Annotated in this window: 52 protein-coding genes and 1 tRNA gene (2 of these 53 cut by a window edge); 31 read left to right on the top strand and 22 right to left on the bottom strand. The window is 69.6% G+C overall.

All coding sequences use genetic code 11. The features are described 5' to 3' along the window. On the bottom strand, positions 1-635 hold the 5' portion of the coding sequence (locus tag KY572_RS29315) for a CHRD domain-containing protein (RefSeq protein WP_224246297.1). It extends 73 nt beyond the left edge of the window; the window shows 635 of its 708 coding nt (coding positions 1-635); it begins with the start codon at positions 633-635; its stop codon lies beyond the left edge, outside the window. 44 nt (positions 636-679) lie between these two features. On the opposite strand from KY572_RS29315, the gene KY572_RS29320 reads away from it, so the two are divergent. The 3 genes from KY572_RS29320 to KY572_RS29330 all read left to right on the top strand — a co-directional run bounded on the left by KY572_RS29320 (position 680) and on the right by KY572_RS29330 (position 4195). Next, positions 680-1564: a LysR family transcriptional regulator gene (locus tag KY572_RS29320; protein WP_224246298.1), complete on the top strand. Its 885-nt coding sequence runs from the start codon at positions 680-682 to the stop codon at positions 1562-1564. A 237-nt stretch (positions 1565-1801) separates the two neighbouring features. Next, a complete protein-coding gene (locus KY572_RS29325; RefSeq protein WP_224246299.1) occupies positions 1802-3727 on the top strand; it encodes a GAF domain-containing protein in 1926 nt (641 codons plus the stop codon). A gap of 147 nt (positions 3728-3874) precedes the next feature. Then, complete coding sequence (locus KY572_RS29330) at positions 3875-4195, top strand: 2TM domain-containing protein (protein WP_224246300.1); 321 nt, start codon at positions 3875-3877, stop codon at positions 4193-4195. A 42-nt stretch (positions 4196-4237) separates the two neighbouring features. On the opposite strand, the gene KY572_RS29335 is transcribed toward KY572_RS29330, so the two are convergent. After that, a complete protein-coding gene (locus KY572_RS29335; protein ID WP_224246301.1) occupies positions 4238-4888 on the bottom strand; it encodes a VTT domain-containing protein in 651 nt (216 codons plus the stop codon). A gap of 311 nt (positions 4889-5199) precedes the next feature. On the opposite strand from KY572_RS29335, the gene KY572_RS29340 reads away from it, so the two are divergent. The 12 genes from KY572_RS29340 to ppsA all read left to right on the top strand — a co-directional run bounded on the left by KY572_RS29340 (position 5200) and on the right by ppsA (position 17918). Continuing rightward, positions 5200-6351: a 4Fe-4S dicluster domain-containing protein gene (locus KY572_RS29340; RefSeq protein ID WP_224246302.1), complete on the top strand. Its 1152-nt coding sequence runs from the start codon at positions 5200-5202 to the stop codon at positions 6349-6351. 9 nt (positions 6352-6360) lie between these two features. Further along, positions 6361-6822, top strand: coding sequence for a cyclic nucleotide-binding domain-containing protein (locus KY572_RS29345; protein WP_224246303.1), 462 nt, complete (start codon positions 6361-6363; stop codon positions 6820-6822). Continuing rightward, complete coding sequence (locus tag KY572_RS29350) at positions 6819-7676, top strand: FAD/NAD(P)-binding protein (RefSeq protein ID WP_224246304.1); 858 nt, start codon at positions 6819-6821, stop codon at positions 7674-7676. The genes KY572_RS29345 and KY572_RS29350 overlap by 4 nt, the downstream gene beginning before the upstream one ends. 1 nt (position 7677) lies before the next feature. Next, positions 7678-8457 carry an NADH-quinone oxidoreductase subunit B family protein gene (locus KY572_RS29355; protein WP_224246305.1) on the top strand — a complete coding sequence of 260 codons (780 nt, stop codon included), beginning with the start codon at positions 7678-7680 and terminating at the stop codon, positions 8455-8457. Further along, positions 8447-9742: a Ni/Fe hydrogenase subunit alpha gene (locus tag KY572_RS29360; RefSeq protein WP_224246306.1), complete on the top strand. Its 1296-nt coding sequence runs from the start codon at positions 8447-8449 to the stop codon at positions 9740-9742. The genes KY572_RS29355 and KY572_RS29360 overlap by 11 nt, the downstream gene beginning before the upstream one ends. Next, on the top strand, positions 9739-10221 hold the full coding sequence (locus tag KY572_RS29365; RefSeq protein ID WP_224246307.1) for a hydrogenase maturation protease: 483 nt from the start codon (positions 9739-9741) through the stop codon (positions 10219-10221). Before KY572_RS29360 ends, KY572_RS29365 begins: the two co-directional genes overlap by 4 nt. After that, complete coding sequence (locus tag KY572_RS29370) at positions 10214-10555, top strand: hydrogenase maturation nickel metallochaperone HypA/HybF (protein ID WP_224246308.1); 342 nt, start codon at positions 10214-10216, stop codon at positions 10553-10555. Before KY572_RS29365 ends, KY572_RS29370 begins: the two co-directional genes overlap by 8 nt. Before the next feature lie 13 nt (positions 10556-10568). Beyond that, a complete protein-coding gene (hypF, locus tag KY572_RS29375) occupies positions 10569-12869 on the top strand; it encodes a carbamoyltransferase HypF (protein WP_224246309.1) in 2301 nt (766 codons plus the stop codon). Beyond that, positions 12847-13095 (top strand): HypC/HybG/HupF family hydrogenase formation chaperone, encoded by a 249-nt coding sequence (locus KY572_RS29380; RefSeq protein WP_224246310.1) that lies wholly within the window; start codon positions 12847-12849, stop codon positions 13093-13095. The genes hypF and KY572_RS29380 overlap by 23 nt, the downstream gene beginning before the upstream one ends. Beyond that, positions 13092-14207: a hydrogenase formation protein HypD gene (hypD, locus tag KY572_RS29385; protein WP_224246311.1), complete on the top strand. Its 1116-nt coding sequence runs from the start codon at positions 13092-13094 to the stop codon at positions 14205-14207. Before KY572_RS29380 ends, hypD begins: the two co-directional genes overlap by 4 nt. Next, a complete protein-coding gene (gene hypE / locus KY572_RS29390; RefSeq protein ID WP_224246312.1) occupies positions 14186-15232 on the top strand; it encodes a hydrogenase expression/formation protein HypE in 1047 nt (348 codons plus the stop codon). The genes hypD and hypE overlap by 22 nt, the downstream gene beginning before the upstream one ends. Positions 15233-15536: 304 nt before the next feature. Further along, positions 15537-17918 (top strand): phosphoenolpyruvate synthase, encoded by a 2382-nt coding sequence (ppsA, locus tag KY572_RS29395; protein ID WP_224246313.1) that lies wholly within the window; start codon positions 15537-15539, stop codon positions 17916-17918. A gap of 10 nt (positions 17919-17928) precedes the next feature. On the opposite strand, the gene smc is transcribed toward ppsA, so the two are convergent. Beyond that, on the bottom strand, positions 17929-21528 hold the full coding sequence (gene smc, locus KY572_RS29400) for a chromosome segregation protein SMC (protein ID WP_224246314.1): 3600 nt from the start codon (positions 21526-21528) through the stop codon (positions 17929-17931). Positions 21529-21835: 307 nt separating this feature from the next. Here smc and KY572_RS29405 point away from each other — a divergent pair, with 307 nt between their 5' ends. Next, positions 21836-22519: a TapB family protein gene (locus tag KY572_RS29405; RefSeq protein WP_224246315.1), complete on the top strand. Its 684-nt coding sequence runs from the start codon at positions 21836-21838 to the stop codon at positions 22517-22519. A 19-nt stretch (positions 22520-22538) separates the two neighbouring features. On the opposite strand, the gene KY572_RS29410 is transcribed toward KY572_RS29405, so the two are convergent. Further along, on the bottom strand, positions 22539-23498 hold the full coding sequence (locus KY572_RS29410; RefSeq protein ID WP_224246316.1) for a hypothetical protein: 960 nt from the start codon (positions 23496-23498) through the stop codon (positions 22539-22541). 152 nt (positions 23499-23650) lie between these two features. On the opposite strand from KY572_RS29410, the gene KY572_RS29415 reads away from it, so the two are divergent. After that, positions 23651-25057, top strand: a complete 1407-nt coding sequence (locus KY572_RS29415) for a serine/threonine protein kinase (protein WP_224246317.1) — start codon at positions 23651-23653, stop codon at positions 25055-25057. 100 nt (positions 25058-25157) lie between these two features. Here the strand turns inward: KY572_RS29415 and KY572_RS29420 are convergent, their stop codons facing one another. The 3 genes from KY572_RS29420 to KY572_RS29430 are packed head-to-tail and all read right to left on the bottom strand — an operon-like array spanning position 25158 to position 28351. After that, positions 25158-26114, bottom strand: a complete 957-nt coding sequence (locus KY572_RS29420; protein ID WP_224246318.1) for a glycoside hydrolase family protein — start codon at positions 26112-26114, stop codon at positions 25158-25160. Between the two features lie 11 nt (positions 26115-26125). Beyond that, positions 26126-27532 carry a hemolysin family protein gene (locus KY572_RS29425; RefSeq protein ID WP_224246319.1) on the bottom strand — a complete coding sequence of 469 codons (1407 nt, stop codon included), beginning with the start codon at positions 27530-27532 and terminating at the stop codon, positions 26126-26128. A gap of 3 nt (positions 27533-27535) precedes the next feature. Beyond that, a complete protein-coding gene (locus KY572_RS29430; RefSeq protein WP_224246320.1) occupies positions 27536-28351 on the bottom strand; it encodes a tetratricopeptide repeat protein in 816 nt (271 codons plus the stop codon). A gap of 62 nt (positions 28352-28413) precedes the next feature. On the opposite strand from KY572_RS29430, the gene KY572_RS29435 reads away from it, so the two are divergent. Beyond that, positions 28414-29622 (top strand): CapA family protein, encoded by a 1209-nt coding sequence (locus KY572_RS29435; RefSeq protein WP_224246321.1) that lies wholly within the window; start codon positions 28414-28416, stop codon positions 29620-29622. 27 nt (positions 29623-29649) lie between these two features. On the opposite strand, the gene KY572_RS47430 is transcribed toward KY572_RS29435, so the two are convergent. Next, complete coding sequence (locus KY572_RS47430) at positions 29650-29778, bottom strand: hypothetical protein (RefSeq protein ID WP_263452091.1); 129 nt, start codon at positions 29776-29778, stop codon at positions 29650-29652. A 149-nt stretch (positions 29779-29927) separates the two neighbouring features. Between KY572_RS47430 and prfA the strand changes: the two genes are divergently transcribed. From prfA to KY572_RS29455, 4 genes are all read left to right on the top strand, one after another. Next, positions 29928-31022, top strand: a complete 1095-nt coding sequence (prfA, locus tag KY572_RS29440; protein WP_224246322.1) for a peptide chain release factor 1 — start codon at positions 29928-29930, stop codon at positions 31020-31022. Continuing rightward, the gene (gene prmC / locus KY572_RS29445) at positions 31019-31897 is read left to right on the top strand and encodes a peptide chain release factor N(5)-glutamine methyltransferase (protein ID WP_224246323.1); all 879 of its coding nucleotides are present in this window, start codon (positions 31019-31021) and stop codon (positions 31895-31897) included. The genes prfA and prmC overlap by 4 nt, the downstream gene beginning before the upstream one ends. 7 nt (positions 31898-31904) lie before the next feature. Continuing rightward, entirely contained in the window at positions 31905-33170 is a 1266-nt protein-coding gene (gene murA / locus KY572_RS29450) for a UDP-N-acetylglucosamine 1-carboxyvinyltransferase (protein ID WP_224246324.1), read from the top strand. 114 nt (positions 33171-33284) lie between these two features. Then, a complete protein-coding gene (locus KY572_RS29455) occupies positions 33285-33674 on the top strand; it encodes a zf-TFIIB domain-containing protein (protein WP_224246325.1) in 390 nt (129 codons plus the stop codon). A 58-nt stretch (positions 33675-33732) separates the two neighbouring features. On the opposite strand, the gene KY572_RS29460 is transcribed toward KY572_RS29455, so the two are convergent. Further along, entirely contained in the window at positions 33733-34587 is an 855-nt protein-coding gene (locus KY572_RS29460) for an NADase-type glycan-binding domain-containing protein (protein ID WP_224246326.1), read from the bottom strand. A 138-nt stretch (positions 34588-34725) separates the two neighbouring features. Here KY572_RS29460 and KY572_RS29465 point away from each other — a divergent pair, with 138 nt between their 5' ends. Both KY572_RS29465 and KY572_RS29470 read left to right on the top strand, forming a co-directional pair. After that, entirely contained in the window at positions 34726-36657 is a 1932-nt protein-coding gene (locus KY572_RS29465; protein WP_224246327.1) for an ABC transporter substrate-binding protein, read from the top strand. Between the two features lie 71 nt (positions 36658-36728). Further along, positions 36729-36801 (top strand) — tRNA-Gly (locus tag KY572_RS29470). 53 nt (positions 36802-36854) lie between these two features. Here KY572_RS29470 and KY572_RS29475 read toward each other — a convergent pair. Both KY572_RS29475 and KY572_RS29480 read right to left on the bottom strand, forming a co-directional pair. Next, positions 36855-37787, bottom strand: coding sequence for a trypsin-like serine protease (locus KY572_RS29475; RefSeq protein WP_224246328.1), 933 nt, complete (start codon positions 37785-37787; stop codon positions 36855-36857). Then, a complete protein-coding gene (locus tag KY572_RS29480; protein ID WP_224246329.1) occupies positions 37784-38536 on the bottom strand; it encodes a trypsin-like serine protease in 753 nt (250 codons plus the stop codon). Before KY572_RS29480 ends, KY572_RS29475 begins: the two co-directional genes overlap by 4 nt. A gap of 365 nt (positions 38537-38901) precedes the next feature. Here KY572_RS29480 and KY572_RS29485 point away from each other — a divergent pair, with 365 nt between their 5' ends. Next, complete coding sequence (locus KY572_RS29485) at positions 38902-39930, top strand: PA0069 family radical SAM protein (RefSeq protein WP_224246330.1); 1029 nt, start codon at positions 38902-38904, stop codon at positions 39928-39930. On the opposite strand, the gene KY572_RS29490 is transcribed toward KY572_RS29485, so the two are convergent. Then, positions 39927-40493, bottom strand: a complete 567-nt coding sequence (locus tag KY572_RS29490; protein ID WP_224246331.1) for a chalcone isomerase family protein — start codon at positions 40491-40493, stop codon at positions 39927-39929. The genes KY572_RS29485 and KY572_RS29490 overlap by 4 nt on opposite strands. A 104-nt stretch (positions 40494-40597) precedes the next feature. Further along, the gene (gene serC / locus KY572_RS29495) at positions 40598-41686 is read right to left on the bottom strand and encodes a 3-phosphoserine/phosphohydroxythreonine transaminase (RefSeq protein WP_224246332.1); all 1089 of its coding nucleotides are present in this window, start codon (positions 41684-41686) and stop codon (positions 40598-40600) included. A gap of 130 nt (positions 41687-41816) precedes the next feature. On the opposite strand from serC, the gene KY572_RS29500 reads away from it, so the two are divergent. The 4 genes from KY572_RS29500 to KY572_RS29515 are packed head-to-tail and all read left to right on the top strand — an operon-like array spanning position 41817 to position 45891. After that, positions 41817-42392 (top strand): RNA polymerase sigma factor, encoded by a 576-nt coding sequence (locus KY572_RS29500; protein WP_317987916.1) that lies wholly within the window; start codon positions 41817-41819, stop codon positions 42390-42392. A gap of 3 nt (positions 42393-42395) precedes the next feature. Next, positions 42396-43187, top strand: a complete 792-nt coding sequence (locus tag KY572_RS29505; RefSeq protein WP_224246333.1) for a hypothetical protein — start codon at positions 42396-42398, stop codon at positions 43185-43187. 2 nt (positions 43188-43189) lie between these two features. Then, entirely contained in the window at positions 43190-44830 is a 1641-nt protein-coding gene (locus KY572_RS29510) for a caspase family protein (RefSeq protein ID WP_224246334.1), read from the top strand. Beyond that, the gene (locus KY572_RS29515) at positions 44830-45891 is read left to right on the top strand and encodes a carboxypeptidase regulatory-like domain-containing protein (RefSeq protein WP_224246335.1); all 1062 of its coding nucleotides are present in this window, start codon (positions 44830-44832) and stop codon (positions 45889-45891) included. Before KY572_RS29510 ends, KY572_RS29515 begins: the two co-directional genes overlap by 1 nt. A gap of 12 nt (positions 45892-45903) precedes the next feature. Here KY572_RS29515 and KY572_RS29520 read toward each other — a convergent pair whose 3' ends face one another. The 6 genes from KY572_RS29520 to KY572_RS29545 form a co-directional block, all read right to left on the bottom strand. Beyond that, on the bottom strand, positions 45904-46617 hold the full coding sequence (locus tag KY572_RS29520) for an HvfC/BufC N-terminal domain-containing protein (RefSeq protein ID WP_224246336.1): 714 nt from the start codon (positions 46615-46617) through the stop codon (positions 45904-45906). Further along, positions 46614-47459, bottom strand: a complete 846-nt coding sequence (bufB, locus tag KY572_RS29525) for an MNIO family bufferin maturase (protein WP_224246337.1) — start codon at positions 47457-47459, stop codon at positions 46614-46616. Before bufB ends, KY572_RS29520 begins: the two co-directional genes overlap by 4 nt. 80 nt (positions 47460-47539) lie before the next feature. Then, positions 47540-47776, bottom strand: coding sequence for a hypothetical protein (locus tag KY572_RS29530; protein WP_224246338.1), 237 nt, complete (start codon positions 47774-47776; stop codon positions 47540-47542). A 61-nt stretch (positions 47777-47837) separates the two neighbouring features. Continuing rightward, entirely contained in the window at positions 47838-48476 is a 639-nt protein-coding gene (locus KY572_RS29535) for a YceI family protein (protein ID WP_224246339.1), read from the bottom strand. Positions 48477-48574: 98 nt separating this feature from the next. Continuing rightward, positions 48575-49924: a M61 metallopeptidase family protein gene (locus tag KY572_RS29540; protein WP_224246340.1), complete on the bottom strand. Its 1350-nt coding sequence runs from the start codon at positions 49922-49924 to the stop codon at positions 48575-48577. 77 nt (positions 49925-50001) lie between these two features. After that, complete coding sequence (locus KY572_RS29545) at positions 50002-51219, bottom strand: DUF1015 domain-containing protein (protein WP_224246341.1); 1218 nt, start codon at positions 51217-51219, stop codon at positions 50002-50004. A 353-nt stretch (positions 51220-51572) separates the two neighbouring features. Between KY572_RS29545 and KY572_RS29550 the strand changes: the two genes are divergently transcribed. Then, positions 51573-53156, top strand: coding sequence for a helix-turn-helix domain-containing protein (locus KY572_RS29550; protein WP_224246342.1), 1584 nt, complete (start codon positions 51573-51575; stop codon positions 53154-53156). Next, complete coding sequence (locus tag KY572_RS29555) at positions 53153-54025, top strand: tetratricopeptide repeat protein (RefSeq protein WP_224246343.1); 873 nt, start codon at positions 53153-53155, stop codon at positions 54023-54025. Before KY572_RS29550 ends, KY572_RS29555 begins: the two co-directional genes overlap by 4 nt. Before the next feature lies 1 nt (position 54026). Here the strand turns inward: KY572_RS29555 and KY572_RS29560 are convergent, their stop codons facing one another. From KY572_RS29560 to KY572_RS29570, 3 genes are all read right to left on the bottom strand, one after another. Then, complete coding sequence (locus tag KY572_RS29560; RefSeq protein WP_224246344.1) at positions 54027-54461, bottom strand: hypothetical protein; 435 nt, start codon at positions 54459-54461, stop codon at positions 54027-54029. Further along, positions 54440-55219, bottom strand: coding sequence for a sulfite exporter TauE/SafE family protein (locus tag KY572_RS29565; protein WP_224246345.1), 780 nt, complete (start codon positions 55217-55219; stop codon positions 54440-54442). The genes KY572_RS29560 and KY572_RS29565 overlap by 22 nt, the downstream gene beginning before the upstream one ends. A gap of 149 nt (positions 55220-55368) precedes the next feature. Continuing rightward, positions 55369-56186, bottom strand: partial view of a zinc dependent phospholipase C family protein gene (locus tag KY572_RS29570; protein ID WP_224246346.1) — the 3' portion only. Its footprint extends 76 nt past the window's final position; 818 of the gene's 894 nt are visible here — the last part of the coding sequence; the start codon falls outside the window, past its right edge — the gene reads right to left on this strand; the stop codon is at positions 55369-55371.

A 56186-nucleotide genomic window follows, 5' to 3' on the forward strand; every position in this document is an offset into this window, starting at 1 on the left:
TAGAGCACCCCCTTCTTCGCCAGGTACTCGAGGCCGGCCAGCGTCTTCGCCTGGGCCAGGAAGCCCAGCTCCGCGGGGCAGCTCTCGGGCAGCGAGGGCTTCATCCGAGGCATGTCCTTGACGAAGGAGACGTTCTTGTTGGTCAGCTCCATGGAGAGCTTGCCGTTGGCCAGCTTCTTCGCCGCGCTCTCCTGCTCGCCAAAATCCACGATGATGGGGCCGAGCACGCCCGGCGGGCCGCAGTGGATGTGGAACATGAGGATGTCGGAGGCATTGACGCCCTGGATCTCGACCTCGACATAGGCCTTGCTCAGATCCTTGGCGAACTTGATCTGCCCATAGCCCCGGGACTTGCGGCTCTCGCGCGGCACCGAGGGCGCCGTGGCCCCCAGGCTCTTCTCCAGCACCTTGGGGATCTCCGACTCCTCGCCGGGCTCCTGGGCGGGGCTGAGCCAGGCCTCGTAGACCGTGAACGTCGTGGCGCCGAGGGCCGGATCCTTGGCGTGAGCGGGCAGCGTGGACACAGCGAGGGTCAATGCGAGGACCGTTGGGATGCGCATGGTGGGCTCCACCGGGAAGTTGGTGAGCTGCTTCGTAGCCCCAGCGGCGCTCGCCCGATGGCCAAAGACGGCCATGCGGTGTCCAATCGCTGTGCAACCCCCGGCAGGGAGGTGAGTGCATGGATCTGGAAGAGCTGCGAGCCTTTCTCGACGTCGTGGAGACCGGCTCGTTCCTGGCCGCCGCGGATGCCCTGGGCGTCTCGCGGACGACCTTGCGACGCCGCGTCGAGGCGCTCGAGGCCCGCGCCGGCGTGGCGCTCCTCAAGAGCACGCGTCAGGGCGTCGTCCTGACAGAGGCCGGCGAGGTGCTCGCCCAGCGCGGGCGCATCATGATGCAGGAGACGTCCGCGCTGCTCAGCTCCATCCGCGAGCTGGGCCAGGCCCCCTCGGGGACGCTCCGGATGGTGATGCCCGTGGGGCTGCCTCCCCACCTGCTCGCTCCGCTCTTCGGGATGTTGCGCACCTCCTATCCCCTGCTGAGCGTGCACGCCCGCTTCAGCGCGGATCCCCTGGGCGAGCCGCTGGACGACGTGGACATGGCGATCCACTTCGGGGAGGACATGCCTCGGGGGCCGTGGCTCTCGCACGTGGTGCTACGGGTGCGAGAGGGGCTGCTCGCCAGCAAGGAGTACCTGGAGCGGCGAGGCGCCCCGCGCTCGTTGAGGGAGCTGCAAGGCCACGAGCTCTTCTCATGGGAGGCGCCGGGAGGGGATGCGCGCTCCTGGCCCACGCCACGGGGCACCACGTTCACGGTCGAGCCGGCGCTCATCACCCCGGACATCCACCTGATCCGCTCCTGCGTCATCGCCGGGATGGGCATCGGCCTGCTCCCCAGCGTCGAGCTGGCCGATCCCGGCATCCCCGAGGATCTGCTGGTGCCCGTGCTGCCCGACGAGGTGGGACGCGAGCGCCCCGTCCGCATCAGCGTGCCCGAGGCGCTCGCGGAGATTCCCAAGATCAAGCTGGTGCTCACGCACGTGCGCCGCTCCCTGGATCCCCTGTGAGGACAGCCTCCCGCCCGCGAGCCTTGCCTTCCCAGGGAAAGGCGCCGACAGCTTCCCTTTAGGGAAGGGTACCAACCATCACGTCCCGTTATGTTCGCCATGACTACGGGTGCGCTTGGATGGAAGAGAAGCTCTTCGGGGCCCCTTGGGGGTGGACGGGTGAATTCACGGCAGCCTCACACCAGCCCTGTGAAGGTGCGGGCTGGAAGCTTGTCCTTGGAGGAACGCTGCGAGTGGATGATGCAGGTCAATCAGGTGCTGGTGGCCCACCCGGAGGAGGAGGGGCTCTACCGCGCCCTTGCACGGCTGGCGGTGCCGCTGCTGGGGGATTGGGGCGGAGTCGCCATGCTCCAGGGAGAGCGACTCGAGCACGTCACGCTCCTCTCCCCTGCTCCGCTGAAGACCCAAGCGCCCTGGAGCCGGCCCTCCCCCTTCAACACCCGCGTCATCCACGCGGGCAGGGCCCAGTTGCTGAGCGGCTCGACCGCATCCGTGCCGCGGGCCATCGCCGAGGATGAAGAGCACCAGCAGCAGCTTCAGGGAGCCGGGCTCCAGGACTTCATGGCGGCACCGCTCTTCCGCGAGGGCGTGTCCCGGGGCTGCCTCTGGTTCGCCTCGACCGATCCCATGGCTCCGCTCGGGCTGGAGGAGCTGAAGCTCGCCGAGCAGCTGGCCCTGCTCGCCTCACCCGCGCTCGAGGCCGCCCGGCTGCACGCGGTGGAGCAGCAAGGGCGCGAGCACAAGGCCGGGCTGAAGCAGAAGACCGAGAGCTTGAGCCGGGTCGCGTCCGCCCTGGGCAAGGCGCTGCTGCCAGCGCAGGTGGCCGATGCCGTCATGGGAGAAATCAAGACCGCGCTCCACGCCTGGGCGTCGGTGGTGTACCGACTCGATGCGAGCGGTGAGGCCCTGGAGCTGCTCCGCTCCCGAGGCTACGGCGCGGAGGCCACGCGTGGGTTCGAGCGGCTTCCCCTGGAGCTGAACACGCCCATCACCGTCGCGGTGCGCCGCCGGGAGGGCATCTGGGTCGAGTCCGCGGAAGCGTTCCGGCGTGACTACCCCGAGCTGGCCGCGCGCGTGCCGCCCCGGCCGGGGGCGCGGGTGGCCCTTCCCCTGCTCATCGAAGGCCGAGTCCTGGGGGTCCTGGCGATGAGCTTCGAGACGGACCACTCCTTCAGCGACGAGGAGCGCGCCTTCGGCCTCGTCCTCGCGCAGCTCTGTAGCCAGGCCCTGGAGCGCGCCCAGCTCTGCCTGCGGCTGCAGGGGCAGCTCGAGGAGCTCCGGACGCTGCTCGACGTCCTGCCCATCGGGCTCGTCATCTCTCGCGATCGCGAATGCGAGCAGGTCGAGCAGAACCTCGCGCTGACACGGATGCTGGGCCCAGCGGCCCACGTCTTCCATCGAGGACGGGAGCTGGAGCCCGAGGATCAGCCTCTCCAGCGGGCCGCCTCCTCGGGCTTTCCGGTGCTCGACTTCGAGATGGAGGTCGAGCAGGAGGGAGGTCCGCGGCGCACGCTGCTCAGCTACGCGACCCCGCTCTTCGATCCGACGCACCGCCTGCGTGGAGCCGTGGGGGCGTTCCTCGACATCACCGAGCGCAAGAGAGCCACCGAGGCGCTGCAATTGCTGGCCGACAGCGGCCCGCTCCTGTCCGCCTCGCGCGACCCGAAGCAGACGTTCCAGGGCCTGACCCGCCTGTGCATCCCGACGCTGTCACGCCTGGCGCTGCTCTATACGGGCACGGAGCAGAGGCTCCAGCTGATGTCCTACGCGCACGAGCAGCCCTCCCTGGAGCCGCTCCTGGCGGAGCTGGGGGTCAGGACGAAGCTCCTCGAGCTGCCGCTGCTCCAGCGGGCCCTGAAGAAGGGCAAGAGTGTGTCGCTCGACGTGTGGCGTGCGCTGGCCAGAATCAGTCATGACGACGCGGAGCTGAGTGAGCTGCCGCGCAGGCTGGCCGTCCGTGAGGTCCTGCTCCTGCCGCTGGTGGTCAGCAAGCGGGTGGTAGGCCTGCTGGTGTGTGGAGTGGACGAGGAGCACTCCTCGAAGGGGACCCGTACGCTCGCGCGGGCCTTCGCGCAGCGGGCGGCCTTCGCGGTGGACAACGCGAGCCTCTATCGAGAGGCTCGAGAGGCTCGAGAGGCGTCAGCCGCCGGCAAGGGCTCGTAGGGGCGGCCGGTGACGAGCGGCCCCTGCCAGTCCCCAGCGCTGGCTCGGGGGCAGGCGCTCAGGCCCCGGCTGGCGGGCAGCCTGCCCCGGCGAACCGGTGGACATGAGCCTGGAGCACCTCCCACTTTTCCAGGGGAGGTAGCGCCCATGCCTGACGACAGGAGTGAGGACCCCATCTACAAACGCGCCCGCAAGCGGGTCGAGGAGCTGCGCGAGTTCTACACGCACCTGGGGATCTACTTCGCGGTGATCCTGGGCTTGTTCCTGATCAACATCCTGGCGAACCCTCGGGTGCTCTGGTTCATCTGGCCCGCCATCGGCTGGGGCGTCTTCGTGCTGTTCCATGGACTCACCGTCTGGTTCGAAGGGGGCATCGGCCAGCGGTGGGAGGAGCGCAAGACTCGCGAGCTGGTGGAGAGGGAGCGCTCGAGGTGGGGCCCGCGGCCTCCCCAGCCTCGCGCCCCTTGAGCCAGCGCGGCCCGCTGGGGCCCGAGCGGCGGCGAGCGCGGGCTATGGAGGACCGAGGCGCCTGCGGAGGACATGGAGGGCCCACCCGCTGGTGAGGATGGCCAGAGCGCCCAGGCCCAGCAGCACGAGGGTGCGCTGCTCGAGGATGCTCTCGCCGAGGTAGACGGTGCCCACCGCGTACGGCAGCTCCGCCAGCGCCAGGACCGCCAGGTACCTGCGCACCCCATAGCGCGCCAGGCCGAGCACGTAGCCAGGAATCTCGGAGGGGACCGCCAGCTGGAAGAGGAGCACCAGGCCCCAGGGGGTGTGCCGGGAGATTCCCTCCTCGTAGCGGGCGAGCCCCCGGGCCGAGGTCAGCCGGCGGACCACCGGCCGGCCCCAGAACCGCGCGAGGGCATAGGCGCTGACGCCTCCCAGGATCCAGCCGAGCCAGAGCAGGAGCGCGCAGGCGAGCTTCCCCCAGGCGTGGACGGCCACGGGCACGAGCACCGCGCTGGAGAAGAAGGCCATCATGGCCGAGAGCGCGGACAGGAGCAGGAAGAGCACCGCGCCCCGCACGGGGTGCTCGGTGATGACAGGCTCCGCCCTGGCAAGCCCCCAGGACAAGGCGGACCTGAACGCGTCGGAGGAGACCAGGAGGGCCAGGCCCCCGAGCAACAGCAGGAGGATGAGTGCTCGCGTCCAGACCGCCATGGGAAGCCGCTCCGGGAGAGGAGGCAACGTCGTCGTTCTTCGTCCCATTCTGCGCACCGGACAGGGCAACGAGGCAGTTCCTGGACTGAACCTGTGCATGGGCGCGTCGCGAGGCCCGTTCACCGTCGGCCCCACCCGGGTTGCGCGCCGCGTCCAGCGTCGCGAAGTACGAGCCAGACGTCGGAACTGAACGAGCAGGCCCTCTCATCTTTGCGCCCCAGGACATTGCCTCGATGCCGCCTTGAGGCCGGCCCTCGGGTTCCTTCAGGGTCTGGCGCCTGTCGCACGCCCGTGACCGCGTGGGAGTCCACATGCCAGAAGTCCCCTCATCCGCCTCCGAGAAGGCACGAGCCAGGCTCTCGCTGGAGCAGTTCGAGGCGCTGCTGGCGGCGCTGCGGAGCGACGGCTGGCAGCTCACCGGGCCCGCCGTTCGACAGGGAGCCATCGTCCACACCCGGCTCTCCGGGGCGGAGGAGCTCCCCCGCGGCTGGACGGCGGTGCAGGCAGCCGGGAGGTACACGCTGGCGCGGCGCGAGGACGAGGCGCTCTTCGGCTACTCCGTGGGCCCCCAGTCCTGGAAGCAGCTCCTGTTCGTTCCCAGGCTGCGCCTGATGCGCGCCCAGCGCGAGGCAGAGGGCTTCCGCGTCGAGCCCGAGCCTGCCGAGCCACCCCGGCTGGCCCTCATCGGAGCCCGCTCGTGTGATCTGCACGCCATCGCGGTGCAGGACCGGACCTTCCTCGAGGGCCCCTACGAGGACCCGGACTACGCCGCCCGGCGCGAGCGGCTCTTCGTGGTGGCGGTGAACTGCGGGCAGGCGGGCGGGACGTGCTTCTGCGTCTCCATGGGCACAGGCCCTCGCGCCACCTTCGGGTTCGACATCGCCCTCACCGAGCTGCTCGAGGGCGGGCATCGCTTCCTGGCGGAGGCGGGCAGCGAGCGGGGCGCGGACCTGCTGGCACGCGTGGGCGCCGGCCCCGCCTCGGAGGACGAGCTCCACGCCGCGGACGCCGTGGTGGAGCGCACGGCCCGGGGCATGGGCCGCACGATGGACACCACGGACATCAAGGACCTGCTCTACCGCAACCTGGAGCACCCTCGCTGGGACGACGTGGCCCAGCGCTGCCTGGCCTGCACCAACTGCACGCTGGCCTGCCCCACCTGCTTCTGCTCCACGGTGGAGGACACTTCGGACCTTCGAGGCGAGGTGGCCGAGCGGTGGCGACGCTGGGACTCGTGCTTCACCCTGGACCACTCCCATCTGCACGGAGGAAACGTCCGCCACACCATCCGAGGCCGCTATCGGCAGTGGCTCACCCACAAGGTGGCGAGCTGGTGGGATCAGTTCGGCACCTCCGGGTGCGTGGGCTGCGGGCGCTGCATCACCTGGTGTCCCGTGGGCATCGACATCACCGAAGAGGTGGCCGCCATCCGCGCCACCGATGGCGCTCGCAGCGGTGCCTGAGAGGACCCCATGCCCCCTCCCCTTCCTTCCCTCGAGCAGCACCCCTTCCTGAGCGGGCTCTCGCCCGAGCAGGTGAGCCTCGTCGCCCGCCGCAGCCACGCGGTGTCCTTCCCCGCGAGGGCGTTGCTGCTGCGCGAGGGCGAGCAGGCCAACACCCTCTACCTGCTGCGCAGCGGACGCGTGGTGCTGGAGCAGAACGTGCCCGGCCGAGGCCCCACCTTGCTGGAGACGTTGAAGGGGGGCGACATCCTCGGGCTGTCCTGGCTGTTCCCACCCTACCGCTGGCACCTGGATGCGCGGGCGGTGGAGCCGGTGGAGGCCTTCGCGATCGATGCGTCCTGCCTGCGCGGCCCCACCCCGGAGCACCCCGTGCTGGAGCCGGTGCTGGCCATGCGCCTGCTGCGCCACCTCTACGACAGGCTGGAGCGCGTCCGTCTCCAGCGGCTCGATGTCTACAAGGCGGGCGCATGAACCTCCACGCGCCCCTCTCCACCTTCGCCGCGGGCCCGATGACGCCCGAGCCGCTCCGCGTACGGAGCATCCGCCGCGAGACGGCCGACACGTGGACCTTCTCGATCGACGTCTCCCGGCGTCCCGGTGGCTTCCCGTTCCGGCCGGGCCAGTTCAACATGCTGTACGCCTTCGGCGTGGGCGAGGTGGCCATCTCCATCAGCGGAGATCCTGGCCGGCCGGGTGAGCTGCTCCACACCGTGCGCACCGTGGGGCCCGTCACCCACGCGCTGCGCGGCATCGGGCGCGGAGGCACGCTGGGGGTCCGCGGGCCCTACGGCCAGCCCTGGCCCCTGGAAGAGGCTCGAGGCCAGGACGTGGTGGTGGTGGCGGGAGGGCTCGGCCTGGCCCCGCTCCGCCCCGCCATCCTCCACCTGCTGCGGCACCGCGCGGAGTACGGCCGGGTGTCCGTGCTGATGGGCGCGCGCACGCCGGAGGATCTCCCCTTCCGCCGCGAGCTGATGCGCTGGCGGACGAACTCCCGCCTGCGGGTGCTCGTCAGCGTGGACAAGGCGAGCCCTGGCTGGACGGAGCACGTGGGCGTGGTGCCGGCCCTGCTGCGCGATGTGGAGGTGGAGCCGGCCCGGACCGTGGCGTGGATGTGCGGCCCGGAGGTGATGATGCGCTTCGCCGTGCGAGAGCTGGAGCGGCTGGGAGTGCCGGACTCCCGCATCCACCTGTCCCTGGAGCGCAACATGAAGTGCGCGGTGGGCTTCTGCGGCCACTGCCAGCTCGTCCCGCACTTCGTGTGCAAGGACGGGCCGGTCTTCCCCTACGAGCGGCTCCGGCCGTTCATCCACCTCCGCGAGGTGTGAGATGGCGCGCGCACGGAAGAGGCCCACGCTCGCGGTCTGGAAGTTCGCCTCGTGCGACGGGTGCCAGCTCACCGTGCTGAACCTGGAGGACGAGCTGCTCGCGCTGGCGGATGCCGTGCGCATCGTCCACTTCGCCGAGGCCACCAGCGCGTCGCGGAAGGGACCGTATGACGTCTCGCTCGTGGACGGCTCCATCACCACTCCCCAAGACTTGGAGCGCATCCGCGAGGTGCGGCGGCTGTCGCGCCGGCTGGTGAGCATCGGCGCATGCGCCACGGCGGGCGGCATCCAGGCGCTGCGCAACTTCCGCGACGTGCAGGGCTTCCTCTCGAGCGTCTACGCGAAGCCCGAGTACATCGCGACGCTGGCCACCTCCACCGCCATCGCGGACCACGTGCCGGTGGACTTCGAGCTGCGGGGCTGCCCCATCAACAAGCGCCAGCTGCTGGAGGTGCTGAGCGCCTTCCTCCAGGGGCGCCGGCCCGACGTGCCGGCCCACAGCGTGTGCGTGGAGTGCAAGCTGCGCGGCAACGTGTGCGTGATGGTGACGGGCACGCCGTGCCTGGGGCCGGTGACGCACGCGGGCTGCGGGGCGCTCTGCCCCACCTACCAGCGTGGCTGCTACGGCTGCTTCGGGCCGATGGAGACGCCCAACACCGCCTCGCTGGCGCGGGCCTTCCAGGCGGCGGGGCACTCGGAGGCGGAGCTCGTCCGCGCCTTCCGCAACTTCAACGCGAACGCCCCGGCGTTCCGAGAGGAGAGCGAGCGCCATGACGAATAGGACGCGCACCCTCCAGGTGGACTACCTCACGCGCGTGGAAGGGGAGACGTCGCTCACCCTCCGCCTGGAGGGAGACAAGGCCACGGACGTGCGCCTGTCCATCTTCGAGCCGCCGCGCTTCTTCGAGGCGCTGCTGCGCGGGCGCTCGTACCTGGAGGCGCCCGACATCACCTCGCGCATCTGCGGCATCTGCCCGGCGGCGTACCTGATGAGTGCCTGCCTCGCGGTGGAGGACGCGCTGGGCGTACAGGTGGACGGACCGCTCCGGGTGCTGCGGCGGATCCTTTACTGCGGGGAGTGGATCGAGAGCCACGCCCTCCACGTCTTCCTGCTGCACGCGCCGGACTTCCTGGGCTACCCGGACGCGCTCTCCATGGCGAAGCGGCACGGAGAGTGGGTGCAGCGGGGCCTGCGCATCAAGAAGGCGGGCAACACACTCATGTCCATCCTGGGCGGCAGGTCCATCCACCCCATCAACGTGCGCGTGGGCGGCTTCTACCGGGCCCCCTCGCGCGCCGAGCTGGAGGCGCACCTGCCCGAGCTGCGCTGGGGGCGAGCGGCCACAGCCGAGGCGCTGGAGTGGATGGCCGGCTTCCCCTTCCCCGCCTTCGAGCGCGCATACGAGTTCGTCTCCCTGCGCCACCCCAGCGAGTACCCGCTGCTTGGCGGGCGGATCGTGTCCTCGGAGGGCCTGGACATCCCGGTGCACGGGTGGGACGCCCACTTCGAGGAGACGCAGGTGCCCTACTCGAACGCGCTGCACGCTCGGCGCGTGGGACGCGGCGCCTACCTGTGCGGCCCGCTGGCCCGCTTCAACCTCAACTTCGACCGGCTGGCGCCCGAGGTGCAGGAGGCCGCCCGCCGGGCGGGGCTGTCCGTGCCGTGCCGCAATCCATTCCGGGCGCTGCTCGTGCGGCTGGTGGAGGTGCTGCACGCGTTCACAGAGGCCATCCAGCTCATCGAGCGCTACGAGGAGCCGGCCGCGCCTTACGTGGACACTCCGGCCCGAGCGGGCATGGGCTCCGGTGCCACCGAGGCGCCTCGCGGGCTGCTCTACCACCGCTACACGCTCGACCCGGACGGCGCCATCCGCGAGGCGCGCATCGTCCCTCCCACCTCCCAGAACCAGCTCTCCATCGAAGACGACCTGCGCACGCTCGCGCCAGAGCTGGCCTCTCGGAGCCATGCGGAGGCTACCCGGCTGGCCGAGCAGGCCATCCGCAATCACGACCCGTGCATCTCCTGCGCGACGCACTTCCTCACCCTGAAGGTGGAGCGAGCATGAGCGGGCGGACGCGTGTCATCGGCCTCGGCCAGGCAGCCGCCGGCGATGACCAGGTGGGGCTGGCCGTCATCGAGCACCTGCGCGAGCGCGGCGCTCCCGACGGGGTGGAGCTGCTCACGGCCGCCGAGCCGAGCGCGCTCCTGCCGCTGCTGGAGACCCCCGCGCCGGTGGTGCTGGTGGACGCGGTGCTGGCGGCGCCCCCGGGCGAGGTGCTCGTGCTGGAGCCGGAGGAGCTGGAGCAGCGCGGGCTCTCCACGATGTCGACGCACGGACTCGGAGTGGCGCAGGCGGTGGCGCTGGCGCGGGTGCTGTCTCCCGCGGCGGTGTCCCCGTCCATCCGCATCATCGGCGTGAGCATCTCCCCGCCCGGGCGCTTCCAGCAGGGGCTCTCGCCCGACGTGGCCGCCGCCGTCCCTCGCGCCGCGGAGCACATCCTTCGAACCCTCACCCACTGGAGCCAGGAGCCGCGCCATGCATGAAACGTCGCTTGCCCGCCATGTCCTCGCCGCCGTTCTCCGGCACGCCGAGGACCAGGGAGCCTCTCGCGTGCGAGAGGTGCGCGGTTGGATCGCCGAGACGGAGTCCCTGTCCCCCGAGAGCCTCTCCCTCCACTTCGCCGCCCATGCGCGAGGCACGAAGGCGGAGGGGGCGCAGCTCTTGCTGGAGCTCATCCGAGTGGAGGCGCGGTGCCGGGCCTGTGGCCGCACCTACGCTCCGGAGCACCACGTGCTGCTGTGTCCGGGCTGCGGCAGCACGGAGGGAGAGGCGCTCCGGCAGACAGGGCTCGCCGTCACCTCCATCGAGGTGGAGTGAGGAGGACTCCGAGATGATCCGGCTGGCCATCACCCTCCGAGGCGTAGTGCAGGGCGTGGGCTTCCGCCCCTTCGTCCACGCCGCCGCCACGGCTCGGGGGCTTGCGGGCTGGGTCCGCAACCGCACCGACGGCGTCCGCATCGAGGTGGAAGGGCCAGCGCCCAGGGTGGAGGATTTCCGACGCGCCCTCGAACGAGAGGCTCCGCCCGCGGCCCGGCTGGAGCGCATCGACGTGGCGGAGCTGCCGCCCCAGCGCGAAGAGGGCTTTCGCATCCTCGACAGCGACCCGAGCGCACCTCCGCGTCCAAGCGTGCCAGCGGACCTGGCCACCTGCCCGGAATGTCTCGAGGAGCTGGCCTCTCCCCAGGAGCGGCGCTTCCGCTACCCCTTCACCAACTGCACGCGCTGCGGGCCTCGGTGGTCGCTCATCGAGTCCCTACCCTATGACAGGGCACGCACCTCCATGCGGGGCTTTGCCCTGTGCGCGGACTGCGAGGCCGAGTACCGCAACCCGAGGGACAGACGCTTCCATGCCCAGCCCATTGCCTGTCCCACGTGCGGCCCCTCCTTGCGTCTGCTGTCGCCCGAGGGGACGCGACTCTCGGAGGGAGGCTCCGCGCTGCGCGAGGCCGTGGCGGGAGTGCTCTCGGGCCGCGTCCTCGCGCTCCAGGGCCTGGGGGGATTCCAGCTCCTCGTGGACGCCACGAGCTCCGAGGCCGTGGCGCTCCTGAGGGAACGCAAGCGCCGCCCGGAGAAGCCCTTCGCGGTGATGTTCCCGTCGCTCGAGGCCCTGCGGGCCTCCTGCTCGCCGACACCGGAGGAAGAGGCCCTGCTCACCTCCCCGGCGGCCCCCATCCTGCTACTCCGCAAGCGTCCGCCTGGCCGTGGAAGGGCGCTCGTGGCCGAGAGGGTCGCTCCGGACAACCCGTGGCTCGGCGCATTGCTGGCCTATACGCCCCTGCACCGGCTGCTGCTCGACGGGGCCGAGCGTCCTCTCGTGTGCACCAGCGGCAATCTCTCCGACGAGCCGCTCTGCCTCGAGCCGGCTGAAGCCCTGGAGCGCCTGCGCGGAGTCGCCGATCTGTTCCTGGTGCATGACCGGCCCATCCTCCGCCCGGTCGATGACTCCGTGGCGCGGATGGGGCCAGAAGGCCCCATGGTGCTGCGAAGGGCTCGGGGATACGCGCCCCTCCCGCTGTCGCTCGGAGCCGACCTCCCCTGCCTGCTGGCGCTCGGGGGGCAGCTGAAGGGAACTGTCGCCCTGAGCACCGGAGACCAGGTGGTGGTGAGCCAGCACCTGGGAGATCTCGGCTCCGTCGAAGGCTCGCGGCTGCTGGAACGAACAGTGGAGGAACTGCTCCGCCTCTTCGAAGCTCGCCCGGTAGCCGTCGCGTGTGATCTCCACCCGGACCATGCCTCCACGCGACTGGGCGAGCGGCTCGCCGGAAGCTGGGACGTCCCGCTCCTGCGCGTTCAGCATCACCACGCCCACATCGCGGCGTGCATGGCCGAGCACGGGCTGTCCGGTCCGGTGCTCGGGCTCGCCTGGGACGGCGCGGGGCTCGGGACGGATGGCACCTTGTGGGGTGGAGAGGCGCTGGTCGTCGACGGCTCATGGTTCCAGCGGGTGGCCCACCTGCGTCCCTTCCGTCTGCCCGGAGGAGAGCAGGCCATGCGAGAGCCCCTGAGGGCGGCGCTCGGCTTGCTCCACGCGCTGGACGGGCCAGCGGGGGCCGCGCACCTCCGAGAAGACTTCACGCCACGCGAGGCGGATGTGCTCGCGGCGATGCTCGAGCGAGGGATCCACTCGCCGCTCACCACCAGCATGGGCCGGCTGTTCGACGCGGTGGCCGCGCTCTCTGGAGTCCGCTCGCGAGCGGGCTTCGAAGGTCAGGCGGCCATGGCCCTCGAGTTCGCCGCGGACGAGCAGGAGGCCTTGGAGCCCTACCCGCTGCCGCTCCGGAACGGGGCCCCCTCGGTGGCGGACTGGGGGCCACTCCTCCGCGCCCTGCTCATGGATCGGACGCGGGGAGCGCCTGCCTCGCTCATGGCGAGCCGCTTCCACGCGGCGCTGGCCTGCCTCGCCGAGGCCATCGCGCTACGCGTGGGCCTTCCGCGGGTGGTGCTCTCGGGCGGGTGCTTCCAGAACCTGCGTCTGCTGCGGGACACCCGGGCCCGCCTGCGCGAGCAAGGCTTCGAGGTGTGGACGCCGCGGCAGTACCCACCCAACGACGGAGGCCTGTCCCTGGGCCAGCTCGCCATCGCGGCGCGCCGGTACGAGGAGGAGCACCATGTGTCTCGGCATCCCCGGTGAGGTGCTCTCCGCGGTGGAGGGCCCGCTGCGCATGGGCCGGGTGGCCTTCGGCAGGGTCATCAAGGAGGTGTGTCTGGCCTATGTCCCCGAGGCCCATCCCGGTGACTTCGTCGTGGTGCACGCGGGCTTCGCCATCAGCCGCGTGGATCCAGAGGGAGCGCGGCGAGTCTTCGCCTACCTGGAGGAGCTCGGCGAGCCAGCCGAGGAGCGCGGGGAGGAGCCATGATGAAGTACGTGGAGGAGTACCGCGGCGCGCGGGAGGCCCACCGGTATGCCCAGGCGCTCCGCTCGCTCGTGACCCGGCCATGGACGTTGATGGAGGTGTGCGGAGGGCAGACGCACGCCATCGTCCGCTTCGGGATCGACCAGCTCCTCCCGCCTGGGCTCACCCTGCTCCATGGCCCCGGCTGTCCGGTGTGCGTCACGCCGGTGGCGCTCGTGGACAAGGCGCTGGCCATTGCCTCGCGGCCGGGCGTCCTCTTCTGCTCGTTCGGGGACATGCTCCGAGTGCCCGGCTCGGAGAAGGATCTGCTCTCCGCCAAGGCCGCGGGCGCGGACGTGCGCATCGTCTACTCGCCCATGGACGCGCTGGCCCTGGCCGAGCGGATGCCGGAGCGGCAGGTCGTCTTCTTCGCCGTGGGCTTCGAGACGACGGCGCCCGCGAGCGCCATGGCCGTCCACGAGGCCCGGCGGCGCGGGCTGCGCAACTTCTCCCTCCTCTCGGCCCACGTGCTGGTGCCGCCGGCGATGGAGGCCATCCTCGCCAGTCCCGGCCGGCGCGTGGACGGCTTCCTGGCCGCCGGCCACGTCTGCACCATCATGGGCACGGAGACGTACCAGCCCCTGGTGCGCGCCTACCGCGTGCCCATTGTCGCCACCGGCTTCGAGCCGGTGGATCTGCTCCAGGGCATCCACATGTGCGTCGCGCAGCTCGAGGAGGGCCGCGCCGACGTGGAGAACCAATACGCCCGCGCCGTGCGGACGGCCGGCAACGCGCCCGCCCAGGCCATGCTGCACGAGGTGTTCGAGGTGGTGCCCCGCGCGTGGCGAGGCATCGGTCCCATCCCGGCCAGCGGGCTGGGGCTCCGCGACCGCTACGCGGACTGGGACGCCGAGCGGAAGTTCCGCGTCGCCGAGGTGGGCGGCCGGGAGGACTCGGAGTGCCAGAGCGGCCAGGTGCTGCGCGGGCTCCTCAAGCCTCCCGAGTGCCCCGCCTTTGGCACCCGCTGCACGCCGGAGACGCCGCTCGGGGCGACGATGGTGTCCTCCGAGGGAGCGTGCGCCGCCTACTACCGTTACCGGAGGTCCATCGGGCCATGCGCATCGACATCCCCCTGAGCTGTCCCGTGCCGCTGAAGCACTCCACCGTCCAGCTCGCGCACGGCGGAGGCGGACGCCTCATGCGCCAGCTCATCGAGGAAGTCTTCCTGGAGCCGCTCCCGGCTTCGCCTCTCATGGAGCGCCATGACAGCGCGGTGGTGCCGCTCGGCGCGGAGCGACTGGCCCTCACGACGGACTCCTACGTGGTGACGCCTCGCTTCTTCCCAGGAGGAGACATCGGCAGGCTCGCGGTCTACGGGACGGTGAACGACCTGGCCATGGCCGGTGCGCGCCCGCTGTACCTGAGCGCCGGCTTCATCCTGGAGGAAGGACTGGCGCTGGAGGAGCTGCGCCGGGTGGTGGCCTCCCTGCGCGAGGCGGCCCGCGAGTGCGGTGTGCGGCTCGTCACCGGAGACACGAAGGTGGTGGACCGGGGCAAGGCGGACGGGCTCTTCCTCAACACCACGGGCGTGGGGCGCGTCCCCTCGGGGCGCTCCGTCCACCCTCTGCGCGTGCGGCCCGGGGACGTGGTGCTCGTCTCCGGGGACGTGGGGCGCCACGGCATCGCCGTGCTCTCGGTGCGCGAGGGGATCGCCTTCGAGACGCCCATCCAGAGCGACTGCGCGCCGCTCACGCCCCTGGTGGAGGCCCTCTTCGACGCGGGGGTGGACGTGCACTGCCTGCGAGACACCACGCGCGGAGGGCTGGCCTCCGCCCTCAATGAGATTGCCCTCGATGGCGGAGTAGGGCTCGTGCTGGAGGAGTCCGCGGTGCCCGTGGACGAAGGCGTCGAGGGAGCGTGCGAGCTGCTCGGCCTGGACCCGCTCTACGTGGCCTGCGAGGGCCGCATGGTGGCCTTCGTGCCCGCGCCCCAGGCGGAGGCAGCCCTGAAGGCCCTGCGCGGCCACCCGCTCGGCGCGGGAGCGGCCCGCATCGGCCGTGTCACCGAGGCCCATCCCGGCCAGGTGTCCCTGCGCACGCGGCTCGGCGGACACCGACTGCTGGACCTGCTCTCCGGGGAGCAGCTCCCGCGCATCTGCTGAGCCCCGCGCTCATCACCCGCGCAGCCAGGCACTGCGTGCGTCCCCGTGCTCGCCTCTCAGGGTGACTCCTCGCCCCCACCTCCGGCGCGCAAGCCCTGCGCGGGGATGCAAACCGTGCGCGGGGAAGAGACCGCCGGCAGGCATCGACCCCACCCAAGGCTCGGGCGGAGGGGCCGTCTCCCGGGCCGCCCTCGGCGGCGTCTCCATGGAGAGGCCGTGACTATCCAGAAGAGGGAAGAGCACGGGCCGCATGCGCTGGACCCGGCCTTGCAGTGAGACACAACCCCATGGAGGGAGCACGACCATGGACGTGACGATGACGCCGAAGAACGGGCCGCAGGCGAGCGGAGTAGCGGCGGGGTTCCCGAGTGCCCAAGAGGAGGCATCTGATCATGTCATCTGGTTCGAGAAGCTCTCGCGGGGGGATACGCCCATCGCGGGGGGCAAGGGCGCCAACCTGGGGGAGCTGACCCGGGCGGGCCTGCCCGTGCCGCGGGGCTTCGTCGTCACCGCCACGGCCTTCCATGCGTCCCTGGAGTCCATCGGCGCCCAGCTGACGGAGCTGTGGCGGCGCATCGACCCGGACGAGCCGGAGTCGCTCGCCTCCCTGTCCGAGGAGCTGAAGCAGCTCGTCCGGGCGATCGCGATCCCGGCCCCGGTGCGTGCGGCGATCCTCTCGGCCTACCGGGAGCTGGGGAAGAACCGCGCCGTCGCCGTCCGCTCGTCCGCCACGTCCGAGGACACCGCCGCCACCTCCTTCGCGGGGATGCACGAGACGTTCACCAACGTCGCCGGTGAGGAGGCGGTGCTCGAGAAGGTGCGCGAGTGCTGGAGCTCCGCCTACGGACAGCGCGTGGTGGCCTACCGCAAGAGCCAGGGCCTCTCCGAGGAGCCCACCCTCGCGGTGGTGGTGCAGGAGATGGTGGACTCGGCGCGCTCGGGGGTGATGTTCACCGTGGACCCGGCGAGCGGCAGCCGGGAGCGCCTCATCATCGAAGGGGCCTTCGGCCTGGGCGAGGTGGTCGTCGGCGGGCAGGTGGAGCCGGACACCTACGTGGTGGACAAGCAGCGCATGCGGGTGCTCGAGGCCCGCATCGGCCACAAGGACTTCAAGATCGTCCGCGAGGGCCACGGCCAGGAGCGCCGCGTCGAGCTGTCTGCCGAGGAGGCCGGGCGCCGGGTGCTGAAGGACGAGGAGGTGCTGGAGCTGGCGCGGCTGGGCATGCGGGTGGAGCAGCACTACGGCTCGCCGCAGGATGTGGAGTGGGCCGAGGAGGGCGGGCGGCTGTACCTCGTCCAGTCTCGCCCCATCACCACGCTGTCGGACACCGTGGGGCCGGCGAAGAAGTCCCAGGCCAAGGAGCCCGCGCTCGTCACCGGCCTGGGCGCCTCGCCCGGTGTCGTGTCCGGCCGGGTGCGCGTGCTGACGAAGCCCGAGGAGGGACGGCACCTGCGCAAGGGAGAGATCCTCGTGGCGCCGATGACGTCTCCGGACTGGGTGCCTACCCTGCGCCGGGCCGCCGCCATCGTCACCGACAGCGGCGGAATGACGTGCCATGCGGCCATCGTCAGCCGCGAGCTGCGGATCCCCTGCGTGGTGGGCACGCGCGTGGCCACCCGGGTGCTCCGCGACGGCGAGGAGATCACCGTGGATGGGGCCACCGGCCAGGTACGCGCGGGGCTGGAGGAAGCCCCCTCAGCCGAGCCCGTGAAGGCGTCGGTCCAGGGCGCCCCGGCCATGGCGGTGGCCCCCGCGGCTCCCGAGCCGCTGGCCACCCGCCTCTACGTCAACCTGGCCCTGCCCGGACAGGCGAAGGAGGTGGCGGCGCTGCCGGTGGATGGCGTGGGGCTGCTGCGCGCCGAGTTCATGCTCACGGATGCGCTCGGAGGCGTGCACCCGAAGCGGCTGCTGGCGCTCGGCAGGCGCCAGGAGTTCGTGGACAAGCTGGCCGCCTCGCTGCTGGAGATCACCCGCCCGTTCCGGCCGCGCCCGGTCATCTACCGGACGACGGACTTCCGCACCAACGAGTTCCGCGGGCTGGAGGGCGGCGCCGAGTTCGAGCCCACCGAGGCCAACCCGATGATCGGCTACCGCGGCTGCTACCGGTACATCCGCGAGCCGGAGATCTTCCAGCTCGAGCTGGAGGTGCTGGCCCGGGTGCGCGAGGAGACTCCCAACCTGCACGTGATGATCCCCTTCGTGCGCACGAAGTGGGAGCTGGAGCGGTGCCTGGAGGCCATCGACGAGAGCCCGCTGGGCCGGCAGCGCGGGCTGGAGCGCTGGGTGATGGCGGAGGTGCCCTCGGTGGTCTACCGCATCCCCGAGTACGCGCGCATGGGCATCACCGGCGTGTCCATCGGCTCCAACGACTTGACGCAGCTGATGCTGGGCGTGGATCGGGACTCGGAGGTGTGCGCGGAGCTGTTCGACGAGTCGGACGCGGCGGTGCTGGACGCCATCGTGCGCATCATCCGGGCCAGCCGCGAGGCGGGCATCACCTGCTCCCTGTGCGGCCAGGCGCCCTCCAACCGTCCCGAGTTCGCCGAGCACCTGGTGCGTGCCGGCATCACCTCCATCTCGGTGGACCCAGGCGCGGTGGGGGCGGCGCGGCGGGTGATCGCGGCGGCCGAGCGGCGCCTGCTGCTGGAGGCCGCCCGCCAAGGCGGCGCTCCACGTCGGCCTTGAGGGCGACGGCTCAGGCCGCCGACGCGTTGTCGTTGGCGGCCGTGGCCTCGCGGATCTTCACGCTCACCAGCTTGGAGATGCCCGGCTCCTCCATCGTCACGCCGTAGAGCGTGTCGGCCACCTCCATGGTCCGCTTGTTGTGGGTGATGAGGATGAACTGGGACTGCTTGCTCATCTCCTTCACCATCTCGTTGTAGCGGCCCACGTTGCCCTCATCCAGCGGCGCGTCCACCTCGTCCAGGAGGCAGAACGGCGTCGGCTTGATGAGGAAGATGCCGAAGATGAGCGCCACGGCGGTGAGCGCCTTCTCTCCACCGGAGAGCAGGTTGACGCTCTGCAGCTTCTTGCCCGGCGGCTGGGCGACGATCTCCACGCCCTGCTCGGCGCCCGGGCCCTCGTTGGTGAGGATGAGGCTGGCCCGCCCGCCGCCGAACAGCCGCGGGAACACCGCCTGGAACTTCTCGTTCACCACGTCGAAGGTCTGCTTGAAGCGCTCGCGGCTCGTGGCGTCGATGCGGTTGATGGCCTCCTTGAGCTGCTCCAGCGTGGCCGTCAGGTCCTTCTTCTGGCTCGACAGGAAGTCGAAGCGCTTGGTCAGCTCCGCGTGCTCGTCGATGGCGGTGAGGTTGATCTCCCCCATCTTCTCCACCTGGGCGCGCAGATCCTTCAGCTCCTCCTGCGTCTCGGGCGCCAGCGGCGCCAGCAGGTGGTAGTTGTGCAGCTCGTACGCCAGCTCCACCTGGTGCCGCTCGCGGATGCCCGCGGCCAGGTGCTCCAGCTCCAGGGCGATCTCCCGCTCCTTCAGGGAGATCTGCGACAGGCCCTGCATCAGCTCGTCCACGCGGCTGCGCAGCTCGCGGAACTGGGTGTCCTGCTCCTTCACCTCGGCGGAGACGGTCGCATGCGCCGCGCGGCGGCCCGCCAGCGTCTCGGCCGCCAGCAGGTGCTCCTCGGCCCGCTTCGTCCGAGCCGCCTCCGTCTCCTCGATCTTCCGCCGCAGCTCGTCCGAGCGGGTGGTGCCCTCGCCCACCGTCACCTGCAGGCGGTGGATGCGCTGCTCCATCTCCTTGCGCTGGGTGATGAGGCTCTCCAGCTCCTTGCGAGCCGACTCACCGCGCTCGCTGCCGGCGGCCACCTTGATGCGCAGGCCCATCAGCTCCGCGGACGCCGCGTCCGCGCGCTGCTTCAGGGACTCCAGCTCGGCGGAGAGCTGCCGCACGCGCTCCTCGCGAGTCTCGCGATCCGCCTGCCCGTGAGCCACCTCGCCGCGGCTGTTCTCCTCCTCGTGCACCAGCGCCCCGTGCGAGTGGGCGAACTGCGCCTCATCCGCCTCCACCGCGGCCAGCCGCTCGCGCACCCGGGCCAGATCCTCGCTGGCCTTGTGGAGATCCTTCTCCTGGCTGGCGAGGTTGAGCTCCTCGGCGTGCTGGTTCTTCGCCAGCCCCTTGAGGACGCTCTCCGTCTGCCCCATCTGCTTCTGGAGCGTGTAGTGGCGCGTGAGGATCTCGTTGTAGCGCTCCTCCACCCGGGCCACCTCGCCGGCCAGCTCGGCGATCTCGCGCTTCTTCTGCAGGGCGCCCACGGCCGCGCCCTCGCGTTCACCGCCGGTGAGGGTGCCATCGGCGCGCACCACCTCACCCTCCAGGGTGACGAGGGTGCACTGCGGGCCGCCCGCCGCCGCGTAGGCCCGCGCCGAGGCGAGATCCTGGACGATGATGACGTCTCCGAGCAGCAGCCGCAGCACCGGCTGGAGCGCCTCCTCGCACTTCACCTCCGCGTAGGCGCTGCCCAGCACCCCGGGGCGGCTGAAGTCCGGCTCCACCACCGGCGGCACGCCATCCAGCAGCGGCACGGGCAGGAAGCTGCCGCGGCCCTCGGAGGCCGTCTTCAGGTACTCCACCAGCTCGAAGCCCTTCTCCCGGCTCTCGACGATGACGTGCTGCAGCCGCTCGCCCAGCACCGCCTCCACCGCGCGCTCGAAGCGCGGCGGGGCCGTGAGCACGTCCGCCACCAGGCCGAAGATGCCCTGCTCGCGGAACTGCTGCCCGGCGCGAGACATCACCGCGCGCACGCCGCGATCGAAGCCCTCGTAGTTCTTCTGCAGCTCCTCCAGCGAGGCGAGCCGGCTGCGCTTGTCGGCCAGCTCCTCGCGCAGGCTGATGACCTGGATCTCGCTCTCGGCGAACTCGGCGCGGGTGCGCTCCAGGGCCTCTTCCTCGTGCGTCTTGCGCTCGGCCAGCTCCAGGGCGTTGTGGCGGCTGTCCTCCACCATCTGGAGCACCTGGCTGCGGGCGCGATCCAGCTCCTGCTCCTGGGCGCGCAGCGCCTCGGCCTCGACGCGGTTCTTCTCGCGGCGGGCCTCCATGTCCGTGCGCTGGCGAGCCAGGTTGACGAGGTTGGACTCGTGGTTGGCCAGCCGGGCCGCCACGGCCACCAGCGCCGCCCGCTCCTGCTCCAGGCGCAGGGCCACCTCCGTCTGCAGCTGCGTGGCGCGGCGCTGCTCCTCCTGCGCCACCTGCATGGCCACTTCGTCTTCCTTCCACGCCCCGGCGATGCCCGACAGCTCCGCCTCGCGAGCGGCCATGGTGTCGGCCACCTCGCCCTGACGGGCCAGCAGGATGTGCAGCTCGCCCTCGGCGGTGGCCACGCGGGCGCTCGTCTCCTCCAGGTCCTTGCGCCAGTAGGCCAGGTCCTGATCGTCGCGCTGCACGGCGCTCTCGAGCGCGTGCACCTCGCCAGCCAGCTTCTGCAGGGCGGCGGACTCGGCCTCCAGCTCGACGCGGCGCCGGGTGATGGCCTCCTCCAGCTCGCGCACCCGGTCCACGTTCTCGCGCTCCTGCGAGGTCATGCTCTCCAGGCGCGTCTGGAGCACCTTCTTCTCGGCCTGCAGCTCCAGGTAGCGGTGCGAGGCGGCGTGCAGATCGATGTCCCGCATGCGCGCCTTGAGCTTCTTGTACTTCTCGGCCTTCTTGGCCTGGCGGGCCAGCGTGTCGAGCCGCTTCTCCAGCTCGTTGGTGATGTCGGTGATGCGCAGGAGGTTGGCCTCGGTGGCCTCCATCTTGCGCTCGGCGGCCTTGCGGCGCGTCTTGTACTTGGTGACGCCGGCGGCCTCCTCGATGATGGAGCGCCGATCCTCCGGCTTGCTCGAGACGATGAGGCCCACGCGGCCCTGCTCGATGATGGAGTAGGCCTTGGTGCCCACGCCGGTGCCCAGCAGCAGCTCGGTAATGTCGAGCAGGCGGCAGACGGCCTTGTTGATGAGGTACTCGGACTCGCCGCTGCGGAACAGGCGCCGGGTGACGGTGATCTCGGGGAAGCCCTGGTACTGGGGCGCCAGCTGGTCCGTCTCCTCGATGGTGAAGGTGATGGACACCTCCGCCATGGACAGGGGCGGCTTGTTCTCCGAGCCGTTGAAGATGACGTCCTCCATGCCGCGGCCACGGAGGTTCTTGGCGCTCTGCTCGCCCATGGCCCAGCGGATGGCGTCCACGACGTTGGACTTGCCGCAGCCGTTGGGGCCGACGATGCCCGTCACGCCGTCATCGAAGCTGAAGACGCTGCGCTCCATGAAGGACTTGAAGCCGGTGATGTCCAGGCGCTTGATTCGCATCCAACGGGCTCCTGTAGGGCTTGGTGCGCGAGAAGGGTGAAATCGCTCCAAGGCCGAAAAATCGGCCCCGGAATGTGGTCAGGAGTATCAGTGTGCCGTGACACGATCAAGCGTGACCATGCACCGTGTGACCCTACATTCCGAAAGCCGTTTTGTACCGTCAGCGATGGACGGCAAGGGGTTGAAAAGTAAGAGATGCACCCTACCTTCCTGGTGATCTTTCTGGAGGAAGCCTACGTACGCGCCCTTACTCGTCCTCTCGGTCCTCGTAGGAGCAGCGCCCTCGGGTCTACCTGAGCGGTCTGACATGCCCTCCGCGGCCCCGGCCTGCCCCAACCCCTACTTCCCCTTGGAGGACGGGCTGAAATTGACCTACCGGGCGGGATCCTCGGAGCTGTTGATCTCCACCCGCGAGGTGACGTCCACGGCCGAAGGGCAGAAGGGACTCCTGGCGGTGGATCTGAAGGGCCGCAGCGGCCAGACGGAGGCCTTCTGTACCTCGGAGGGAGTGCGCACGGGGCTCGGCGGCCTGGAGGGGACGCTGCTGTCCGCTTCCGGGATGCAGGTGGAGGTCGTCGCCGCCGAGGGCGTGGCGGTTCCAGCCCCAGCGAACATGGTTCCGGGCTCGAGCTGGCGCAATTCGCTGTCGGTGAAGATGCAGCCGCCTGCGGGCTCGAAGATGCCGGCCGGGATGGTGTTTGCCAGCACGTTCGACAAGGAAGCGACCGTCGTCGGCGAGGAGGACGTGACGGTGGGCGCGGGCACCTTCAAGGCGCTGAAGGTGAAGAACCTGACGACGGCGCGGGCAAGCCGCCAGGGCGCGCAGGGGCGCACCATCGAGAGCTACATCTGGTTCGTGCCCGGGGTGGGCATCGTGAAGGTGGCCACCGGGGGCAACACGGACCTGGAGCTGCTCAAGGTGGAGCGGCCCGTGACGGCCAAGACGGAGCCGGCGCCGGTGGTGAAGAAGAAGAAGGGCGCGAAGCTCTGAGACGGAGGCTGCGGGAGGGTCACCGCTTCGAGCGGGACCTGGGTGCCTTGGGGGTCCGAACGGACTTGCTGGCCTTACGAGCCTCGGGCTTGTCCTCGAAGAGTTCCTGCACGGACTCGGCCGTCACGGCCCTGCGCAGCCAGATCTTGAGCTGCGCCAGATCCTTGCACTCCGCGATTCGCTGGTGGGAGGCGGCATCCACCTGGAGGCCCCGAGCGTCGAGCACTTCCAGCAGGGCTGCCTGCTCCCCCTTCTCACGCCCCTCCTGAAGGCCCTCCTCGCGCTCGGAGCGGAGCCGGGCGTGGAAGTTGCGCATGAACTCGCTCTGAAACTCGTACTTGCCGCTCTGCATCAGCGCCTCCAGGGCTCTCCGGGCTGCCTCGCTGAGCGAGGACAAGGCCAGGTCAACGTAAAGGTCCACGCGATCGCCTTCAAGACCCTTCAACGCCTCCAACACCGTGCGGGCGATGGTCTGGCCGATCTCTTCGTGCCCATGTGCCATGGCGGACAACACCGCCAGTTCCGGGTCTTCGCGGGCCTCCTGTTCATCCACGAGCACGGGGATGGCATCCGGCCCAGCCACCAGCGGCTGAAGCACGAAGCCCGGGTGGCCCAGCGGAATGGGCTGAGCACACCAACGGGCTACTGCCGCATCCGGCGCCACCACCAACAGCGCCGTGGGACAGCCCACCCGCGAGCGCAAGCTGGTCAGGTACAGCGGCCACGTCTTGCGCTTGTCCTCGTCCCGCCACAGTTGCACCTCCACCACGATGGCAAAGACGGGTTTGCCCTCGAGGAGGAGCACCACGAGGTCCGCCCGGTACTCGGTGGGCACCACCTCGGTGAGCTCGGCGGATTCCACGCGCGCCTCGGAGTAGCGCGGCAGCGGCAGCCCGAGCGCATCTCGCAGCAGCTCGGGCGCCAGCGTGGGGCGATTTCGGAAGAGGAGCACCAACCCCTCGTGCAGCATCGAAGCCATGGTGCGACACCCTACGCGAGGGGTCTGACCTGACAGGTCTCCAGGCTCGTTGAGGACGTCCCACGGCAGATGCCCGGGTGCGCTGTCGCCCGCCCTGGCGTAGGCTGGAGTCGGGTGAAGGGAGCAGCTCCCTGCCCTTGCACGAGGCCCTCATGGAGAGCGCGTCCCCTCCAAGCCCCCCGCCCGCCTTTCTGCCCCTGGGCACGCAGGTGGGCCCCTGGCGCGTGATGGACTGGGCCGGCTGCGGTGTCCACGGCGCCGTCTACCGCGCCGTTCGCATCGGCGACGAACACGCGGCTCCGGTCGCCCTCAAGCTCGCCATGCTCCCTCGAGATCCTCGCTTCGCTCGCGAGGCGGAGCTGCTGTCGCGGCAGCATCACCCCCACCTCCCGCGCCTGATCGATCATGGCGAGTGGCAGCATCCGGACGGCACGCTGCATCCATATATAGCGATGGAGTGGGTGGACGGAGTGCCGCTGTACGACTGGGCACGGCTGTACCGTCCCGACTCGGCACAGGTGCTGCGGCTGCTGGCCCAGGTGGCGCTGGCGCTCCAGGCGCTCCACACCCAGGAGGCCGTTCACCGCGACGTCAAAGGGGCCAACATCCTGGTCCGGCGCTGGGACGGCCGGGTCTTCCTCACCGACCTCGGCTCGAGCACCTTCCGTGGCGCGGACACCCTCACGCCACCACCGCTGCCGCCTGGAACTCCGATTTATCGCTCTCCAGAGGCCTGGCAGTTCGCCGCTCAGCACGAGCGGACAGCCACCACTGCCTACCGCGCCCTGCCAACCGATGACCTGTACGCCCTGGGCGTCACCGCGTGCAGGCTGGTGACGGGCACCTACCCGGACCTGGGAGAGACGCGAAGAGACGAGCACGGCACCTGGCGCGTGGAGTCCCTGGTCCTTCCCCACGCGCTGTTCTCTGCCCGAGTCGAGCCGCCGCTGCGCGAGCTGATCCTGCGCATGCTCTCGATGCGCCCCGAGCAGCGAGGCACCGCGGCGCAGCTGGCCCGGGCGATGGAGAGAGCGGCCACGACCCTCACGCCTGCCCACGTGCCATCCAACGATCGGGCAGACACGTCCTCCTGGCAGCGCTGGCTTACCACTGTGGCCGCAGTGGGAACACTGGCCACCGCGATGCTGTGGGTGATTGCCGGAACGCCCGAAGTTCCCCTCCGCTCTGCCCCCGGAGGAATCGGAGCATCAGGGCCTGCGGATGCGGGCCCCGTGGGGCTGGGAGAGGCCGCCGTGTCCGCTTCCACAGAGGATACGCCTGCGCCCTCCGATCCAGGGGCGATGGTTGCGGACACACCTCCCGAGCCGGAGCCAGGACAGGCAAAGCCCGATGCGAAGGGACGTTGCCCTCACAAGCAGCAGGTCGCCCTGAACGATGGTTGCTGGATGAAAACCTCCTTCGCGCAGGAGCAGTGCGAGTCAGTCGGCGGCTCCATGTACCAAGGAGCGTGCTACCTGCCGATCGTTAGCCCCAAACGACGCCCCTCGACCACGGTTCCTACGACGAGGCTTCCCCGGCACCATGAGGGCGCCGAATAGCCTGAGCGCCAACACAGGCCCGGGGTCCGGGCACTCCGCCCGAACCTGTATGCTTGTAGGACCAGTTTGCACGAAGCGCGCCCGACAGGGGCAGCATCCATCACTGGAACGGCAGCGAGACGTAGTGCTCGCCCAGCTCCGTCAGGACGCCCGGAGCCTCCAGCAGGCTCGCGAAGCACGGATCGTTCGTCCACCGGCCGGTGAACCAGGCGTAGCGGAACACGTCCTCACGGCGCTCGCAGACGGCAACCATCTCCGTCATCTGGGCCTTCTGCTTGGCGACCGAGTCGATCTGCGCCCCATCGTTCTGCCTGTGGCAGTTGGCGAACTCGGTGACCCAGAACGGCTTGCCGTACTTCTTGAGCCGGTCGAGCTGCTGGGCGAGCCCGTAGTCGTACCAGTGGAACGCCAGGTAATCGATGCGCGGATCGCGGTTCGCATTGGCCGCGCGGTAGGCCGCATAGAACGCATCCAGCCACACCACCGGGTCCGAGTAGCCCTGCAGCGTGCCCCACGTCATCGCGGGCCCCACCAGCTTCACGCCGGTGCGCTGGGCGACGGCCTCATACCGGGGCCACAGCTGCGCCGCCTGCTGCGGCGACATGTTGGCCTGATCGGTGAGGTTGGGCTCGTTGAGCAGCAGCAGGTACTGGACGTGCGGGTTCGCCGCGAGGAAGGCCTCGATGCGCTGGGCGTCGAAGTTCCCGTTCCACAGCATGGGAATGAAGTCCATGCGGTAGCGAGCCCGGTAGTCCACGGGCACACCGGAATGGGGCTGAGGGCTCCAGTTGTACCACCAGCTCACGCCCTCGGAGACAGCCGCGAGGTCCGCGGGAGTCGCCAGATCGAAGGCGATCCCCCGCTTGGCGCTCTTACTCGCGTGCGGACTGCCGCCATCCGGAGGCTCCACCCCTCCGTCCGTCGGCAGAGTGCCGCCATCCGGCGACATCTGGGACCCGGCATCTTCAGACGAAGGGCTACCCGGCTCGGAGGAGCACGCCCCATACCCCAGCAGCATGAGTACCGCGGCACAGACCGTCGCGATGGACCAGCGCATGGGGCTTCACCTTACCCCGTCCCGCGCCCGGGAGAAGACGTAGTCCCCTGGGACACCGCCCCCGCCGCCGAGCCATCCGCCGGAGTCGCCGGGGCCGCCTTGGCCGCCGCCTGCGGCTCCACCGTCACCCGCACCACCCGAGGCCCGTCCACCTCGTCCACGAGGATGCGCCACATGTCCAGCTTGAGGCTGTCGCCCTTCTCCGGCACCCGCCCCAGCTTCGTCATCAGGTAGCCGGCGATCGTCGTCACCTCGCCCTTCTCGTCCTCATCCAGGTCGAAGTTGACGTCCAGCCGCTCCTCCAGGTCATCCAGCTGCGCCGTGCCCGGCAGCTCGAACCGGCCGCCCGGCAGCGAGCGCACCTCCTCCATCCTCCGGCCCAGCTCCGCCACGTCGCCCACCACCTCGGCCACCACGTCCGCGATGGTCACCAGCCCCGAAGTGCCTCCGTGCTCGTCCACCACCAGCGCCGTCTGCCGGCGGCGGCGGCGGAACTCCGCCAGCAGCTGCTCCAGCGTCACGTTCTCCGGGATGAAGAGCACCGGCCGCTGCACCTGGGACAGGGACCGCAGCTCCCCCTTCGACAGCAGGAAGAACAGGTCCTTGGCGTTCACCAGGCCCTCCACCTGGTCCAGGCTCCCGCGGCACACCGGCAGCCACGTGTGGCCCGCGGCGCGCGCGTCCGCGATGCACTTCTCCAGCGACTCCTCCACGTCCAGGAACTTCACCTGGTTGCGCGGCACCATCACCTGTCGGGCCGTCTTCTGCGCCATCTCCAGCGCCCGCTCGAGCAGCTCCGCCCGCGAGGTGGTGATGGAGCCCGCCTCCGCCGAGCTGTGGAGGATGACGCGCAGCTCGTCCTCGCTGTGTGCCTCGTGGGCCTCGCTGGCGGACTCCAGCCCGAACATCCGGAGGATCCGCCGCGCCATCCCGTTCAGCAGCACGATGGCCGGGTAGAACAGGAAATAGAAGACGTGCATCGGCAGCGCCACGGCCAGCGTGGTGGCCTCCGCGCGCTGGATGGCCAGGCTCTTGGGCGCCAGCTCTCCGACGATGATGTGCAGGAAGGTGATGATCGCGAACGACAGCGCCACCGCCACGCTGTGCGCCACCGTCTCCCGAGCCGACTCCGGAACGAGGCCGGCGACCAGCGGCTCCAGCAGGTGCGCGAACGCCGGCTCACCCAGCCAGCCCAGCCCCAGCGACGCCAGGGTGATGCCGAACTGCGTGGCGGAGAGGTACGCGTCCAGCTTCTCCACCATCTTCAGCGCCGTGGCCGCCCCCGGCGTCCCCTCGTCCACCAGCGCCTGCAGCCGCGTGGCGCGGATCTTCACGATGGCGAACTCCGTCGCCACGAAGAACCCGTTGGCGAACACCAGCAGAATCGCCAACCCCAGGAAGATCCACTCGCTCGCCATGGCTCAGAACAACGCTTCGAAGTCCGGCTCGCCCTTGAGCGCGTCGAACATCGGATCCGTGGAGAGCCAGCCCAGCACCTTGGGGCGATCCGCCGCCAGCGCCTTCTGGAGGTGCGTCACCGCGTCCTTGGGGCGCCCCCAGAGCGCGTACAGCGCGGAGAGGTTGTAGTTGAGCAGCAGATCGTCCGCGTTGAGCGCCCGGGCCTTCCCGTAGGCCCGCTCGGCCTCCGCGTAGAAGCCCTTCTGCGCGTAGCAGATGCCCAGGTCCAGCTGGGCCTCGAAGTTGTCGGGCTCCAGCCGCACCACCTCCTTGAGCTGGTTGATGGCCGAGCGGTAGTCCCCCTCGTCCATCTGCAGCGCGGCCAGCTCGTGGCGCGGGAAGGCGTCCTGCGGATCCAGCTCGATGGCCGTCTGCAGCTCGCGCATGGCCTCCTCCACCCGGCCCTGGTCCGCGTAGGTGAGCCCCAGGTTCAGGTGGGCGTCCGGGTACTCCGGATCCAGCTCGATGGCCTCCTTGTACTCCTCCACCGCCATCTCGGCGGCATGGGTGGAGAGGAAGCAGGCGAGGTTGTAGTGCGCGGTGGCGCTCTCCGGCTCCAGCTTCAGCGCCGTGAGGTACTCGCCCAGGGCCTCGCGGAAGAGCTTCTTCTCCGCGTACACCGTGGCGAGGTTGTCGTGGGCGTGGGCGGAGTTCGGATCGAGCTCGATCGCCTTCTTGAACTCCTTGATCGCCTCGTCCAGCCACCCGCGATCCGCCAGCTCGATGCCGCGCGAGTTGTGCTCGTCCGAGAGTGCGATGTTGTCCTTTTCCCGTGCCATGAATCGGCGGGCAATCTACGCGTCGCCAATCGACGGGCGCAAGGTAGAGTTTCCGTACACTTATGCGCCGCGCCGCCCTTCTGCTCCTGCTGCTCTCCGCCTGCGCTCGCAGGCCCGTCCCCGAGCCCGAGTCCCCTCCGGGCGCCGCGCCCACCGCGCAGACGTCCGCTCCCCCACCTTCTGCCCCGGCGGATGTCACCGGGAAGACATCCGCCAGCCAGGGCCCCCAGCCCGCCGCGCCCCCCCGCCCCGTCACCCTGGTCGTCGGAGGGGATGTGACGGTGGGCTACCACTATGAGGAGTACTTCGACCAGCAGGTGGCCCAGGGCCGCTCGCGCGAGGAGATGTTCGCCTACGGCTTCAAGGAGGTGAAGGCGGTGGCGGACTCGGCCGACCTGTTCCTCGTGAACCTGGAGTGTCCCTTCACCGACAGCCTCGACAAGCTGCCGAAGAACTTCAACTTCCGCGCCCGGCCCGAGTTCGTGAACACGCTGCTCGCAGGCGGCGTGGACCTGGTGAGCCTGGCCAACAACCACATGATGGACTACGGCGCCCAGGGGCTCGTGGACACCCTCATGACGCTCGAGCAGGCGAAGATCCCCTACTTCGGCGCGGGCAGGACGCTGGCCGAGGCCCGCCGCCCTGCCCTGCTGACGCTCGGCGGGGTGCGCTTCGCCTTCCTGGGCTACTTCTTCCTGGGAGACCGCAACATCGAGCCCCGGGCCGTGTACGCCACGGAGACGACGCCCGGAGTGGCCGGCCACCACTCGGACGTGGACGCCATGGAGAGGATGCTGCGTGAGGACATCCTCGCGGCCAAGGCCCAGGCGGACGTGGTGCTCCCCTTCTTCCACTGGGGCGTGGAGAGCACCTACAACCCCCTGCCATACCAGCTCCGGCTGGCGCGCGCGGCCATCGAGGCGGGCGCGGCGGGGGTGCTCGGCAGCCACCCGCACGTGCTCCAGGCCATGGAGCTGCACCAGGGCGCCCCGGCCATCTACTCGCTGGGCAACTTCGTCTTCGGAGGTAACTGGAACCCGCGAGACAAGCGCAGCGCGCTGCTCAAGGCCCGCTTCTCCCCGGGGGGCTACCTGTCCAGCGAGATCATCCCACTCAGGACGGACCGCTACCCGGAGTTCCCCATGCAGCCCATCGTCGTCTCCGGCACGGAGGCCGAGGACGTCCTGAAGCTGCTGGCCACCAGCTCGGCGGCGCTTCCTCGCATGCTGCCCGAGCTGGAGCCCTACCGCCCGGCAAGCCCTCCCCCCTAGCTGTCAGGGAGGGCTCGACCCGACGGACTACTTGTGCCGGGCCTTGTTGCTCTGGCCGCGGACGGCGCGCACGCGGCGGCGCTTCAGGACGGACTTCTTCGTCTTGGCGCGGTTGGACAGCTTCTTCTTGCTGCGATTTCCCTTCTGGGCGGGCATGTTCGAGCACTCCAGTGCAGTTGTTGAGCCGCAGTGTAGCGGCAACGGGCGCCCTTCTTTCACGCTCCTGCCCAGGCTTCCAAGGAATTTCTTGACGCCCTCCGCCCTTGCCAGCGGGCGGGCAACGGGGCAATACCCCGGGTACGACGATGATTGACAAGCTTGAAGAGGTCGAGCGCCGGTTCGAGCGCCTCACGGCCGACCTGTCCAACCCCGACATTCTCGCGGACTCGGCGAAGCTCCAGAAGGTCTCCAAGGAGCGCGCCGGGCTGGAGAAGCTCGTCGAGGCGTTCCGCGCCTACCGCAAGGTCCTCGATGACCTGAAGGAGGTGGAGGCCTGGCTGGACAGCGGGGACGCGGACGAGAAGGCCTACGCCCGCGAGGCCCTGCCCGGGCTGAAGCAGCAGCGCGACGAGATGGAGCAGGAGCTGAAGATCCTCCTGCTGCCCAAGGACCCGAATGACGAGAAGAACGTCATCCTGGAGATCCGCGCGGGCGCCGGCGGCGACGAGGCCGGCCTGTTCGCCGAGGAAGTCATGCAGATGTACCTGCGCTACGCGGCCAAGAAGGGCTGGTCGGCGGAGATCGTCGACATGAGCCCCGGCGGCGCGGGCGGGGTGAAGGACGCGACGGTCACCCTGTCCGGGCCGGGCGTCTACAGCCACATGAAGTACGAGTCGGGCGTGCACCGCGTGCAGCGCGTGCCGGCCACCGAGGCCCAGGGCCGCATCCACACCTCCACCATCACCGTGTCGGTGATGCCCGAGGCCGAGGACGTGGACATCCAGATCAACCCGGCGGACATCGAGATGCAGGTGATGCGCTCGACGGGCTCGGGCGGCCAGAGCGTGAACACGACGGACTCGGCGGTGCGCCTCATCCACCACCCCTCGGGCATCGTGGTGAAGTGCCAGCAGGAGAAGAGCCAGACGAAGAACCGCGCCCAGGCCATGCGCATGCTGCGCGCCAAGCTCTACGAGATCGAGCAGGAGCGCATCCGCAACGAGCGCGACTCCATGCGCCGCGGGCAGGTGGGCACCGGGGACCGGAGCGAGAAGATCCGCACCTACAACTTCCCGCAGGACCGGCTGACGGACCACCGCATCGGCCTGACAGTCCACAACCTGCCGGCCATCATGGCGGGCGGCGTGGAGGACGTCATCACCGCCTGCCGCACCTACTACCAGGCCGAGGCCCTCAAGCAGCAGACCGGTGGGGGCCCCGGCGCCGCCGCACGCGCATGAGCGAGACCTGGACCATCCGCAAGGTCCTCACCTGGACGACCCAGCACTTCGAGAAGCGCCAGGTGGACGCCCCGCGCCTCACCGCCGAGATCCTCCTGGCGCACGTGCTGAAGACGAGCCGGGTCCGCCTGTACGTGGACCTGGACCAGCCGCTGGGCAAGGAGGAGCTGGCCTCCTTCCGAGCCCTCATCGAGCGGCGCATGGCCGGCGAGCCCACCCAGTACCTCACCGGCGTGAAGGAGTTCTACAACCGCTCCTTCAAGGTGGACGCGCGGGTGCTCATCCCCCGCCCGGAGACGGAGCTGCTGGTGGAGGCCGCCCTCCACGTGCTGCCCAGGGATGCCCCCAGCCGGGCCCTGGATGTGTGCACCGGCTCCGGCTGCATCGCCATCAGCCTCGCCGCCGAGCGCCCCCAGGCCTCCATCCTGGCCACGGACGTGTCGCCGGACGCCTGCGCGCTGGCTCGAGAGAACGCCGAGGCGCTGGGGGTGGGCGCTCGCGTCACGGTGGTGCAGGGGGACCTCTTCGCCCCCGTGCCGGCGGACGCCCGCTTCCAGCTCATCGCCTCCAACCCGCCGTACATCGCCTCGGGGGAGATTCCGGGGCTGTCGGCGGAGGTGCGCCGTGAGCCCCACCTGGCCCTGGATGGCGGCCAGGACGGGCTGAAGATGGTCCGCCGGGTCATCGAGGGAGCCCGCCGCTACCTGCTGCCTGGCGGCCTCCTTGCAATGGAGATTGGGGAAACCCAGGGGAGCGCCGTCCGGGAGCTGCTCCAGGCCGCGGGCTTCGAGAACGCGCGCGTGGAGAAGGACCTGGAGCGCAGAGATCGCCTGGCATTTGGGACACAGCCTGCGGCCACCGGGCCACAGGGGTGAGACAGAGATGGACAAGATCGTCGTGAAGGGAGGCCCCGCGCTGCACGGGGAGGTGAAGGTGTCCGGAGCCAAGAATGCCGCGCTCCCCATCCTCGCCTCCTCGCTGCTGGCTGACGGGGTGAGCACCTACCGCAACGTGCCGGACCTGGTGGACGTGGCCACCATGCTCAAGGTGCTCAACACCATGGGCTGCGAGGCCGAGCGCCTCACCGGTCGGCAGAAGAACGTGTGCCAGGTGGGAGTGGGCGGCAACATCACCCCCGAGGCCCCGTACGACCTGGTGAAGACGATGCGGGCGTCCGTGCTGGTGCTCGGGCCCCTGGTGGCCCGCTACGGCCGGGCGCGCGTCTCCATGCCGGGCGGGTGCGCCATCGGGGCCCGGCCCATCGACCAGCACCTCAAGGGGCTCAAGGCCCTGGGGGCGGAGATCACCCTCACCGAGGGCTACGTGGAGGCCCGGGCCAAGCACCTCAAGGGCGGCACCGTCAACTTCGACTGCATCACCGTCACCGGCACGGAGAACGTGCTGATGGCGGCGGTGCTGGCCAAGGGCCGGACGGTCCTGGAGAACTGCGCCCGCGAGCCCGAGGTGGAGGAGCTGGCCCGGGTGCTCAACAAGATGGGGGCGAAGATCGAGGGGGCAGGCACCTCCGTCATCACCATCGACGGGGTGGACTCCCTGCGGCCGGTGGAGCACTCGATCCTCCCGGACCGCATCGAGGCGGGCACCCTCCTGGTGGCCGCGGCCATCAGCGGCGGGGACGTCCTGGTGAAGCACGCGGTGCCCGAGCACCTGGAGGCCGTGGTGCTGAAGCTGCGCGAGGCTGGATGCACCATCACCACCGAGAACGGGGGGATGCGCTGTAAGGCCCCGAAATCCATCCACCCGGTGGACGTGACGACCACCGAGCACCCTGGATTTCCCACGGATATGCAGGCCCAGCTCATGGTGCTCATGTGTGTGGCCAACGGCACCTCGGTCATCTCGGAGCACATCTTCGAGAACCGCTTCATGCACGTAGCGGAGCTGCACCGGATGGGGGCGGACATCACCATCCAGGGTCCCACGGCCGTGGTGAAGGGCGTCAAGAAGCTCTCGGGGGCCCCTGTCATGGCCACCGACTTGAGGGCCAGCGCCTCGCTGATCCTCGCCGGCCTCCGGGCCGAGGGGCGCACCGAGGTGGCCCGCGTGTACCACCTGGACCGGGGCTACGAGCGGCTCGAACGCAAGCTGCGGGGCCTGGGGGCGGACATCCGCCGGATGAAGGCCTGAAAGTTCGCTGTCAACAGAACCGCCGGTGCTGGTTGCATCCTGAAATTTGGGCGCCCTATCATTCTCCAATCCACGGGGAGCAAGCCTCCCCCTTCCAGGAGAACGAACCGCCCCATGAATTGCCCCGCTTGCAACGTCGAGATGGCCGATCTCGAGGGGGATGATCTCACGTTGCGGAAGTGTGGAGACTGCGGCGGGCTGTGGATCGACGTCGCCGACCTCAATCGGGTCCTGCTCCACAACAATCTTCCCGGTCTGGAGAGTCAGGGCGGCAAGGTCGACGCGGAAGCACTCACCGGACAGTGCCCCGAGTGCCAGGTGGATCTCGTACGGATCAACGGTGGTGACCGTCACCACCCCCTGAGCTACGACTCCTGCGAGTCCTGCGGCGGAATCTTCCTGGAGTCGGAGTTCCAGGACGCCACCGACGTGAAGGTCGCCATGCAGGAGATCGTCGACTTCTTCAAGGCCTTCAGCGCCAAGAAGAAGACAGCCGCGGGCTGATCCAGAGCCGGAGAGGGCTCGGGCCCTCTCCTCTCGCCCCGGAGACGGAGCCGCCGGCTCAGGGCCGGCTACGGAAGGGCTCCTTCCACTCTTCCGGCAGATCGCCCTCCAGGGCCAGCGTGTGTCCACCCGACGAGCCCTCCGCCTCTTCCCGGGTGAACTTCACGGAGACCTTGCCCTTCTTGGGCAGCTCCAGCGACAGCCGCGAATTCGAGGTGGTGTAGGCGCCGGTGAGGACGCTCGGCTCGCCGCCGCCCAGCGGCTCGTGGACGAAGCGGTACGTCCCATCCACGTAGAAGGAGAGGAAGCGGTCGGCCGCGCCCTCCAGGCCGCCGAACCAGGTGCCCAGCACCTGCGCCTGGCGGGCGTCGTACTTCAGGACGGGGGCCAGCTTCGTCCCGTTCAGCGGCTTGCCCCCCGAGTAGAGGATGACGTCCGTAAGGCAGACGGGGGCGCCGGAGTCGGAGCCCGGGAAGACGTCCTTCACCTCGAGGGTGATCCAGGCGCCGGTGACGGGCGGGTTCAGCGGGATGGTCTGCAGGCCGCGCTTGTCCTCGAGGGTGAAGCCGCGCGCGGAGTCCTTGCCCTCCAGGGCGATCTTCTTCGCCCGGGGGTGGGTCTTGAAGGCGTCCCGATCCGAGCCGTTGCCGGTGTAGACGCGCACCTCGTCCACGGTGGCCACGCCCTTGAAGCCGATCGTCATGCCCCGGGGGGCCCCCTCCGCGTCGGAGGCACACCAGACGGTGGTGTCGCGCCCATCGAGCACGTTGAGCGGGTTGTAGCGCTCGGGGTGGCCGTCCTTGTCCAGGTAGTCGGCGGCCTGGGCATAGCCGACCGAGGCGGGAGGCGCGGCGAAGGCGGTGGGAGCAGAAGCGGCGAGCAGGAGGCTGGAGAGGACCGGGAGGCTTCGCATGGCCGTGCATCTTGGATCGGCCCCCGAGGGGCTCACCAGAGCGCAGGGGCTCAGGATGAAAACCCGACCCCGCATGTTTGCGGTGCTTGACACCCGGTCCCCACGGGGAAGAGTAGGCGGCCGATGCGAGGGAACGCGATGCGACGTCTGGGCTGGATTGCTGTGTGCGCGGTGCTGGCCGGCTGCCCCAAGGGGAAGGACGAGGTGGCCGACGCGGGACCGGTGGACGCCGGCCCGGATGTCTTGAGCGAGAAGGAGCCCAACGAGCGGCCGGATCAGGCGCTGGCGCTGACTCGGGACGCGGTGGTGAGCGCGGCGCTCTCGGCCGACCCGGCGAAGGGGGACGAGGACTGGTACCGGCTGGCGCCCCCGGCCGCGCGGACGGCGGACATCACCGTGTCGGGCATCCCGGGCGGAGATGTGGTCATCGAGGTGTACGACCGGGACCGCAACCGGCTGGCGGGGGTGAACAGCGAGGGCGAGGGCAAGCCGGAGCACTTCCCCAACCTCTTCGTCGAGGGCGAGCGCTTCGTGCGAGTGGCCTCGGCGCGCAAGGGCAGCGGCGGCTCATACACCCTGACGCTGGCCTACCGGCGCCCCAACGACGGCGAGGAGCGCGAGCCCAATGATCGGGCCGTGGACTCGACGGCGCTGACGCTCGGGCAGACGGTGGCGGCCTACATCGGCCACGCGGGAGATGAGGACTGGTACCGGATCGAATTGCCCACGCCGGAGCCGAGCACCCCGGCCCCTGATCCTGGCGAGGAAGCGCCTCTGCCGCCGCCTCCCACGCCGGCTCCGACGCCCACGGAGGGGACCGCCCCCACGCCGACAGAGGGGACTCCTCCCGCTGCGGCTGAGGGCACTCCGCCCTCCCCTGCTCCCGAGGGTTCGGCGCCCACCGCGGAGGGCTCCACGCCGCCCCCGGAGGGGACTCCCCCGGCCAGCCCCACCGGAACGCCGGGGGCCGTGGCCCAGACAGGAGACGCCGGCACCCCCGCCGCGCCTCCGGAGCCTCCGGGACTGGCGCTGAAGATCGAGCTGTCCGCCATCGAGGGCGTGCGGCCGGAGCTGGCGGTGCTCTCGGCGGCGGAGGCGCCGCTGTTCTCCCTGCGCGGCAAGGAGGGCGAGGCGCTGGCGCTGCGCAACATCGGCGTGCGCTCCACGGACAAGGTCGTCTACGTGGTGGTGAAGAGCAGCTGGGTGGGCACGGGCAAGGACGCGAAGCGCACCTACAACGCGACGAACCCGTACACGCTCTCGGTGTCACTGGAGGAGGCGGGAGCCAACGCGGAGCTGGAGCCCAATGACGAGCTCTACAAGGCGACGCCGATGAGCGGCTCGGGCTTCAAGGAGGGCTTCCTCGCGCCCAAGAGCGACGTGGACTACTACGTGCTGCGCACGACGGAGCCCATGCTGGCGAAGGTGGAGGTGTCCGGGGTGGAGCGGCTGGACCTGGTGCTGTCGGCGGTGGACGCGCCAGCGGGCGACGGGGCGCAGGAGACGGTGACGCTGAGGGCGAACGACGGCGCGCTGAAGGAGCCGGAGCGCCTGAACAACGTGTCCTGCAGCGGCAGCTGCTACTTCAAGGTGGAGGGGGCGTCGCGGAAGGTGGAGGGCAAGTGGGTGAAGGACTTCGAGAACGCGGACCAGCCCTACCGCATCACCGTCAGCGCGGTGCCGGACAACGGCAGCGAGGAGCGCGAGCCGAACAACACCGTGGACCGGGGCATGGAGCTCTCGCTGGGCAAGGCGGTGCGAGGCACGGTCTACCCGCTGAAGGACGTGGACTACTACCGGCTGGACCTGACGGATCGACCGGTGCGCACGGCGCTTCGGGCGACGCTGCTGGGCATCCTGAAGGTGGACGTGGCGCTGTACCTGCACCGGGTGGGCGAGGACGGCAAGCTGGCGCTCATGCAGACCTCCGATCGCGCCAAGGGCGACCAGCCGGAGACCATCCGCTACAGCGCCGAGCCGGGGGTGTACGTGCTGGAGGTGCGCGACGTGAAGAACCGCGAGTCGAACTTCCAGGACCCGTACCAGCTGACGGTGGAGGAAGGGGAGTAGCCGAGCGGACTCGGGCGTCACTTCTCGTTGACAAGGTCGAGCGAGGCCCCTACCTTGGGCTCGCTTCGGTCGCGGTGGTAGCTCAGTTGGTAGAGCACGAGCTTCCCAAGCTCGGGGTCGCGGGTTCGAATCCCGTCCGCCGCTCAACAAAAGGCCGGTAGTTCCTAGGGAAACCAGGGACTACCGGCCTTAGTGTTTTATGGCGCCCCAGGAGCATCCGCCTGGGTGTCCTCGCGGATGATCCTCTCGAGCCACTCCCGATTCCTGGGGAAGACCGTGCTCGTGAAGGCCGAGTAGACGGGCGCACTGCCTCCACGATTGACACCCACGAGAAGCGGGCTCTTGCCTCCTCGAGGCCACTCGAAGCACGGCCCCCCACTGTCACCCTCGTACGCATGAACCCCTGGCTGCGTGACCGTCAAGACCTCGCCCTCCACCCGGGCAATCTCCGTTCGTCCGAAGTGGCGATCTCCAATCTTCTTCTTCCGCATGTCGGCGTACCCGAAGCCCACCAGGACGACTCTCCGGCCCACGGCGACGGTCTTCCGGGCCAGTTCGACGCTCCTGACTCCCTGAACCGCATTCTCCAGGTGGATGACAGCCAGATCGGATTCCGCCGAGACGAGCGCTCCATTGCCGTCATAGAGGAGCCTGAGCCCTGGATGAGGCTCGACCTTGATTCCGACGTAATCTCTCGGAGAACCGGGCTGCCCATAGAGAACCGTCTGCACGGTCAGCCGATCCAGGCACATGGACCCGTCGATCAGCGTCCCTGGCTCGCCGGCCTCTAGCACCCACGGTTTCTCCATGCACACGCAATGCGCCGCCGTGAGGACACGCCGAGGACTGATGAGCACTCCGCTGCAGGTCGCTATCGCTGAACCATTCGAGGGCAACGTGAGCAGCACGGTGTTCGGGTAGATGTTGCCCGAGTCCAGCTTTCCTCCCAGGACATAGGGATGCTCCGAGGGAGTGCCCTCTAAAGGAGCATGCGATTTCGCTCCGGAGTTGCTCGCGCACGCACCGCAAATGACCAACAGCACCATGAGGCTCAACAGTCTCGGGTGAGGATGCATCGGATCAGGCACCTTTGAGCCAGCGATGCCGCCTGAAGCCTCCAGGCTCATCATCTGGGGTTGACGGAGCGAATCGCGGCGCGGAGCCAGTCGAGGTAGGGGTGAAGGCTGGTGAAGGTCGGCTCTCCTCCCAATCCCCTACCCGACACGCCAATGAGGACCGGCCCTCCCGAGCTCTCCCGCACACAAGGCCCGCCGCTGGACCCTCGATAGAGGTCGCGCTTCGGTTGCTCGTAGAGGACCCAGCCACTGCCCACATCCATGAACCTGGCGACCTTGTAGCGCGTGAAGCGCCGCTGCCGCGCCACCCCGCCGAGGGACTCGTCGAAGGTACCGCCGATCATCACGAAGCTCTCGCCTGCCTGAACGTCTTCGTCCGCGAGCGGGAGCGGAGAGAATGTCTCCTCGACAGAAGCCTCCAGGAGAATGAGGGCGAGATCCCCACGACTGGACTCCACCTGGCCTTGGGCATCGAGCACCACCTCCAGAGCAGGATGCGGCCGGACTTCCACGCCTTTGTGGAGCCGACTCCCGCTTCCGGGTGGAGGCGTGTCCGCTCCCGCTGGCGCATAGATCATCGTGGTCACGGCCGGACTGCCTGAGCAGGAGGTTCCGTCGATGATGAACCTGCCCGGCTTGTCCGCAGTGGAAGCGGGTCTGCGCACGCAAACACAGTGCCCCGCGGTCAGCACGAGGCGAGGGCTGAGAAGCACTCCACTGCAGAGCCCATGAATGCCCGCTTCCGTGGGCTCGGTGGTCTCGATATCGACGGCGGCGGAGTACCGGTTCACCTTGTCCAACATCCCCGCCAGCTCGAGGTAATTCAGTCTGGCAGGCTGAGGGAATTCCGGCGGCAGGGCGCCTCCTGCATCCTCCAGCGCGAGAGCACCGGCGTCACCGGGAGTCGCGCCCCCTCCCGCATCCGCTGGCGCTGGCTCCTTGCGGTTCTGGCACCCCAGTGCGGCGAACTGCATGCCCAGTACCAGGAGCATGGGGGCACACGTGGGCAGCCTGCCGGGCAGCTTGTGGGGAGTGGGCATGAACCGATCTTGATGGGAACCACCGTAGTCAGGGGCCCAAGGTCCGACAAGCACAGCGGATCTCCTCGTGTTTCCAGGGCCTTCCCGAAGGCCTTGACTGAACACAGTTTCAGGTCCACCTTGATCAGGTGAAGCCGCGTCCCGTCTCCAATCCGCCCAACCCCTGGGCGAGCACCGAGGTGGAGTACCTCGACGAGATCCCGCCCTCGCGGCTCGAGGTGCTGGAGGATCACACCCGCGAGATCCTCACGCACAACAGCAGCCCGGACGTGGGCTTCTCCTGGAGCGTCAACCCGTACCGTGGCTGCATGCACGCCTGCGCCTACTGCTACGCGCGCCCCGGCCACGAGTACCTCAGCATGGGCGCCGGCACGGACTTCGAGACGCGCATCGTCGTGAAGCCCCACGCTCCGGAGCTGCTCCGCGAAGCCTTCGATCGCCCTCGCTGGAAGGGCGAGCCCATCGTCTTCAGCGGCGTCACCGACTGCTATCAGCCGCTCGAGGCCTCGATGCGGCTCACCCGCCGCTGCCTGGAGGTCTGCGCCGAGTACCGCAACCCCGTGGGCATCATCACCAAGGGCGTGCTCATCGAGCGCGATCTCGACGTGCTCCAGACCCTGGCGCGAGAGGCCCGGCTCTGGGTGGGCATCAGCCTGCCCTTCCACAACCCGGAGCTGGCGCGAGCGATGGAGCCCTACGTGGCCACGCCGAAGCGGCGCCTGCAGGCCATCGAGCGGCTCGCCGCGGCGGGTATCGACGTGACGGTGTCCGTGGCGCCCATCATCCCGGGCCTCAATGACGAGGACATCGCCAAGGTGCTCACCGCCGCGCGAGAGGCCGGCGCCACCCGCGCCTTCTACACCCTGCTGCGCCTGCCCGGCCCCGTGAAGGCAGTCTTCGAGGAGCGCCTGCGCGAGAAGCTCCCCCTGCGCGCCGAGCGGGTGCTGCACCGCATCCGGGAGACGCGCGGCGGTGTGCTGTCCGACTCGCGCTTCAACCACCGCATGCGCGGCGAGGGGCTCTACGCGGAGACCATCGAGCGCCTCTTCGACACCACGGCGCGCAAGGTCGGCATGCGCATGGCCTTCATGACGGAGAGCGCGCCCACCACCTTCCAGCGGCCGGCGCGCCCCTCCGCTCAGCTCAGCCTCTTCTAGTCCTCCTTGCCGAGCATCCCGTCCCGGAGGCCGTCGTCCACCGGGTTGCTGCCGAGCCACACGCCGAAGAGGGCATCCGCGAAGTCCTTGCCCTCGAGCAACAGCTCCTTTCCGCCCTGGCTCCGCACCTGGGTGCCCTTGCCCGGCACGTAGGTGATCAGCAGATCATCCCCCTTCTTCAGATCCGGGATGGCCGCGTTGAGTTTGTCCAGCCGCTCCTTCAGCGCCGGCAGCTGCGCCTTGTTGTTCTTCGTCACGCCGTCGGTGATGGCCTCGGTGATCTTCGCCTTCTCCAGGTCGCGCAGCATGCTCATGCGGACGACCTTGATCTGATCCGAGCTGAGCACCTCCGAGCCCACCTTGGACGGCGTCTCCAGGTACAGCCCCGCGGCGTAGACCTTGAAGACCATCTTCTTGCGAAGGCCCGTGCCGTTGAGCTTCAGCTCCTTGCCCTCGACCGTGAGGGTCTCGGGGAACTTCACCCCCGCTACCTCCTTGTCCTTGGCCAGGGCGGGCAGCGCGAGGGTAAGGGACAGCACCAGAGCGGACAGTGTCGCTTTCATGGACTCCTCCCGACGGGGTAGGCCCCCAGGTGTAAGCCAGCCGGGAGCGCCCGTCGAGACTCGGACGCTCCCCGCCAGGAGGAATTCAGCCCGCCTCGGGCGCCCTACCCGTGCTTCTGGACGAACTGGTCCATGAAGGAGACCAGCGCCTTCACGTTGTCCACCGTCACCGCGTTGTAGAGCGACACGCGGATGCCGCCCGTGCTGCGGTGCCCCTTGAGCCCCACCATGCCCGCCTTCTTCGCCTCGGACACGAAGGTGTCGTTCAGCGCCTCCGTCGGCAGCTGGAACACCACGTTCATGTACGAGCGCGAGCCCTTCTCCACCGGCGCCCGGTAGAAGTCCGCGTGGCGATCGATTGCGCCGTAGAGCAGGTCGCCCTTCTCTCGGTTCCACTGCTCGATCTGCTTCAGGCCTCCCACGTCCTTGATCCACGCCAGCACGTTGCGGCACAGGTAGATCGCGAAGGTGGGCGGCGTGTTGTACAGCGAGTTGTTCTCCGCGTACGTCGTGTAGCGGAAGATCTTCGGGATGTCCTGGCGCCCCCGGGCCATGAACTCCTTGTCCACCACGATGAGGACGATCCCCGAGGGCCCCACGTTCTTCTGCGCGCCCGCGTAGATGAACGCGAACCTGCTCACGTCGATGGGCTTCCACAGCAGATCCGAGCTCATGTCCGCCACCAGCGGCACGCGGCCCACCTCCGGGAACGTGTGCCACTGCGTCCCGTAGATGGTGTTGTTGCTCGTCATGTGGACGTACGTGGCGGCCGGATCCAGCTGCAGCTCCGCCTGCGCCGGGACGCGCGTGTAGCGCTTCTCCTTGTTGATCGCCGTGGCCGCGATGCGCGGCTTGCCGTAGTACCGGGCCTCGTCCAGCGCCTTCTCGCTCCACACCCCCGTCATCAGGTAGTCGGCCGAGGCCTCCGGGGTGAGGTAGTTCATCGGCACCTGCGCGAACTGCTGCGAGGCGCCTCCCTGCAGGAAGAGCACCTGGTGCGTCGGCGGGATGGCCAGCAGCTCGGTCAGCAGGGAGATGGCCTCGTTGTGGACGGCCTCGTACTCCTTGCCCCGGTGGCTGTGCTCCATGATAGACATGCCAGAACCCTGGAAATCCAGCAATTCCTCCCGCGCCCGCTCCAGTGCCGGCAAGGGCAGGCCGGCGGGACCGGCATTGAAGTTGATGACGCGCATGGCAGTGTCCTTCTAGGAAGTGAACGGCGCCGCCATTCTCTCCTACGGCCTGTCGGGGGCCAGCAGGAAAGCGGGGGATGTCTGACATGTGGCGGTGGCCGACCGGACGCTCCGGGGGTCAGGAGGACAGGTGGGTTCCTCTGAGGAACTGACACAGTGGGTGCGGCGGGCCGCCCGTGGGGAGGAGTCCGCCTTTGGAGAGCTTTATCGGCGCACGAGGCCTCTGGTGGCTCGGCTGACGGCCGGGTTCGCCACGCTGGATGCGGACGAGGTGGAAGACGTGATTCAGGAGACTTACGTCCGAGCGTTCAAGGCGCTCCCGAGGCTCAAGGAAGTCTCGGCGTTCGAGGCGTGGCTCCTGTCCATCGCGCGCAACCGCGCGCGCACCCGCCTGGAGCGCAAGAGCCACCTGCGACGGCTGGAGGAGGAGACCCAGGATCCCCAGCCCGAGGCCGTGCCCGCCATGCCGGAGGCGCTCCAGGTGGAGCGGGACATCGCCGTGGTGCGTCAACTCATCGCCGAGCTGCCGGACGGCGAGGAGAAGAAGACCGTGCAGCTCTTCTACCTGGAGGGAGAGCTGTCCGCGCGGGAGATCGCCGAGAAGCTCGGCGTGGGCAAGAGCGCGGTGACCATGCGGCTGGAGCGATTCCGGGCGCGCATCAAGCGTGAGCTGCTCCGGCGCGTCCTCGCCGGGCGCTGGGAGTAAGTCATGAAGCACAAGCACCTCGACGCCCATGCGTTGAAAGCGCTGTCGGCCCGGGACCCGGAGGCGGTGGCCTACTTCCGCGAGCACCTGGCCGCGCCGTGCGACGCGTGCGAGGAGTTCCTCGTCCAGGCCCCCGACACGGACCTGCTCGACGGGCAGCTGGACTCGCTCCTGCTCGGCCTGGCGCCGCCCCGGCAGGCCACGCTGGATGAGGTGGGCTGGATGCGCCTCAAGCGCCAGCTGCGCGCGCCTCGCCAGCTCGGACGGTGGGCCGGCGTGGCGGGTGCGCTGGCGGCCTGCTTGCTCGCGCTGGTGTTCGTGCCGCGGCTGATGGCGCCCCCCTCGCAGCCGGCGTGGAGCGGCGTGAAGGGCTCGAGCCGCATCAGCCTGGAGCTGGTCGCGGCGGCGCGGGGCGCGGACGGCCAGCTGCGGCGCCTGGACTCGGGCGCGCCGGTGTCGCCGGACGACGTGCTGCTGCTGCGCTACCACTCCACCGAGGCCGGCAGCGCCCTGCTCTTCCAGCAGGTGGACAGCGGTGCCCCCGAGCTGCTCGGCAGCTTCTCGCTGGAGGCCGGGACGCACGATCTGGCCGGCCCGCAGGGCCTCACCGGGGTGAGCCTGTCGGGCGAACAGGGCCCCGTGACGCTGTGGCTGGTGGCCTCGCCAGCAGGTGAGGAATTGTCGCCAGATGAAGTCCAGACCTCGCTGAAAGGAGGAGCACCTGCCCGGGAGGACAACCCGATGTCCACGGCCAGGTTCGACGTCTTCGTCGAGAACGGCCAGAATCAGCGCTGAACGTGAAGCGCTTCTTCCTCATTCTGCTGGGAGCCCTCGCGGCTTGTGCCGGCCCGTCCGCCCATGAGAAGGGCGGACTGGTCCCGCTCAAGCTCGACGAGGCTGCGTTGTCCAATGCCTACGCACCGCGACGCATCGCGCTGCTGGTGGGCATCTCCGAGTTCCAGGATCCGCAGTGGAGGAATCTGCGCTACTCGTCGAAGGACGCGCAGGATCTCGCCACCGCGCTGAAGGATCCGGCGCGTGGGCACTTCGATCAGGTGCGCCTGCTCACGCGGCGGGAGGAGACGACACGCGCATCCATCGTCGCGGCGATCCGCGAGCTCCAGAAGGAGGCCACGCGGCCGGACGACGTGGTGGTGGTGTACTTCTCCGCGCACGGCACGCTGTCGCGCGATGGGCAGGGCGAGCTCAGGCGCTACCTGGTCACCCACGACTCCTCGTACCAGTCCATTCCGCAGACGGCGCTGTCCATGGACGTGCTGAAGGCGGAGTTCGACAAGCTGCCCAGCCGGCGCCGGCTCATGGTGCTGGCCACCTGTCACAGCGGCAGCGGCAAGTCGCTGCTGCCCAAGGAGCTGGAGACGGAGCTGGCCGGCATCAAGTCCGGCTTCTACGCGCGCCCCCTGGAGGAGGCCAGCCGCGCCTCCATGGTCTTCGCCGCCTGCGACTGGGGCGAGACGGCCCGCGAGGACGAGGGGCTGCGCAACGACATCTATACGCACTTCCTCATCGAGGGCCTGAGCGGCACAGCCGACCGCAACGCGGACGGCGCCGTCACCGCCACCGAGGCGCATGACTTCGCGCGCCGCCGCACCTTCGCCTTCACCCAGGGGCGCCAGCGCCCGTCCGCGGAGATCCTCGAGGTGGGCGCCGATCCGGTGGTGCTCTCCGGCCGCATCGATCGCCTGGGCCGCCCGGAGCTGTTCTCGTACAACCCGCGGCTGGATGGCTTCACCCTCAAGGTGGACGGCGAGCCGCGCGCGGAGCTGCCTGGAGGCGCCGCCGTGGTGCCGGGCCGCCGCACCGTGGAGCTGACCAAGGGCGACTCGGTGCTCATCCGCCGGGAGCTGGAGGTGGCCGTGGGCGAGCGGCTCCCGCTGGAGCAGCTGCTGTCGGACGCCTTCCCCAGCCGCTCCCTCGCGCTGATGGGCGGCATGTTCTCGTTCGTGGACGGCCGCAGCCGCACGGAGCTGCTGCCCGCCTCTCCCGAGGTGGGCCTGGTGCTGCGCCTGGAGGACCGGCCGCTGCAGGACTTCGGACTCCTGTTGGATGTCAGCGGCAGCCGCGGCCGCCGCACCCTCGAGCTCGTCCCCGGCTCCCAGGTTCCCTTCGTCTACACCCGCCTCACCGCGGGTGTGGGAATGCCCTACCTGTGGCGCTGGGACAAGCTGACGCTCTTCGGTGGGCCGCGCGTGGCCGCTCTGTACCTGGGGCGGTCCTTTGAAGTGGACGCCTTCACGGGCGGACAGCACTACTTCACCGTCAGCCCTGGCGTGGTAGGTGGCCTCGTGTGGCGCCTGGGCGAGCGGCTGGAGCTGACTGCCCAGGCGCAGTTGATGCTCACGTACGTCGTGGTGGATGGGCGGGGTCAGGCGGTGGGATTCACCGGCGGCCAGGCCGGCATGGGGTACCGCTTCTGATGCACCACAGACTGCACATCGCGATGGCTGTCGTCCTCGGGGCGCTGGGTACAGGCGGGTGCGGCGGGCTGGCGAATGAACCCTTCCTGTTCGGGACGGTGAGCGGACGGCTCGTCGGAGCCGACGCGTCCGTGGCGCGTGTGTCCGTCCTGGGCAAGCCCGAGCTGAGCAGCACCGTGAAGGGGGATGGCTCCTTCACGATCGAGCGAGTCCCCGCGGGCGCCGCCGAGCTGTTCATCATCGCCTCGGCGACGAAGACGCTGCGTCAGCCCCTGATCGTCCAGGGCGGGCAGTCCGTGTCGCTGGGCGAGCTGGAGCCGAAGGAGGCCAGCTTCCTGTCGGTGCGCGTCAAGTCGCCCGACAACGAGCGGGTGACCGAAGGCCGGCTGGTCTTGGAAGGTACTCCCTCGGAGCAGAGCCTGGACGACAAGGGGCGGGCGGAGGTCGGCCCGCTGCCAGACGGCTGCTACTCGCTGCTCGTGTCGGCCAGGAGCTTTCCGGACGTGAGCTCCGAGACGTGCGTGAGCGCCGGCGAGAAGAAGGAAGTGAAGATCAACCTCTCCGAGCCGAGCGGCGGGTGCGCGACCACGGGATGCGTGGACGACTACCAGTGCGCGCAGAGCGGCCGGTGCGTCGAGTGCCTCGAGGACACACACTGCGGCCCGGGCCTCTCCTGCCGTGGCTTCCGGTGCGAGGGCGGGCCGCTCTGCACGCCGTGCACCGGGGACTGGACGTGCCAGGCTGGCTCGAGCTGCCAGGCGCTGCCCGAGGGCAACGCGTGCGTGGGTCGGTGCGGCAACGGCGAGACGTGCAAGGGCGGCTTCACGTGCCAGAGCGGCCGCTGCATGCCCAACTCGGCGCAGTTCTCCGGGTGCGGCGGCTACCGTGGGGTCGGCGCCTCCTGCGGGACGGATGATGCGATCTGCCGCGGCATGGGCATCATCGAGGGCGCCTGTGTCGAGGGCACCTGCACCCTGCGGTGCAAGTCCGACGACGAGTGCCCGGAGGGGTATTCCTGCAAGGGCGGCTCCGGCGGCAAGGCGTGCCGGCTGGAGAACTGACCGCGGGAGCGGCTACGGCGCGAGGACGAGCCCCTCGCGAGCGCAGGCTTCCACGGCCTTTCGCACCTCGATCTCCGCTACGCCCGTCGCCGCCGCCACGGCCTGCGTCGAGAGCCCCTCCACCGCCATCTTCAGCACCAGCAGCGTGCGCTCCTGGGCCGCCGCGAACCAGGTGTTGAGCTCCCGCGGGTGCCGCCACAGCAGCGCCATCTCGTCACCCGCGGCGGGAGCCGACGCCCTGCCCCGCTGACGCACGAAGGCGCAGAGCTGGAACGGGTGCTGGAGCACCGTGAGCGTGGGGTTCACCGTGAGCCGCTCCACGCGCTCCGGCACCTGCTCCTCCGAGGCGTACACCGCCCAGTCGGCCCACTCGAAGCGCGCGAGCGCGGGGACGAACTCCGGCAGCCCTCGCGCCTGCGCCACGTCCGCCACGAAGGCGGGGAAGGCCTCGCCCATGCGGTTCATCTCGTAGTGACGCCCGGGGCGCGTGGCGGTGTACGTCTCCACCAGCTGCTCCCAGCGCTCGGGCCCGACGCTCTCCTGGGTGATGGGGAAGAGCTTCTCGAGCGCGCCACGCACGTGCCCGCGCACGAACCGGCCATAGATGGCCACGCGCGAGGGCGCCGCGTCCCAGCCCGGGTGCGCGGCGCGCAATTGCTCCACGCTGGAGCCGCCGCCCAGGTAGTCCGCCATCGAGTCGAAGAAGTGCCGCAGCCCGGGCTTCATCGCGCCACCTCCCGCAGCACGGCGCGCGCCTGATCGGCCTGATCCAGCACCGCCTCCATGGATGGGATGTCCTGATCCCACTCGATCAGCGTGGACACCGGCCCGGTGCGCTCCAGCACGTAGCGGTAGAGCGACCAGACCTCGTCGCAGACCGGCGCCCCGTGCGTGTCGATGATGACGTCCGGGTAGCGCTCGTGGCCCGCCAGGTGGATCTGCACCACGCGCTCCAGGGGCAGCGCGTCCACGAAGGCCCGCGGGTCATACCCGTGGTTCTGAGCGTTGACGTAGATGTTGTTCACGTCCAGCAGCAGCCCGCAGTCGGCCTGCTCGACCACGTGCCGCAGGAAGGCGGCCTCCTCCAGCGTGCCGCCCGGCATGCGCGCGTAGTAGCTGGGGTTCTCCAGCAGGAAGGGGCGCCCCACCCGCGCCATCACCTCGCGCACGCGCGGCACCACGTACTCGACCGCCTCCTCGTTGAAGGGCAGCGGGAGCAGATCATGCAGGTGGATGCCCCCCAGCCGCGAGTAGCACAGGTGATCCGAGAAGAAGGGCGCGTCCACCCTCCGCACGAGCGCCCCGAGCCGGGTGACGTAGTCCTCGTCCAGCGGATCCGGCCCGCCGATGTTCAGCCCCACGCCGTGCGGCAGCACCGTCCAGCGCTCGGCGCACGCGTCCAGGGCCCGCTGCGAGCGGCCGCCCAGGGTGAGGAAGTTCTCGGGGATGATCTCCAGCCAGTCGAGCGCCCGCTCGGTGCGCGGCAGGGCCTCGTAGAAGCCGCGGCGCAGGCCGATGCCGGCTCCCAGGGGGGTGAGTCCATGCCTCTGCGCGTAGCTCTGGGACACGTGGAGATCCTCTGACAGGGAAAACAACACGGGCGGCGGGAAGTCTCCTCCCCACCGCCCGCGTCAGCTACGGCAAGTGACTACTTGTTGCCGCTGCAGGAACCGGAGCCGCACTTGCCCTCGCCGCCCTTCTCCTGGGTGGCGGCGGGGGTGCCGGCCGCGTCGGTGCCCTCGGGCGCCTTCTGGCCGCTGCACTGGGAGTCAGCGCCCTTGGCCTCGGTGGCGGCGCCCTCGGAGGCCTTGTTGGACGCACAGCCGGTGGCCAGCGCGCCGAGAGAGAGGGTACCGACGATGGCAGCCAGAGCCTTGACGTTCATGGATGATTCCTTTCGGAACTGCGTTGGGGGTACTGCGTTGAGGGTACTGCTCTGAGTCCTACTACAGCTTGAACTGCGTGGAGCCCCAGGCGTCGACGGAGACTTCGGCGGTCTCGCCAACCTTGAGGATCAACGCCTCCGTCCGCTTGATGCCGTAGGCCTCCAGCGGAATGCGGAACCTGGCGCGCACGCGGAGCAGATCGCCCGGAGCGCGATTCTTCGTCTCGGCGCTCTCCTGGAAGTAGACGGTGGTGACCTCCACCGGCTCCTCGCGCGTCACGCCATGAATGGTGAACCGGCCCTTCGTCTGGACCTTCAAGGGCTTGCCGTTCTCGAGGGCCGCGGGCAGCGCCACGTCCTTGAACTCGAAGACGATGTCCGGGTACTTCGCCGCGTCCAGCCAGCGATCATTCTGGAGGTGCCCGTCACGCGCCTCGTTGCCCGTCTTCAGCGAGCTGACCGGGACGGAGAACTTCCCCGTGGCCTTGCCGTTCTGCACCACCACCGAGCCCTTCACCGAGTTGGACAGGCCGTTGATGACCTCCAGCGGCGCGTCGAGCATGAAGGTGACGGTGTCGCGGTGGCTCTCATCATTGAAGTTGAAGGTCTGGGTGCCGGCGGCGGGCGCGGGCCTGGCCTGCGCGCCCGCGATCAGGGGCATCAGGGTGACGAGCATCAGCACTGAGGAACGGACGAACATGGGAGCCTCTCTTCTACGGATGACGGGAGCACCGTGGATGCATGTTCTACGCAGAGGCCACCTCAGCGGTTACGGGCCGGAATCTTCCGCCGCGTCTACTACTGCGCGCTGCTGGCGCTCTGTCCGTCCAGTGCCTCACGCAACAGGCTGTCCCGAGCCGGTTGAAGCTTGACGCCGCCCGGGGTGGGCGTCACGCCGAGTTCTTCTAGCAAACCTTCAAGCCCTGCAAAAGCCGAACGATGGAGTTCCTCGTCCAGGATCCGCTGGAACAGGGGGCCTCCGGCCACCGCGTCCACCGCCGCCCCATAGGCCCCTACAGTGGCGGTGGATCCTTGCGTGGCCAACAATTCCAGGACGTGATCCAGCCCGCGCGCGTTGCCCGTGGCGCGTCGCAGCTCCACGTCGATGCGCAGGGCCAGGAACGCGCCCACCCAGTAGATGCCCGGCGGCTGGCTCTCGTCGATCATCTCCTGCGTGGTGCGCCCGTCGGCCTGCTCGCGGCCACGGCGGAAGCCCTTCACCAGCTCGTGCCAGGCGCGCTCGGCGGACTGTCTGCCGGAGCGGGCGCGCGCCACCTCCGTGAGATAGGTGGCCAGCCCCTCGGAGATCCAGGGCGTGCGCGGAAGGATCGTCGGGTGGGTCAGGTGCAAGAGCTCGTGGAGGGCCACCCAGTCGCCCACGAGCGCGGCGGGCGTGGTGTCCTGCCCCACCAGCAAGGCGACGCTTGGAGGAGAGCTCCACAGCACCATGCCGAAGACGTTGGCCTCGGCGCGGCCCGGCACGGGGTAGACGACGACGCTGACGCGCGGGTGCGGGAAGTTGCGCCGGATCGTCCGCACCTCCTCGCCCGTCTGCCGGAGCCACTCGCAGATCTGCGCATCCGTGAGGTGCGACATCCGTCCGACGATGGCCACATCCATCACCGCGTCCGTGAGCCGACTCTGGCAGCGCCGCCCACCGAAGCCGTGAACGCCCGAGTCCACGAGATCCTCGGCGGTGAGGCGATACAGCCCTCCGGGCCCGGCCTGCCATGGCAGCAGCGCCTCCACGCCCTGCACCGACAGCTCCACCCGCAGCCTGGGATCCGCCACGCGCGGGCGCATCAGCCAGGAGCGCCCGGTGACGAGCCAGTCGTCCCCCTGCCCCAGGCCGCCGGAGAAGCTCCACCAGCGTCCGCGGCCACGCGCTCCCAGCGGATAGTGGTAGCGCAGGAAGCGTGTGTTGGCCGGCACGCTCATGCCCTTCTCGCGCACAGGCAGCGCGCGGGCGTGCCCCGACTCGCTGTAGGCCCAGAGGGTCTCCACGGCGCCGTCCTGGGTGAAGAGGAACTCTCGCGGCGCGTTGTGGACGAGCACCACCTCCACGTCGAGCCCATGAGTGGGCTCGCGCGTATAGGTGACGTTGTAGCGCAGGCTCGAGGCCTCGCTCGTGGCGGCGGACGGACGCACGGCCTCCCTGCGACAGGAGGCCAGCCCCACGGCGAGGACGCTCAGGCACAGCCAGTGGACAGCGGGCCGCCCCGACATCAGAACAGGTGCAGCACCAGCCCGCTGCGCAGCTTGGGCTCGAACCACGTGGACTTGGGCGGCATGATCTCGCCCGCGTCCGCGATGGCCATGAGCTGATCCAGGCTCGTCGGGAAGAGCGAGAAGGCCACCTTCCACGCGCCGCCGTCCACCAGCCGCTCCAGCTCCTCCATGCCGCGGATGCCGCCGACGAAGTGGATGCGCGAGTCCTTGCGCGGATCGCCGATGCCCAGCAGCGGCTCCAGCACGTTGCGCTGGAGGATCGTCACGTCCAGCACGCCCGTGGGCGTCTGCTCGAACGTCCCCGGCTTCGAGGACAGCTGGTACCACTTGCCGCCCAGGTACATACCGAACTGGTGCACCTGCCCCGGCTTCTTCTGGGCGCCCTGCTTCACGTCGAAGCGCTCGCCCAGCCGCCGCAGCAGCTCCTCCGGCGACAGCCCGCGCAGGTCCTTCACCACGCGGTTGTAGTCGAGGATCTGCATCTGATCGTGCGGGAAGATCACCGCGAGGAACCGGTCATGCCCGCCGCCCTCGCCCCGCTTCTGGCGCAGCGCGTGAACGCGCGAGGCCGCCGCCGAGCGGTGGTGCCCATCCGCGATGTAGAGCGCCGGCACGGCGCGGAAGGCCTCCCGCAGCCGGGCGTTGAGCTCGCCGCGCACCACCCAGAAGGTGTGGCCGATGCCGTCCTCGGTGGTGAAGTCGTACTCGGGCGCGCCGCGCGTGCCCTCCTCCACCAGCGCGCCAATGGCCGACGAGGCGCGGTAGGTGAGGAACACGGGCTCGTCATTGCCGCCCAGATCGTCCACGTGCCGCGTGCGGTCGTCCTCCTTGTCCGCGCGCGTCAGCTCGTGCTTCTTGATGCGGCCGGCGTCGTACTCCTCCACGCTCGCGGCGGCCACCACGCCCGTCTGCACGTGCGAGCCCATCTTCTGCCGGTACAGGTAGAAGCACGGCTCGGCCTCCTGCCGCAGCCAGCCCTCGCGCTGGAAGAGGGCCAGGTTCTCACGGCCCTTGGCGTACACCTCGTCCGCGTGCTCGTCCGTGCCGGGCGGCAGATCGATCTCCGGCCGGGAGACGCGGAAGAAGCTGTGAACGTTGCCCTTCGCGTACGCGCGGGCCTCTTCGGCGTTCACCACGTCATAAGGAGGTGCTACGAGCTTCTGCGCCAGTTCCTTCGGGGGGCGGAGGCCACGGAAGGGACGGAGTTCGGCCAAGGAGTCGCTCCAAGTTCAGGGTCCGGCCCGGAGGCTGGCCCAAAGCCCCGGGCGATGCGAGCCTCATCTCGCCCATCTGTTTTTTCCATGGCGCACCGTGTCAGTAAAACGTTGACACCCAAAGCAGGAGCCAGCGGAGCACCCACCGCCTGTGCGCATGTAAGCCCCTGTAAATACGTCTACTTTCGGGAGATTGAACGTTCCGGGACTGTTGGAGGCCTGCTCGTTCGTTGCCCCTCTGACAGGGCCGCTCCCCTCCTGAAACGTTGATTGCAAATCGGTAAATCGGTTTGCAGAGTGGCCTCGAGCATGGCGGGTGCGGGCCTGAGCGCCCCGCCGTGTAGGACAAGGTAATGAACGAAAATGCTCTCAACGCCAACGTGGGCCTGAAGCTCCGGGGCCTGCGGCTGGCGCGCAACATCAAGCAGACGGATGCGGCGAAGGAACTGGGGGTGTCGCCGGCGTACCTGAACCTGATCGAGAAGGGCAAGCGGGTGATGCCCTTCCCGCTCCTGTGGAAGGCGCTGCGCTACTTCGACCAGGATCCGGAGCAGTTCATGTCCTCGCTGGGCGAGGGCCGAGTGGACGAGGCGCTGGCGAAGCTGTTGGACGAGCCTTTGCTCAAGAGCCTGGACATCGACTCGGAGTCGCTCCAGAGCCTGTCGGCGGAGCCGAAGCTGGCGGGCACGGTGGCCGCGCTGTTCAACCTCTACAAGAACACGCGCACGCAGCTGGAGAACGTGCTGGCGCAGCTGTCCAACGAGGAGCGCACGCGCACCCAGTCCAATGACGGGCCGGGCGTGCGCTATGACTACTCGCCCTTCGACGAGGTGAGTGACTTCCTGGAGTCCCACCGCAACTACTTCCCCGAGCTGGAGGAGCAGGCGGACGCGCTGCGGCGGGACTTGAAGCTGGAGCGGGTGCTGACCAGCGCCCAGCTCATCCGCCTGCTGGAGGAGCGCTTCGGCTTCCAGGTGGGGTTCGAGCGCGGCCCGAGCGGCTCGTCGGTGGTGCGGCGGCTGGATCTGGACGAGCAGACCCTCACGCTGTCGCCGGACCTGACGGAGCAGCCGCTGAAGTTCCAGATCGCCACCTCCATCGGGCTGCTGCTGATGGACCGCTCGAAGCTGGTGGAGCGCATCGTCGGCGCCGGGCGCACGCGCCACGCGGAGACGCAGCGGCTCATCAAGGTGAACCTGGCCAACTACTTCGCCGGCGCGCTGATGCTGCCCTACGGGGACTTCTTCAAGGAGGTGGAGCGCACGCGCTACGACGTGGAGCTGCTCTCCAGCATCTTCGGCACCACGTACGAGACGGTGGCGCACCGGCTGTGCAACCTCTCGGACCCCAAGCGCATGGGGCTGCCGTTCCACTTCCTGCGAGCGGACATCGCCGGCAACATCTCCAAGCGCTACAGCGGCACGGGGCTGAAGTTCGCCACGGGCGGCGGCTCGTGCGGCAAGTGGGCCGTGCACCTGGCCTTCCTCAACCCGGGCCAGCTCACGCGGCAGTACTCGATGATGCCGGACGGGGCCACGTACTTCTGCTTCGCCAAGGTGCAGCTGCAGCCCATCGAGGGCTCCATCGTGAAGGGCACGGCGTACTCCATCGGCCTGGGCACCCACGCGGAGAACGCGAAGTACCTGGCCTACGGGCTGCCGACGAACGACCTGCGCAAGGACGCGGTGGCCACGGGCATCACCTGCCGCTTCTGCGAGCGGACCGACTGCAACCAGCGCGCGGCGGCCAGCTACCGCTTCGCCTTCGCCTTCGACGAGTACACGAAGAAGGACTGCTTCTTCTCGCCGCTGCTGGTGCACGAGAAGAACGACAAGGGCGAGCGCGGGGAGAACGGCGAAAGGAATGGGGCCGATAAGAACGGCCGACAGGAACTGCTGGACAAGCAGGCCCGGCGCCGTAACAAGAGCGAGTCATGAGCCTGTCGGACACCGAACGCGCCCACATCGAGACCGCCCTCCAGAAGCAGCGAGACGCGCTGGCCACCCTGCGCTTCACCGGCAGCCCGGCGGAGGTGGCCCAGGGCCTCATCCAGCTGGCCGAGCTGCACGGCATGCTCGAGGACCACGCCGCCAGCCGTAAGCACTACGAGGAGGCGCTGAGCCTGTTCCGGACGGCGCACCACAAGCAGGGCCAGGCCCAGGCGCTGTACGGGCTGGGCGTGGCGCGCGCGCAGTTCGAGGACCACAAGGGCGCCATCGAGTGGATCGCCCAGGCCGCGGCCCTCTACAACGAGGTGAAGGACAAGGAGGGCGAGGCCCTGTGCCGCGCCTGCATCGGCGAGAGCCTGCGCGCGCTGGGCCACCGCGACGGCGCCGAGGAGAAGTACCAGGAGGCGCTCATCCTCTTCCGGCAGACGCGCAACACGGACCGGGTGGCCGCGCTGCTGATGGACATCGGCGACCTCCGCATGGAGGCCGGTGACTACAAGCGCGCCCGCGAGCGCTTCCTGGAGGCGCTGACGATCCTGGAGAAGAAGGGCGACGAGCCGGAGCCGCTGGCGCTCTGCCAGCTCCTGCTGGGTGAGGCGGAGGGGCTGCTCGGCAACCACGACGCGGCCCGGCCGCACCTGCTCGAGGCGGTGGAGCTGTACTCGCAGTTGCACGATCACGTCTTCGAGGCCCGGGCCCGGTGGGACCTGGGCATCGCCTGCTTCCAGCAGAAGGACCTGGCCGCGGCGAAGGAGCAGTTCGAGGCCGTGCTGCCGCTCTACGAGGAGCAGGGCCGCGCCGACGAGGCGGAGAAGGTGCGCAAGGTGCTCGCGCACTTCGCCACCCGCAGCGCGTGACTCAGGCGCTGATGCCGGCACCCACCGCGATGGCCAGCAGCCCGAGCACGCCCGCGGCGTAGAGCGTGTAGCGCCACTCGCCGCGCAGCCCGAGCATGGTGCCAGCCACCACCAGCCGCGCCACCGGCGTCACCAGCAGCAGCGAGGCCGCGCCCTTGCGCAGGGTGTCGATGGCCACGTGCACCGCCTCGGACTGGGGCAGCACCTCCAGGCCCAGCGACGCGAGGAACATGCTGCCGCTGATCAGCGCGCCGCCTCGGAGGATGCGGGCGATCCACCGCTCCCCCGCCATCGCGCGTCCGAGCCTCGCCGGGGCCTGCGCGGGCACCGCCGCTGGAGTCTCCGTCTCCGTCACCACCGCGTTCGCCTTGGCCACCGCCTCCATGGGCGGAGGCGTCGGTGCCGCGGCCTCGCTCACTTCCACACGCTCGGCCACAGTCCCTCCCCTCCCTTCCAGAACATCTGCGTCGCCACCAGGAGCAGCACCAGGGCGAAGAGCTTCTTGAGCACCGCCGTGGGCACGCGCGGCATCAGCCGGCTCCCGAGATAGGCCCCCCCGAGCACGCCCACGATCAGGGGCGAGACGAGCGCCAGCTTCACGTGTCCGCGCCAGGCGTAGGAGGCCACGCTCGCGGCCCCCGTCACGCCGATCATCAGGTTGCTCGTGGCGCTGGCCACCTTGAAGGGCACCCGCATCCCATAGCTCATCAGCGGCACCTTCAGCGGCCCGCCGCCGACACCCAGCAGCGCCGACAGCCCGCCCGCCACGAACGAGCCGGAGACGCCCAGCGGGTAGTTCACCGGGGTGTACCCCGTCGTCACCGGCTCCTCGCGGCGCGAGCGCACCAGGAGGATCTGCAGGGCGACATAGAGGGTGAAGAAGCCGAACACCACCGCGACCATGGCCGGAGCCAGGTAGGCCGCCACCAGGCCTCCGGCGATGGCGCCGACCACGGTGGCCAGCTCCAGCGAGAGCCCCAGGCGGATGTCACTCAGGCGGTTGTCCACGTAGCTGGCCGCGGAGGCGCACGAGCTGGCCACCACGCACATGAGGCTCGCGGGCACCGCCTCCTCCAGCGGCAGGTGGAAGCCGAACACCAGCGCCGGCACCAACACCACCCCACCGCCGATACCGAGCAGCGCGCCCGTCAGGCCCGCGAGACCACCCGCGGCGATGAGGAGGAAGACCGTCATTCTCCAGGAGGATAGGGGCGCGATCCGGGTTCGGATAGCGGCATTCCCCCTGGCCCCCAGTGCTCGCCTGGTCGGCCGCTGACCTCGAGCTCGCCTCTTGGACTCGAGGCCAGCGCGAACGTTCGGCAGCGGGCAACGCAGACGCCGGATCAGGCGGCGTAGGCGCCGATGGTGCCCTCGGGGAACTCCTCGAGAAAACGCGCGCGCGTACGCGGCGTGAACGTGCCGCGAGTCATGTAGGCCAGCAGGCGACGGAGGATGCTTCGCGTCTGCTCCAGCGCGGCGTCCACCTCGGCGGCGAAGTCGAAGCCGTCATGCCGGTACAGCTCGTGGAAGCTCAGCTGCGAGTAGGCCGGCAGCGCTCGGGTCCGCCCCAGCGGGCTGGAGAGCACCATCCCCATGAGGTAGAGCCCCCGCACCCACCCGTCCACCTGCGCCTTCGTGGGAGCCTGCCCCACCCGCTCCTGCGAGGACAGCCGGACGAGCTCGTAGATGCCGCGGCCGATGCCCCGGTAGGGAAAGCTGGCGCTCTTGATGACCTGGAAGCGCTCGCGCAGGCGCGGGGTGCCGAGGATCTCCATGCCGTGCAGCTCGCGCAGATAGAAGAGCGTCTGCGCCCACTCGAGCTGCCGGTGGGCGTCCAGCACCGACTCCTCCTTGCGCTTGTGGCGCGCCACGAGCCGATCCACCTCCGGGTGCAGCCGCCGATCCAGGCACAGGTGCGTGAAGTAGCCGGCCAGCACCGCCAGGCCGGGCTCGGTGCCCACCAGGGCGCCGGTGGCCACCAGCTCGCCCATCTTCAGCCCCAGCCCCACGGGCGCGCGCTCGTGGTACAGCCGCGCGAAGGGCGGCAGATCCTTCTCGGGCAGCAGCGCCGACAGGCCGCCCCGTAGCCCCTCGCAGACCGGTAGATCCGGCAGCGCCGCGCCGAAGCGGGCATAGGGCAGATCCTCGGCAAGGGCCCGTG

The organism is Hyalangium gracile (assembly GCF_020103725.1).
Classification (GTDB): Bacteria; Myxococcota; Myxococcia; order Myxococcales; family Myxococcaceae; genus Hyalangium; species Hyalangium gracile.

Excerpts from the sequence above, each read along its gene's own strand:
- KY572_RS29320 (WP_224246298.1), top strand. The coding sequence starts at position 680 with ATGGATCTGGAAGAGCTGCGAGCCTTTCTCGACGTCGTGGAGACCGGC.
- KY572_RS29325 (WP_224246299.1), top strand. The coding sequence starts at position 1,802 with ATGATGCAGGTCAATCAGGTGCTGGTGGCCCACCCGGAGGAGGAGGGG.
- KY572_RS29330 (WP_224246300.1), top strand. The coding sequence starts at position 3,875 with ATGCCTGACGACAGGAGTGAGGACCCCATCTACAAACGCGCCCGCAAG.
- KY572_RS29335 (WP_224246301.1), bottom strand. The coding sequence starts at position 4,888 with ATGGCGGTCTGGACGCGAGCACTCATCCTCCTGCTGTTGCTCGGGGGC.
- KY572_RS29340 (WP_224246302.1), top strand. The coding sequence starts at position 5,200 with ATGCCAGAAGTCCCCTCATCCGCCTCCGAGAAGGCACGAGCCAGGCTC.
- KY572_RS29345 (WP_224246303.1), top strand. The coding sequence starts at position 6,361 with ATGCCCCCTCCCCTTCCTTCCCTCGAGCAGCACCCCTTCCTGAGCGGG.
- KY572_RS29350 (WP_224246304.1), top strand. The coding sequence starts at position 6,819 with ATGAACCTCCACGCGCCCCTCTCCACCTTCGCCGCGGGCCCGATGACG.
- KY572_RS29355 (WP_224246305.1), top strand. The coding sequence starts at position 7,678 with ATGGCGCGCGCACGGAAGAGGCCCACGCTCGCGGTCTGGAAGTTCGCC.
- KY572_RS29360 (WP_224246306.1), top strand. The coding sequence starts at position 8,447 with ATGACGAATAGGACGCGCACCCTCCAGGTGGACTACCTCACGCGCGTG.
- KY572_RS29365 (WP_224246307.1), top strand. The coding sequence starts at position 9,739 with ATGAGCGGGCGGACGCGTGTCATCGGCCTCGGCCAGGCAGCCGCCGGC.
- KY572_RS29370 (WP_224246308.1), top strand. The coding sequence starts at position 10,214 with ATGCATGAAACGTCGCTTGCCCGCCATGTCCTCGCCGCCGTTCTCCGG.
- hypF (WP_224246309.1), top strand. The coding sequence starts at position 10,569 with ATGATCCGGCTGGCCATCACCCTCCGAGGCGTAGTGCAGGGCGTGGGC.
- KY572_RS29380 (WP_224246310.1), top strand. The coding sequence starts at position 12,847 with ATGTGTCTCGGCATCCCCGGTGAGGTGCTCTCCGCGGTGGAGGGCCCG.
- hypD (WP_224246311.1), top strand. The coding sequence starts at position 13,092 with ATGATGAAGTACGTGGAGGAGTACCGCGGCGCGCGGGAGGCCCACCGG.
- hypE (WP_224246312.1), top strand. The coding sequence starts at position 14,186 with ATGCGCATCGACATCCCCCTGAGCTGTCCCGTGCCGCTGAAGCACTCC.
- ppsA (WP_224246313.1), top strand. The coding sequence starts at position 15,537 with ATGGACGTGACGATGACGCCGAAGAACGGGCCGCAGGCGAGCGGAGTA.
- smc (WP_224246314.1), bottom strand. The coding sequence starts at position 21,528 with ATGCGAATCAAGCGCCTGGACATCACCGGCTTCAAGTCCTTCATGGAG.
- KY572_RS29405 (WP_224246315.1), top strand. The coding sequence starts at position 21,836 with ATGCCCTCCGCGGCCCCGGCCTGCCCCAACCCCTACTTCCCCTTGGAG.
- KY572_RS29410 (WP_224246316.1), bottom strand. The coding sequence starts at position 23,498 with ATGGCTTCGATGCTGCACGAGGGGTTGGTGCTCCTCTTCCGAAATCGC.
- KY572_RS29415 (WP_224246317.1), top strand. The coding sequence starts at position 23,651 with ATGGAGAGCGCGTCCCCTCCAAGCCCCCCGCCCGCCTTTCTGCCCCTG.
- KY572_RS29420 (WP_224246318.1), bottom strand. The coding sequence starts at position 26,114 with ATGCGCTGGTCCATCGCGACGGTCTGTGCCGCGGTACTCATGCTGCTG.
- KY572_RS29425 (WP_224246319.1), bottom strand. The coding sequence starts at position 27,532 with ATGGCGAGCGAGTGGATCTTCCTGGGGTTGGCGATTCTGCTGGTGTTC.
- KY572_RS29430 (WP_224246320.1), bottom strand. The coding sequence starts at position 28,351 with ATGGCACGGGAAAAGGACAACATCGCACTCTCGGACGAGCACAACTCG.
- KY572_RS29435 (WP_224246321.1), top strand. The coding sequence starts at position 28,414 with ATGCGCCGCGCCGCCCTTCTGCTCCTGCTGCTCTCCGCCTGCGCTCGC.
- KY572_RS47430 (WP_263452091.1), bottom strand. The coding sequence starts at position 29,778 with ATGCCCGCCCAGAAGGGAAATCGCAGCAAGAAGAAGCTGTCCAACCGC.
- prfA (WP_224246322.1), top strand. The coding sequence starts at position 29,928 with ATGATTGACAAGCTTGAAGAGGTCGAGCGCCGGTTCGAGCGCCTCACG.
- prmC (WP_224246323.1), top strand. The coding sequence starts at position 31,019 with ATGAGCGAGACCTGGACCATCCGCAAGGTCCTCACCTGGACGACCCAG.
- murA (WP_224246324.1), top strand. The coding sequence starts at position 31,905 with ATGGACAAGATCGTCGTGAAGGGAGGCCCCGCGCTGCACGGGGAGGTG.
- KY572_RS29455 (WP_224246325.1), top strand. The coding sequence starts at position 33,285 with ATGAATTGCCCCGCTTGCAACGTCGAGATGGCCGATCTCGAGGGGGAT.
- KY572_RS29460 (WP_224246326.1), bottom strand. The coding sequence starts at position 34,587 with ATGCGAAGCCTCCCGGTCCTCTCCAGCCTCCTGCTCGCCGCTTCTGCT.
- KY572_RS29465 (WP_224246327.1), top strand. The coding sequence starts at position 34,726 with ATGCGACGTCTGGGCTGGATTGCTGTGTGCGCGGTGCTGGCCGGCTGC.
- KY572_RS29475 (WP_224246328.1), bottom strand. The coding sequence starts at position 37,787 with ATGATGAGCCTGGAGGCTTCAGGCGGCATCGCTGGCTCAAAGGTGCCT.
- KY572_RS29480 (WP_224246329.1), bottom strand. The coding sequence starts at position 38,536 with ATGTTGGACAAGGTGAACCGGTACTCCGCCGCCGTCGATATCGAGACC.
- KY572_RS29490 (WP_224246331.1), bottom strand. The coding sequence starts at position 40,493 with ATGAAAGCGACACTGTCCGCTCTGGTGCTGTCCCTTACCCTCGCGCTG.
- serC (WP_224246332.1), bottom strand. The coding sequence starts at position 41,686 with ATGCGCGTCATCAACTTCAATGCCGGTCCCGCCGGCCTGCCCTTGCCG.
- KY572_RS29505 (WP_224246333.1), top strand. The coding sequence starts at position 42,396 with ATGAAGCACAAGCACCTCGACGCCCATGCGTTGAAAGCGCTGTCGGCC.
- KY572_RS29515 (WP_224246335.1), top strand. The coding sequence starts at position 44,830 with ATGCACCACAGACTGCACATCGCGATGGCTGTCGTCCTCGGGGCGCTG.
- KY572_RS29520 (WP_224246336.1), bottom strand. The coding sequence starts at position 46,617 with ATGAAGCCCGGGCTGCGGCACTTCTTCGACTCGATGGCGGACTACCTG.
- KY572_RS29530 (WP_224246338.1), bottom strand. The coding sequence starts at position 47,776 with ATGAACGTCAAGGCTCTGGCTGCCATCGTCGGTACCCTCTCTCTCGGC.
- KY572_RS29535 (WP_224246339.1), bottom strand. The coding sequence starts at position 48,476 with ATGTTCGTCCGTTCCTCAGTGCTGATGCTCGTCACCCTGATGCCCCTG.
- KY572_RS29550 (WP_224246342.1), top strand. The coding sequence starts at position 51,573 with ATGAACGAAAATGCTCTCAACGCCAACGTGGGCCTGAAGCTCCGGGGC.
- KY572_RS29555 (WP_224246343.1), top strand. The coding sequence starts at position 53,153 with ATGAGCCTGTCGGACACCGAACGCGCCCACATCGAGACCGCCCTCCAG.
- KY572_RS29565 (WP_224246345.1), bottom strand. The coding sequence starts at position 55,219 with ATGACGGTCTTCCTCCTCATCGCCGCGGGTGGTCTCGCGGGCCTGACG.